At 60.6% G+C, this 56475-nt stretch carries 52 protein-coding genes, 2 tRNA genes and 1 other RNA gene (2 of these 55 only partly in view); 26 read left to right on the top strand and 29 right to left on the bottom strand.

Translation table 11 applies throughout. The features are described from left to right. Together AC0V6X_RS07625 and AC0V6X_RS07630 are read right to left on the bottom strand one after the other, a co-directional pair. Positions 1 to 729, bottom strand: partial view of a CDP-alcohol phosphatidyltransferase family protein gene (locus tag AC0V6X_RS07625; RefSeq protein ID WP_486185537.1) — the 5' portion only. 81 nt of this gene lie to the left of the window's left edge; 729 of the gene's 810 nt are visible here — the first part of the coding sequence; it begins with the start codon at positions 727 to 729; the stop codon falls past the left edge of the window. Positions 730 to 793: 64 nt separating this feature from the next. Further along, positions 794 to 1543, bottom strand: a complete 750-nt coding sequence (locus tag AC0V6X_RS07630) for a phosphatidylserine decarboxylase (RefSeq protein ID WP_486183975.1) — start codon at positions 1541 to 1543, stop codon at positions 794 to 796. A 191-nt stretch (positions 1544 to 1734) separates the two neighbouring features. On the opposite strand from AC0V6X_RS07630, the gene AC0V6X_RS07635 reads away from it, so the two are divergent. Beyond that, positions 1735 to 2847: a phosphatase PAP2 family protein gene (locus AC0V6X_RS07635; RefSeq protein WP_486183976.1), complete on the top strand. Its 1113-nt coding sequence runs from the start codon at positions 1735 to 1737 to the stop codon at positions 2845 to 2847. On the opposite strand, the gene AC0V6X_RS07640 is transcribed toward AC0V6X_RS07635, so the two are convergent. Continuing rightward, positions 2808 to 3947, bottom strand: coding sequence for a beta-ketoacyl-ACP synthase III (locus tag AC0V6X_RS07640; protein WP_486183977.1), 1140 nt, complete (start codon positions 3945 to 3947; stop codon positions 2808 to 2810). The two genes, AC0V6X_RS07635 and AC0V6X_RS07640, sit on opposite strands and share 40 nt — an antisense overlap. A 179-nt stretch (positions 3948 to 4126) precedes the next feature. On the opposite strand from AC0V6X_RS07640, the gene AC0V6X_RS07645 reads away from it, so the two are divergent. Beyond that, the gene (locus AC0V6X_RS07645) at positions 4127 to 6127 is read left to right on the top strand and encodes a TIR domain-containing protein (RefSeq protein WP_486183978.1); all 2001 of its coding nucleotides are present in this window, start codon (positions 4127 to 4129) and stop codon (positions 6125 to 6127) included. A gap of 37 nt (positions 6128 to 6164) precedes the next feature. Beyond that, entirely contained in the window at positions 6165 to 6401 is a 237-nt protein-coding gene (locus AC0V6X_RS07650) for a hypothetical protein (protein ID WP_486183979.1), read from the top strand. Between the two features lie 92 nt (positions 6402 to 6493). Here the strand turns inward: AC0V6X_RS07650 and AC0V6X_RS07655 are convergent, their stop codons facing one another. Next, positions 6494 to 8749: a trypsin-like serine protease gene (locus tag AC0V6X_RS07655; protein WP_486183980.1), complete on the bottom strand. Its 2256-nt coding sequence runs from the start codon at positions 8747 to 8749 to the stop codon at positions 6494 to 6496. A gap of 149 nt (positions 8750 to 8898) precedes the next feature. On the opposite strand from AC0V6X_RS07655, the gene AC0V6X_RS07660 reads away from it, so the two are divergent. Genes AC0V6X_RS07660 through AC0V6X_RS07670 form a run of 3 tightly spaced genes read left to right on the top strand, consistent with a single transcriptional unit; the run spans position 8899 to position 13102 of the window. Beyond that, positions 8899 to 10848 (top strand): hypothetical protein, encoded by a 1950-nt coding sequence (locus AC0V6X_RS07660; RefSeq protein ID WP_486183981.1) that lies wholly within the window; start codon positions 8899 to 8901, stop codon positions 10846 to 10848. 10 nt (positions 10849 to 10858) lie between these two features. Beyond that, positions 10859 to 11842, top strand: coding sequence for a Kelch repeat-containing protein (locus AC0V6X_RS07665; protein WP_486183982.1), 984 nt, complete (start codon positions 10859 to 10861; stop codon positions 11840 to 11842). Positions 11843 to 11851: 9 nt separating this feature from the next. Beyond that, positions 11852 to 13102: a M24 family metallopeptidase gene (locus AC0V6X_RS07670; protein ID WP_486183983.1), complete on the top strand. Its 1251-nt coding sequence runs from the start codon at positions 11852 to 11854 to the stop codon at positions 13100 to 13102. A 21-nt stretch (positions 13103 to 13123) separates the two neighbouring features. Here AC0V6X_RS07670 and AC0V6X_RS07675 read toward each other — a convergent pair whose 3' ends face one another. Continuing rightward, positions 13124 to 16882, bottom strand: coding sequence for a DUF4132 domain-containing protein (locus AC0V6X_RS07675; RefSeq protein ID WP_486183984.1), 3759 nt, complete (start codon positions 16880 to 16882; stop codon positions 13124 to 13126). Positions 16883 to 16956: 74 nt separating this feature from the next. Next, positions 16957 to 17042: transfer RNA gene (locus AC0V6X_RS07680), tRNA-Tyr, on the bottom strand. Between the two features lie 172 nt (positions 17043 to 17214). Between AC0V6X_RS07680 and AC0V6X_RS07685 the strand changes: the two genes are divergently transcribed. Both AC0V6X_RS07685 and AC0V6X_RS07690 read left to right on the top strand, forming a co-directional pair. Further along, positions 17215 to 18012: a TrmH family RNA methyltransferase gene (locus AC0V6X_RS07685; protein WP_486183985.1), complete on the top strand. Its 798-nt coding sequence runs from the start codon at positions 17215 to 17217 to the stop codon at positions 18010 to 18012. A gap of 24 nt (positions 18013 to 18036) precedes the next feature. Further along, positions 18037 to 18918, top strand: coding sequence for a hypothetical protein (locus tag AC0V6X_RS07690; RefSeq protein ID WP_486183986.1), 882 nt, complete (start codon positions 18037 to 18039; stop codon positions 18916 to 18918). A 100-nt stretch (positions 18919 to 19018) separates the two neighbouring features. Here AC0V6X_RS07690 and AC0V6X_RS07695 read toward each other — a convergent pair whose 3' ends face one another. Together AC0V6X_RS07695 and lon are read right to left on the bottom strand one after the other, a co-directional pair. Beyond that, complete coding sequence (locus AC0V6X_RS07695; RefSeq protein ID WP_486183987.1) at positions 19019 to 19291, bottom strand: HU family DNA-binding protein; 273 nt, start codon at positions 19289 to 19291, stop codon at positions 19019 to 19021. Between the two features lie 257 nt (positions 19292 to 19548). Next, entirely contained in the window at positions 19549 to 21945 is a 2397-nt protein-coding gene (gene lon / locus AC0V6X_RS07700; protein WP_486183988.1) for an endopeptidase La, read from the bottom strand. A 171-nt stretch (positions 21946 to 22116) separates the two neighbouring features. Here lon and AC0V6X_RS07705 point away from each other — a divergent pair, with 171 nt between their 5' ends. Further along, on the top strand, positions 22117 to 22737 hold the full coding sequence (locus AC0V6X_RS07705) for a hypothetical protein (RefSeq protein WP_486183989.1): 621 nt from the start codon (positions 22117 to 22119) through the stop codon (positions 22735 to 22737). A gap of 12 nt (positions 22738 to 22749) precedes the next feature. Further along, complete coding sequence (locus AC0V6X_RS07710; protein ID WP_486183990.1) at positions 22750 to 23103, top strand: hypothetical protein; 354 nt, start codon at positions 22750 to 22752, stop codon at positions 23101 to 23103. Here AC0V6X_RS07710 and AC0V6X_RS07715 read toward each other — a convergent pair. From AC0V6X_RS07715 to ffs, 3 genes are all read right to left on the bottom strand, one after another. Next, positions 23081 to 23422 (bottom strand): YbaB/EbfC family nucleoid-associated protein, encoded by a 342-nt coding sequence (locus AC0V6X_RS07715; protein ID WP_486183991.1) that lies wholly within the window; start codon positions 23420 to 23422, stop codon positions 23081 to 23083. The genes AC0V6X_RS07710 and AC0V6X_RS07715 overlap by 23 nt on opposite strands. 17 nt (positions 23423 to 23439) lie before the next feature. After that, a complete protein-coding gene (locus AC0V6X_RS07720) occupies positions 23440 to 25317 on the bottom strand; it encodes a DNA polymerase III subunit gamma/tau (RefSeq protein ID WP_486183992.1) in 1878 nt (625 codons plus the stop codon). An 85-nt stretch (positions 25318 to 25402) separates the two neighbouring features. Next, positions 25403 to 25497: signal recognition particle sRNA small type (ffs, locus tag AC0V6X_RS07725), an RNA gene on the bottom strand. A gap of 110 nt (positions 25498 to 25607) precedes the next feature. Between ffs and AC0V6X_RS07730 the strand changes: the two genes are divergently transcribed. After that, entirely contained in the window at positions 25608 to 26207 is a 600-nt protein-coding gene (locus tag AC0V6X_RS07730) for a hypothetical protein (RefSeq protein ID WP_486183993.1), read from the top strand. A 12-nt stretch (positions 26208 to 26219) separates the two neighbouring features. Here the strand turns inward: AC0V6X_RS07730 and AC0V6X_RS07735 are convergent, their stop codons facing one another. From AC0V6X_RS07735 to AC0V6X_RS07745, 3 genes are all read right to left on the bottom strand, one after another. Next, positions 26220 to 26498: an ETC complex I subunit gene (locus tag AC0V6X_RS07735; protein ID WP_486183994.1), complete on the bottom strand. Its 279-nt coding sequence runs from the start codon at positions 26496 to 26498 to the stop codon at positions 26220 to 26222. A 131-nt stretch (positions 26499 to 26629) separates the two neighbouring features. Then, positions 26630 to 29056, bottom strand: a complete 2427-nt coding sequence (gene hrpB, locus AC0V6X_RS07740; protein ID WP_486183995.1) for an ATP-dependent helicase HrpB — start codon at positions 29054 to 29056, stop codon at positions 26630 to 26632. Positions 29057 to 29075: 19 nt separating this feature from the next. Beyond that, on the bottom strand, positions 29076 to 30086 hold the full coding sequence (locus AC0V6X_RS07745) for a polyprenyl synthetase family protein (protein WP_486183996.1): 1011 nt from the start codon (positions 30084 to 30086) through the stop codon (positions 29076 to 29078). Between the two features lie 66 nt (positions 30087 to 30152). Between AC0V6X_RS07745 and AC0V6X_RS07750 the strand changes: the two genes are divergently transcribed. Then, on the top strand, positions 30153 to 30473 hold the full coding sequence (locus AC0V6X_RS07750; RefSeq protein WP_486183997.1) for a chorismate mutase: 321 nt from the start codon (positions 30153 to 30155) through the stop codon (positions 30471 to 30473). Here AC0V6X_RS07750 and AC0V6X_RS07755 read toward each other — a convergent pair. The 8 genes from AC0V6X_RS07755 to AC0V6X_RS07790 all read right to left on the bottom strand — a co-directional run bounded on the left by AC0V6X_RS07755 (position 30470) and on the right by AC0V6X_RS07790 (position 36807). Then, positions 30470 to 30898 carry a hypothetical protein gene (locus AC0V6X_RS07755; RefSeq protein WP_486183998.1) on the bottom strand — a complete coding sequence of 143 codons (429 nt, stop codon included), beginning with the start codon at positions 30896 to 30898 and terminating at the stop codon, positions 30470 to 30472. The genes AC0V6X_RS07750 and AC0V6X_RS07755 overlap by 4 nt on opposite strands. A gap of 141 nt (positions 30899 to 31039) precedes the next feature. Continuing rightward, the gene (locus AC0V6X_RS07760; protein ID WP_486183999.1) at positions 31040 to 31603 is read right to left on the bottom strand and encodes a hypothetical protein; all 564 of its coding nucleotides are present in this window, start codon (positions 31601 to 31603) and stop codon (positions 31040 to 31042) included. Between the two features lie 128 nt (positions 31604 to 31731). Then, a complete protein-coding gene (locus AC0V6X_RS07765) occupies positions 31732 to 32619 on the bottom strand; it encodes a hypothetical protein (protein ID WP_486184000.1) in 888 nt (295 codons plus the stop codon). Then, on the bottom strand, positions 32616 to 33245 hold the full coding sequence (locus tag AC0V6X_RS07770) for a sigma-70 family RNA polymerase sigma factor (protein WP_486184001.1): 630 nt from the start codon (positions 33243 to 33245) through the stop codon (positions 32616 to 32618). Before AC0V6X_RS07770 ends, AC0V6X_RS07765 begins: the two co-directional genes overlap by 4 nt. A gap of 90 nt (positions 33246 to 33335) precedes the next feature. Continuing rightward, positions 33336 to 34817: a sensor histidine kinase gene (locus AC0V6X_RS07775; protein WP_486184002.1), complete on the bottom strand. Its 1482-nt coding sequence runs from the start codon at positions 34815 to 34817 to the stop codon at positions 33336 to 33338. A 4-nt stretch (positions 34818 to 34821) separates the two neighbouring features. Continuing rightward, entirely contained in the window at positions 34822 to 35499 is a 678-nt protein-coding gene (locus tag AC0V6X_RS07780; protein ID WP_486184003.1) for a response regulator transcription factor, read from the bottom strand. Between the two features lie 129 nt (positions 35500 to 35628). Beyond that, on the bottom strand, positions 35629 to 35970 hold the full coding sequence (locus AC0V6X_RS07785) for a PepSY domain-containing protein (RefSeq protein ID WP_486184004.1): 342 nt from the start codon (positions 35968 to 35970) through the stop codon (positions 35629 to 35631). 78 nt (positions 35971 to 36048) lie between these two features. After that, positions 36049 to 36807, bottom strand: a complete 759-nt coding sequence (locus tag AC0V6X_RS07790; RefSeq protein WP_486184005.1) for an SIMPL domain-containing protein — start codon at positions 36805 to 36807, stop codon at positions 36049 to 36051. Between the two features lie 101 nt (positions 36808 to 36908). Between AC0V6X_RS07790 and AC0V6X_RS07795 the strand changes: the two genes are divergently transcribed. The 3 genes from AC0V6X_RS07795 to AC0V6X_RS07805 all read left to right on the top strand — a co-directional run bounded on the left by AC0V6X_RS07795 (position 36909) and on the right by AC0V6X_RS07805 (position 39729). Next, a complete protein-coding gene (locus AC0V6X_RS07795; protein ID WP_486184006.1) occupies positions 36909 to 38720 on the top strand; it encodes an ABC-F family ATP-binding cassette domain-containing protein in 1812 nt (603 codons plus the stop codon). Positions 38721 to 38725: 5 nt separating this feature from the next. Beyond that, entirely contained in the window at positions 38726 to 39337 is a 612-nt protein-coding gene (locus tag AC0V6X_RS07800; protein ID WP_486185538.1) for a uracil-DNA glycosylase family protein, read from the top strand. 77 nt (positions 39338 to 39414) lie between these two features. Then, entirely contained in the window at positions 39415 to 39729 is a 315-nt protein-coding gene (locus AC0V6X_RS07805) for a SnoaL-like domain-containing protein (RefSeq protein ID WP_486185539.1), read from the top strand. A gap of 20 nt (positions 39730 to 39749) precedes the next feature. Here the strand turns inward: AC0V6X_RS07805 and AC0V6X_RS07810 are convergent, their stop codons facing one another. After that, positions 39750 to 40232 (bottom strand): DUF6456 domain-containing protein, encoded by a 483-nt coding sequence (locus AC0V6X_RS07810; protein ID WP_486184007.1) that lies wholly within the window; start codon positions 40230 to 40232, stop codon positions 39750 to 39752. A gap of 120 nt (positions 40233 to 40352) precedes the next feature. On the opposite strand from AC0V6X_RS07810, the gene AC0V6X_RS07815 reads away from it, so the two are divergent. Then, positions 40353 to 40946, top strand: a complete 594-nt coding sequence (locus AC0V6X_RS07815) for a helix-turn-helix domain-containing protein (protein WP_486184008.1) — start codon at positions 40353 to 40355, stop codon at positions 40944 to 40946. A gap of 94 nt (positions 40947 to 41040) precedes the next feature. Then, positions 41041 to 42231, top strand: a complete 1191-nt coding sequence (locus AC0V6X_RS07820) for a glycosyltransferase (protein WP_486184009.1) — start codon at positions 41041 to 41043, stop codon at positions 42229 to 42231. 142 nt (positions 42232 to 42373) lie between these two features. On the opposite strand, the gene secF is transcribed toward AC0V6X_RS07820, so the two are convergent. The 3 genes from secF to yajC all read right to left on the bottom strand — a co-directional run bounded on the left by secF (position 42374) and on the right by yajC (position 45417). Beyond that, on the bottom strand, positions 42374 to 43354 hold the full coding sequence (secF, locus tag AC0V6X_RS07825) for a protein translocase subunit SecF (protein WP_486184010.1): 981 nt from the start codon (positions 43352 to 43354) through the stop codon (positions 42374 to 42376). Between the two features lie 10 nt (positions 43355 to 43364). Beyond that, the gene (gene secD, locus AC0V6X_RS07830) at positions 43365 to 45029 is read right to left on the bottom strand and encodes a protein translocase subunit SecD (RefSeq protein ID WP_486184011.1); all 1665 of its coding nucleotides are present in this window, start codon (positions 45027 to 45029) and stop codon (positions 43365 to 43367) included. Positions 45030 to 45093: 64 nt separating this feature from the next. Next, on the bottom strand, positions 45094 to 45417 hold the full coding sequence (gene yajC, locus AC0V6X_RS07835) for a preprotein translocase subunit YajC (RefSeq protein ID WP_486184012.1): 324 nt from the start codon (positions 45415 to 45417) through the stop codon (positions 45094 to 45096). Between the two features lie 235 nt (positions 45418 to 45652). On the opposite strand from yajC, the gene AC0V6X_RS07840 reads away from it, so the two are divergent. After that, a tRNA-Pro gene (locus AC0V6X_RS07840) sits at positions 45653 to 45729 on the top strand. A gap of 127 nt (positions 45730 to 45856) precedes the next feature. Here AC0V6X_RS07840 and AC0V6X_RS07845 read toward each other — a convergent pair. Further along, positions 45857 to 46375, bottom strand: a complete 519-nt coding sequence (locus tag AC0V6X_RS07845; RefSeq protein ID WP_486184013.1) for an AAA family ATPase — start codon at positions 46373 to 46375, stop codon at positions 45857 to 45859. Further along, positions 46376 to 46951, bottom strand: a complete 576-nt coding sequence (pnuC, locus tag AC0V6X_RS07850) for a nicotinamide riboside transporter PnuC (protein WP_486184014.1) — start codon at positions 46949 to 46951, stop codon at positions 46376 to 46378. A 228-nt stretch (positions 46952 to 47179) separates the two neighbouring features. Here pnuC and AC0V6X_RS07855 point away from each other — a divergent pair, with 228 nt between their 5' ends. The 3 genes from AC0V6X_RS07855 to AC0V6X_RS07865 all read left to right on the top strand — a co-directional run bounded on the left by AC0V6X_RS07855 (position 47180) and on the right by AC0V6X_RS07865 (position 50737). After that, entirely contained in the window at positions 47180 to 49297 is a 2118-nt protein-coding gene (locus AC0V6X_RS07855; protein ID WP_486184015.1) for a TonB-dependent receptor plug domain-containing protein, read from the top strand. Between the two features lie 63 nt (positions 49298 to 49360). Then, positions 49361 to 50230: an HpcH/HpaI aldolase/citrate lyase family protein gene (locus AC0V6X_RS07860; protein WP_486184016.1), complete on the top strand. Its 870-nt coding sequence runs from the start codon at positions 49361 to 49363 to the stop codon at positions 50228 to 50230. Positions 50231 to 50323: 93 nt separating this feature from the next. Then, positions 50324 to 50737 carry a holin family protein gene (locus AC0V6X_RS07865; RefSeq protein WP_486184017.1) on the top strand — a complete coding sequence of 138 codons (414 nt, stop codon included), beginning with the start codon at positions 50324 to 50326 and terminating at the stop codon, positions 50735 to 50737. 21 nt (positions 50738 to 50758) lie between these two features. On the opposite strand, the gene AC0V6X_RS07870 is transcribed toward AC0V6X_RS07865, so the two are convergent. Continuing rightward, a complete protein-coding gene (locus tag AC0V6X_RS07870; RefSeq protein WP_486184018.1) occupies positions 50759 to 51613 on the bottom strand; it encodes an N-acetylmuramoyl-L-alanine amidase in 855 nt (284 codons plus the stop codon). A gap of 223 nt (positions 51614 to 51836) precedes the next feature. On the opposite strand from AC0V6X_RS07870, the gene AC0V6X_RS07875 reads away from it, so the two are divergent. From AC0V6X_RS07875 to accC, 5 genes are all read left to right on the top strand, one after another. Continuing rightward, complete coding sequence (locus AC0V6X_RS07875) at positions 51837 to 52241, top strand: BLUF domain-containing protein (RefSeq protein WP_486184019.1); 405 nt, start codon at positions 51837 to 51839, stop codon at positions 52239 to 52241. Between the two features lie 168 nt (positions 52242 to 52409). Continuing rightward, positions 52410 to 54002, top strand: coding sequence for a hypothetical protein (locus tag AC0V6X_RS07880; RefSeq protein WP_486184020.1), 1593 nt, complete (start codon positions 52410 to 52412; stop codon positions 54000 to 54002). A 100-nt stretch (positions 54003 to 54102) separates the two neighbouring features. Continuing rightward, complete coding sequence (locus AC0V6X_RS07885) at positions 54103 to 54552, top strand: type II 3-dehydroquinate dehydratase (protein ID WP_486184021.1); 450 nt, start codon at positions 54103 to 54105, stop codon at positions 54550 to 54552. 136 nt (positions 54553 to 54688) lie between these two features. After that, a complete protein-coding gene (accB, locus tag AC0V6X_RS07890) occupies positions 54689 to 55180 on the top strand; it encodes an acetyl-CoA carboxylase biotin carboxyl carrier protein (protein ID WP_486184022.1) in 492 nt (163 codons plus the stop codon). Positions 55181 to 55185: 5 nt separating this feature from the next. Beyond that, positions 55186 to 56475 carry the 5' portion of an acetyl-CoA carboxylase biotin carboxylase subunit gene (accC, locus tag AC0V6X_RS07895; RefSeq protein ID WP_486184023.1) on the top strand. 60 nt of this gene lie beyond the right edge of the window, so only the first 1290 of its 1350 coding nucleotides appear in the window; its start codon is at positions 55186 to 55188; the stop codon falls past the right edge of the window.

The raw sequence follows: 56475 nt of genomic DNA on the forward strand, positions 1-56475 counted from the left end.
GGCGCTAATCACAGTTAGCGACCACCAAGGCTCCAGAAGGATGGCAGCGAAGGCGAGCGCCGCGACTGCAAGCAATGGCAAGCGTACATCGCGGCGAGGTCTGATCGCCCCCCAACTCAGTGTAGCCATGTTGGAAATCATCAAGACCGCAATCAGCGCAAGCCAGGCCGACAAGATCAAGGGATCGCGGAAAATCTCCATTTGGGTCTCGAACCACAAATAGCATGGCGTAAAGGCCAGGCCAGCACCTACGGGCGCTGGCACCCCAGTCAGGAAACCGGCTTGCTGATGCGGTTGATCTTCAAGATCAATGCGCGCGTTAAACCGTGCAAGACGCAGCGCGCAGCACACGGCGAAGGCAAGCGCGGCAAACCAGCCAAAACGCTCAAGGTCCTGCAAGGCCCACATGTAGAGGATCAGAGCCGGCGCCATCCCGAAAGACAGCGAATCTGCAAGGCTGTCCAGCTCCGCTCCAAAACGCGACTGCGCGTTCAAGAGCCGCGCAATCCGCCCATCGATTCCGTCGAGCACTCCTGCAAGTATCACGGCAAGAACGGCGTAGGTCCATGACCCTTCGATCGCAAAGCGCACTCCGGTAAGGCCTGCACACAGCGCCGCCGCAGTGATCGCGTTGGGCATCATAGCCCGCAGCGAAAGGCCCCCGCCCGGTGGTGCTTTGGAGTCTTCTTCCTCGTCAGCCTTGGGGCCAAGGCGCGCGGGAATGTCCATGGCCTTTTGCCCTTTGCGCGATGTCTTGCTCACGCTTTTCGTCCCAAGGGGCGAGGCGCCGCCACTATTGCGCGACGCCTTCAAGCAAAGCCGTAGCGCCAACTTCGGCCAAGATCGTTTCACCAGCGATGATCCGTTGTCCCATCAGCACCTTCGAAGCGGTACCAGCTGGCAGGTAAACGTCAACGCGGCTGCCAAAGCGGATCAGGCCGACGCGCTGGCCCTTCGCAACCATGTCTCCCGGCTTCACAAACGGAACGATCCGACGCGCAATCAACCCCGCGATCTGCGTAAATCCGATTTTCAAGCCATCGGTTCGCTCAATCAGGATGTGCTGGCGCTCATTCTCCTCGCTCGCTTTGTCAAGGTCGGCATTCATGAATTTGCCCGGCACATAGACCACGCGCCGCACCGTGCCAGCAATCGGAGCGCGGTTAATGTGCACATCAAACACACTCATAAAGATCGAGATGCGCGTTACTGGTCCTGCCGGAAGGCCCGGATTGCCAGAGCCATCGTCGATCTGCATCTCGGTGGGAGGCTCCACCTCTTCGATCAGGGTTACGAGGCCGTCAGCGGGCGCGACAATCGCATTGTCGGCTTGCGGCACAACGCGCTCTGGATCACGGAAAAATGCCAAGACGCCAAGCGCGAGGAACAAGATTGGCAGCCCAATAATGGTCCAGCCAAAGACGAGCGGGATCGCCGCGATAAGCGCTACGATCACGCCATATTTGCGCCCTTCCGGATGGATTGCGGGCCAACCCCAGCTTGCATCGCCGCGGCCTTGATTGTCGAGAATTTCACCTGCCATGAAGGTGCATCTAGGCAGCCGAGTGCCCGGCGGCAAGCGAACGAACGCATCTCAGGGGCAAAGTTTCGCGGATAATCCACCGGATTTCTCGTCCGCACGCGCTCAGATCATTCACACTTTAGTGAGACGTTTACCCTATTTCCGGCCCGCAAGCCGTGATCCGCACGGCGTAGAGGGAAATCGGCTGTAAGATGTCCATTGCGAGCGCTCATAGCGACACAAGCGGTTCTGCGCCCACCCGCGCAAGGCTAGCTACGCGCTGGCTGGGTGAAGCGCCGATCCTGATGATCGGCTGTGCGCTGATGGCATTGTGCCTGTCGTTGCTGTTGTCGCGCGGCATCAATCCCGGCGTGGGCGGCATCATCGCCAACACTCAGATTTTCTTCATGTTTGTAGTGGTTCTGATCTGCTGGGACGCGGGGCGAGAGCTCTACAAGGTCCGCCCAGACAGCCCTGTCGCGCATCTCAAAGCGCGATACAGCCGTCCGCAATTCCTGCACACGCTCGCCGCTGGCCTGCCGATGATGGGCGTGGCGATTGTGCTGCTGCCCTATTTCTCGAAGATGAAATCCGCGATCCCGCTGTTCAACGACTACACCTGGGACCAGACTTTTATCGAGTGGGACCGCGCGATTTTCTTCGGCTACGACGCGTGGGAAGTCATGCAGCCGGTGCTGGGCTTCCCGATTGTCACCGCTTTCCTCGCGCTGCTTTATCAGCTTTGGTTTCTGCTGCTTTATCCCGGTGTCATGTTCTTTGCTTTTGCGAAGATCGACCCTGCAATCCGGCGGCAGTTTTTCCTTTCCTACGTGCTGAGTTGGACTCTGATCGGCGGGGCGATGGCGACGTGGCTGGCGTCGGTGGGGCCGTGCTTTGTTGGGCCGATGCTCGGCAATTCGACCTTTGATGCGCAGATGGCCTATCTCTACGCCGCGAATGAGCAGGTACCGATCATGGTACTGCCTGTGCAGGAGATGCTGCTCGACTGGTATGGCAAGGCGGAGAACGGCCTTGGCAGCGGGATCACCGCCATGCCAAGCATGCATTGCGCCATCGCCTTCCTCTATTGGATCGCGATGCGCCGCATCTCAGCCAAGTGGGGCGCGTTCTTCGGCGTATTCTTCTTCATTACCTGGGTGAGCAGTGTCCACCTCGCCTATCATTATGCAGTAGACGGACTGGTCTCACTGGTCGCTGTCGCGGCGATTTGGAAGCTCTCGCAGATTGTGATCGCGGGTTGGGACCGGCTGGTCGCAGCGCGCGCTCAGGAAACCTTGCGAACAAACACAGTGCCCGCCGAGTAACCCGCTCCGAATGAGCAGATCAGGCCGGTGTCGCCTGCGACCAAATCCTCGCTATTCTTGTGGAACGCGATGATGGAGCCGGCGCTCGACGTATTGCCATAGGTGTCGAGCACGGTCGGGCTTTCGTCGTCATTCGCCTCATGCCCCAGCACGCGCTGCGCGATCAGACGGTTCATCCCAGCATTAGCCTGGTGCAGCCACAGACGGCGCAGTGTTGCAGGGTCCATCTGGAGCTTCTGTGCTTCGTCAATGATCATCTGCGCGACCATCGGTACGACTTCCTTGAAGACCTTGCGCCCTTCCTGGACGAACAGCTTGTCCGCCCCGCCCGCATTTTCGGGAGCGGCACGGTTCAAAAAGCCGAAATTGTTGCGGATGTTGTTGGAGAAGACCGTCTTCAGCTTGGTGCTGAGGATTTGCCAATGCTTTGCTGGCGCAATTCCTGCATCCTCCACCAGCACGGCGGTGGCGACGTCTCCGAAGATGAAGTGGCTGTCACGGTCACGCCAGTTGAGGTGGCCTGAGGTGATCTCGGGGCTTACCACCAGCACGCTCTTGGCGTTACCAGCGCGCACATAGTCGGCAGCGGTCTGAATGCCGAACGTGGCGGAAGAGCACGCGACATTCATGTCGAAGCCGAACCCTTCAATGCCGAGTGCTTCCTGAATCTCAATCGCCATCGCGGGATAGGGACGCTCCATATTGGAGGCCGCGCACAGCACCGCATCGACATCTTCTGGCTTGCGACCCGCCGCTTCAAGCGCCTGTTTCGCCGCCTTCACGCCGATTTCTGCCATCATCGACCATTCGTCATTGGTCCGCTCTTCCCAGCGCGGAGTCATGATATCAGGGTCAAGGATCGGAGCCTTGCTCATCACATGGCGCGCTTTGATCCCGCTCGCTTTCTCGATGAATTCGACTGAGGAATGGCTCAGCGCCTCGACCTCGCCCGCCTCAATCGCTTCAGCGTTGGCCGCGTTGAAACGGTCGACATATTCGTTGAAGCTGGCGACCAGCTCTTCATTGGAAATCGACTCTTCAGGGGTGAAGAGACCGGTTGCGGAGATGACCGGACGGCCCGTTAGGAGGGTGTCGTCCATGGCGCTCAAAGTGGCTGTTTCATTCATGGCGCGTGGCAATAATTGCACCTGCGATACCCTGCAAGCCAAAGTGCAAACGCATCTGCGGACTTCTTTCAAGCACCCCCCGCGCGCGCAAAGGCTGGTCAGCCGCGCCTTTGCCCTCTAACCAGAGACTTAGGTGCTATTGCGGAGGGGGCGTGACGGAACACGGAAAAATCGACGGCGAAGAGACGCCAGCGGCTCCCAAGCTGTTTCTCAGCTACACGCGCGCCGACATTGACCAGGCGCGCAAGCTGCGCACGATCTTGGAAAAGCACGGATTTGAGGTCTGGTGGGACCAGCTGCTGGAAGGCGGGGTCACTTACCTGCCCACGACTGAGGCCGCGCTGGAGGGTGCGGACAGCGTCGTGGTGCTGTGGTCCAAGCTGTCGGTCGATTCAGCCTGGGTGCGCGATGAGGCGCAGCGCGGGCGCGAGCGGGGATGCCTGGTGCCGATTTCGCTCGATGGAACGATGTCGCCGCTTGGCTTTCGGCAGATCCAACTGCTCGATATCAGCAGCTGGTCGGGCAAGGAGGATGCGCCGGAGATCGACAAGATCGTCACCGCCATCCGCAATCAGATCGCTGCCGGGTCAGGTGATGCGCCAAGCACTCTCGCCCACCCGATCAATCCCAGCGCGGCCACCGCTCCCCAACCAGGCCTGTCACGTCGAGCTCTCATCATCGGCGGAGCGGGAGGCGCAGGGGTTCTCGCTGCCCTTGGTGCTTGGCAGAGCGGTTGGATTGGCGGCTCCGGCTCGATCTTCACAGATGCGGGCGAAGTGACCTCCATGGCGGTTCTGCGCTTTGCAAATATGACGGGAGAGGAGGATCAAGCCTGGTTCTCTGACGGCCTGTCGAATGAACTGCGCCAGGCCCTGTCCCGCAATCCGCGCCTGCGCGTCTCCGCCCCCACCTCCTCCAACGCCAGCGACGACCGCGACGATTTTGAGATCGGCCGCGCGCTTGGTGTGGGCAGCATCCTTCGCGGCAGTGTTCAGCGCGTCGCGGACACGGTCCGCATCTTCGCAGAGCTGGTCGAGGTCGAAGGCGGACTGGTCCTGTGGTCCGAAACCTATGACCGCGACTTCACCGACGTGCTCGCCGTCCAGACCGAGATTGCCGACACTGTCGCTGTCTCTCTGGTAGCGCAGATCGCAAGTGAGAGCGTGGCCGAGCGCAGTCTGGAAAGCCAGCAGGGTGTCGGCGGCACCGAAGATGTGCGCGCCTATGAAGCCTATCTGCGCGGACAGTCATTCGCAGAGCTGAGTGCAGGCCTCGAAAGCGACCGCGCCGCTTTGGGCCAGTTCGACGCGGCCATCAGCTTCGATCCGGAATATGCCGCTGCCCATGCGGAGCGCGCCAACATGCTCGCCGCGATTGCCAATTCCTCTGCTGACCCCGATGAAGTCGCTCAACTGTTTGAACAGTCAATCGAAGCTGCCGAGCGCTCCATCGCTATCGCCCCGGACCTTGCCTCCGGCCACCTCGCACTGGGCTATGTGCGCTATTACGGGCAGGCCGACAGGGCGGGCGCTTACCCGCATTACAAGCGCGCGGAGGAACTGTCCCCCGGCGATGCCGACACATTGCGCACGGTCGCGATCTTCTACGCTTACGGTCAACAGACCGACCTTGCGACGCAGATGGTTGAGCGGGTGCTGGAGCTGGACCCCCTGAACGCTCCCGCCTTCAGGAGCGCGGGCTGGGTTGCCCTGTTTGCGGATGATTTCAACGGTGTGGTCGCGCATATGACCAAAGCGCTTGAACTCAATCCCAGCCTCGCCGCCGCCCAGTTCGCTATTGGCAACGCCAAACTGATGCTTGGGGACAATGAGGGAGCCCGCGCCGCCTTCGAGGCGGAGCCATTGGAGCAATTTTCGCTAACCGGCCTTGCCATCGTTCTGCAGAAGCTGGGCGATGAAGCGGGCGCACGGCAGGCCTTTGACCGTCTGCGCAATGAGCGAGGCGATGCCGTCCTCTACCAGCAGGCCCAGATCCACGCGCAGTGGGGAGAGACGGAGGAGGCACTGGCTGTCCTCTCTCGCGCCTTTGACGAAGGCGACCCCGGCGTATTGTTCACCACCAACGACCCGATGCTGGACCCCATTCGCGGCGAGCAGGGGCTGGATCGTTTGCTTTTGCGTCTGTCCTCATGATAGCTCTGCCTCCGGTTCTTATGACTAGGGGGAAACCATGAAGAAGATTTTTGCTACTGCTGTCGTTGGTGCATCGGCTTTCGCGCTTGCGGCGTGCAGCCCGGATGCAGCCAGCGACGCCACAGTTGAAGAAGTCGCTGAGGAAACCGCCGAAGCGGTTGAGGCTGCAACGCCTGAAGGTGATGCGGCTGCTGTTGAAGGCGAAGCCGCAGCAACCGACGGCGACGAGCCCACTCCGGTGGACGGCAACAACAACCCGATTGGCCCCAACTAAGCGACAACAATCGGGCCTGCCCTTGCGCAGGCTGAAAAAGGCCGGCTGCTCGCCAGACGCGCGCAGCCGGCCTTTTTGTATCACGTCGAGCTTTAAGGGTTTGAGCGCAACACGCTATCAATCCAGCCCCGTGCAGCGGCAATGCGAGCATAGCGAGAGGCCTCTTGCTCCTGCCCGCAAGCCCGGCCTGAGCTCACCACGCCGATGACCCGCGGACGGCGATCCGCGTCATTATAGGTGATGAGCGGCCCGCCGCTGTCGCCGTAACAGGCATTCTCTCCATTCGGCCCGGCCGCGCATAGTGCCGCGTTCAATGTGCTGCCGCGAGACCCAGTAATGCTGTTGCAATAAGCGGGCGAGCGCAGCAGCAATTTGGCTCCTAACAATTGCGCGCTGGAAGTGCTGTTCACTTCATCCGTCCAGCCCCAGCCATAAACAAAGACCGGTTGCCCCTGCCGGATCGTGCGCTGGTTCAAGGGCACGCGGTCGGTCGAGATACTCGCGATAGGATGGACCGTGCTGCTGCGCCGCCCGGAACGCTCGTCATAGCGAACCAATGCGATGTCAAAGGCGTAGGTTGTGCCATTATAGCTGGGGTGGCGATAGACGCGTGTAATGGGATAGCTCACCCCTTCATCAGCGCGCGCATTGTGAACGCCCAGCCGCACACGATAGCCGCCCCTTGTGATCGATCGGCCTTCATCGGTCAGGCAATGGGCAGCGGTGAGGATCCAGCCGCGCCTGATTAGAGAACCTCCGCACAGCACTCTTTGTTGCGGGGTGAGCGCACGGCCAAAGCCAACACGCGGCCGCCAGATCAACGCTTGCCACGGTGCATCGCCGGGGCGAACGGCTTTGCCGCCAATGACCATTTCGCGCGGTTGGCACACGATGTCGCGATAAAGCTTGCCGCGAAACACAATCTCGCTCAGCGCGCATTGTGTACGCTCCGCCTCGCGCTCTTCCTCGGTCAGAAACGGTTCTATCCAGTCAGTGTCGCCTTCTTCAACCGGAGGGAGATAGCGCACACTTGCCTGCGTCAACGGGATGCTCAGGTCTTCTTCGGCATTGGCTTCGAGCTCCTCGCAAGAACGCCCCCAATTCACCGCACACATCCGCAATAGAAGTGTGTGATAGCGCTGCCGGTCAGGCGGCGTGATCTCGCCCAGTTCCAGCTCCTCCGTCAGCAGCCAACAGGCGTCCATGTGATCGGCGGCGCAACCGCGCTCGAGATAGGCGAGAGCCTGCGTCGCGTTTTGGCTTGTGAGATAGGGCCGATCGTCCAGCACCAATTGCGCGGCTTTCCCGCACACTTCGGTCACGCGAACATAGCAGGCATACTCATAGAATTGCTGCGAGAGGTCGGGGTTGAACAGGACGGTGTCGTTCTTGCCATAGATCTCGGCCAGCCTTGCACAGGCTTGATTGTCGTCGCTTTGACACGCTGCGATCTCAACCGGCTCTGCCCGCAAGTCTTGTGCAAGCTCGCAAGACATCGGTTCAATGTAGCAAGCTCGGTCGTAATAGCGCAGCGCTTCATCCCGGTCTGCCGGGCCATCGTCTCCGCGAAAGGCGCGGTCGCCCAGCTCTCTACAACTGAAGGCGCCATCCAGACCGCAGGCGCGTTCAAGAATGTCGCTACGGGCCGGGATAGCGTAGCCTTGCGCATAGCGCTCCTCAGCCAACAGATCTTCGCATCCGACGACATCGCCGCCCTCGCATCCGCGTCTGAGCAGCTCAATGATCTCCCCACGTCGCGCCCGGTCAGGATCGTCACGGCGCACGGCGCGAGCCAAATACACGCAGGCTTTCGCCCCGCCACTTTCGCAAGTTTCCCGCATCCATTGCGCTGCACCGACTTCGTCTTGCTCCACTCCCGCACCCGTGGAGAGCGCGGAGGCGGCCAATGCACAAGCGTCGAGTGAGCCCATCTGGCAGGCCCGATCCCAAATCGCATAGGCCTCAGCCTTGGCAGATGGGCGATTGGCCGCGCGCGTGACCCGTCCCAAGCGATAGCAACTTTGCACATCACCCGCGTCGCACGCCTCGGAATAGAGGATTGCAGCTATCGGGCGGTTCTGGCCTGATCCGATGCCCAGCTCATAAGCCTCACCCAGCGCTCCGCAGGCCGCTGCCGCGCCGCCTTCACACGCCGCTTCACGCCGGGCAAATTCCTCGGCTTCATCACGTCGGCGCTGCTCGCTTTTGTCATGGGGCGCTTTGGGAGTGCCAGCCCGGTGGTATTCGAGCTGCTCGTCAGGCACCTGCGCATCGGCATCGCTCGCCACAGTCGCAATGGCCAAAATAGCTGCGACAACGCCTAACCATCTGAAACGAAAACTGACCATGATTTTTCCCCCACACATCTGGAAGGCTGCGCCCACCCTTGTCCGGTGTCAAGCTATGCGGGCTTGTGCGGTAAGAGGCTGGGCGACTAAAGACTGGGTTTGGCGCAATGAAGCGTCCGGCGAAATCAGGGAGCTGAGCCAGAGCAAGGATGGATACCGACGCATTCCTATCCTGGCGCCCACACCTCGCCATCGCGATCACGGGCCATCGTCCTGACAATCCTGCCTTGGCTGCCAATGCGCCAGACGTCGCGGCCACCCTCGCTCATCTTTTCGATGAGATCGACGGCCTGAGCGGTGCAGAGGGAGAGGTCCAGCGAGAGGTGCGGCTGCATTGCCTGCTTGCCGGGGGCATCGACCAAGCTGCGGCTGATCTTGCTCTGGCCCGCAGCTGGAAGCTTGTTGCCCCGCTGCCCTTTGGCTCGAATCTAAACCTCGCCATCAATGCCGCTCCCAAAACGCCTGATGACGCGGCGAGGTTGATCGAAGGCAAAGAGGCAAAGGACCGTGATGTCGCAGGACGCGCATCGGCCATCCGTGACCTCATGAGCCGTGCGGACATCTTCCAAATCGCTGACAGGGACACGGAGATTGGCTCTCTTTTTCAGGCGACTCTTGCCGATCCCGCCGACCACACCGCTGCGCATCGCTTCGCTTCGCTCAGCTCCGATAATGTCGCGCTTGCCGGGCGGGTAATGATCGAGCGGTCCGATATTTTGATCGCAGTGTGGGACGGCAAAGTGACCGACTTACCGGGCGGAACAGGGCACACGGTGCTCAAAGCGCTTGAGCAAGCGACGCCGGTCCTCGTGATCGATCCTGCCGAGCCTGCGCAATGGTCGATCCTTACCCAGACGGAGGAGCTTGGCCATCGCCGCGCGACGGCCACACCGCCCGATCAGGAAATGTTCAAGGCCCTGATCCGCCAAGTACTCGGCAACGATCAAGACCCAGCCGCCGCGCTAAAACGGGAAAAATGGCGCGCCAAAAGCGGGTTCGGATTTGGCATGTATCGACGGATTGAGAAGGTCTTTGGAGGCCGCTCGCTCAAATCCGGGACGACCAAAGCCGTATTCGAGGCTCCCGATGCGATCAGCGAGGGCAGTGGCGCCGGTGTGCTCAAAGCAAGCGCTGCGATCTTGCCGGACGCCAGCGAGCTCCACAGCGCGATGCAGGCCAGAGTGCTGCCGCTCTTCGCATGGGCAGACGGCGTCTCCGCTCGGCTCTCCGATGCTTATCGCAGCGGGATGACAGTAAACTTCATCCTCTCGGCCTTGGCCATCATTGCCGGCATTGCCTACCTGCCGTTGGGTCTAGCCGCGCACAAATGGATCTTTGCCAGCGTTGAGCTGATCCTGCTCGTCGGAATTCTGCTCGTCACCTATGCTGGATATCGCCGTGCGTGGCACAGGCGGTGGTTTGAGACGCGGCGGTTGGCTGAGTATCTGCGTTTTGCTCCGGGCAATCTGCTGATGGGCATGGCGCGTCCGATTGGCCGCTGGCCGCGCGGGGACAAGGGCGAGTGGCCAGAACGGCTGAGCCGTGACGCATTGCGCGGGGCTGGCCTGCCGAAAGCCATTGTGGACCGGGCTTACCTTCGCCGCGTGTTGGAGAGCGTTGTCCTGCCGCATGTGCGCGATCAGCGCGCCTATCACGAGGCCAAGGCAAGCCAGTTGCACAAGGTCCACCACCGGATCGATAAAGTGGCAGAGCTCGCATTCCTTGCCGCAGTGCTGTCTGTCTCGGCCTATCTCATCATTGAACTGGGCGCATTGCTCGGCTGGTGGGCCGCTACCGAGCCTGCAAAATGGGCCAAGCTTTTCACGTTCCTTGGCGTCGCCTTCCCGACCATCGGCGCAAACTTGGCTGGCATTCGCTATTTCGGCGACTTCGACCGCTTTGCCGCCATTTCTAAAGTCACCGCGACCAAGCTGGCAGGCGTGGAGGAGCGGATCGAGCTGCTGCTAAATGGCGACGAGGCCCGCCTGACCTACCGCAACGCGTCGCAATTGGTGCGCGCCGCAGATGCGGTGGTGGTTGAGGAGATTGAGAGCTGGCAGGCGGTCTACGGCAACAAGCATCTGGCGCTGCCCGCATGAGACTGGCGACATGAAGAGAATCCTTGGAGCTATCCCACTACTGCTCATTCTGGCAGCGGCAGCCTGGTTTGCAGGGCCGCACGTGCTGCGATCCGCCGGAGACATGGCCGAGCCGCGCTCAGAAGTGCATGCAGCCGAGCTTGACGGCGTGATCTACACCACCGGCGGCATCGGCTTTTTCCGCACCCTGTCCAGCTGCGCAGCCTTCGACACGGCGACCGAAACCTTTGCCCCTTGCCCAGACTTGCCGCGCTCACTTCACCACGTTGCGATGACCGCTGGAGACGGTGTGATCTGGGCCTCAGGCGGGTATGAGAGCCTGCCTTTCAATATCGACCCCAAGGGCGCGCTCTTTGCCCTCGATCTGGCCGAAATCGAGCCGCGATGGAGAGAGGTCCGCCCCTTGCCAGCGCCGCTCGGCCAACACGCGATGTTCTATCATCAGGATACGGTTTGGCTGATCGGCGGTGACCGCAATGGCGAGACGACAGGCGCGCTCACCTTCTTCGATGCCGAGGTGGGCGACTGGGTTGAAGCAACGCCCATGCCGACGCCGCGCCACTCGCATGCGATTGCGCTCGACAAAGGGGCTGGAGCAGCGGGCGTGCTCTACGTCACTGGGGGCCGCAGCGCGGAGCTGGGTGCACAGTCACGAGTGATCGAAGCCTACGACTTTGCCAGCGATACTTGGGCGGCCTTTCCCGACGCTCCCTTTGACCTCGGTGGGCACGGAGCGGCGGTTCTGGAGGGTAAGCTCCACGTCTTTGGCGGAGAGGACATTCCATCCGGCACAGTGCTCACCGATCACGCGGTGTTAGACCTGTCCGATATCGATGCTGGCTGGACCATGGCTGAACCCATGCCCTTCCCCCGCCACGGCTTTGCAACCGCTCGGGTCGGCGACAACGCATGGATCATTGCGGGGGGCGAGCGCGCCGGATATCGCACCCCTTGGTCGGTCACTGGTACAGCCTTTGCCCTCCCGCTCAGATAGGAAACTGCGATGACGTCACGACGCCAACTTTTGAAATCGGTCGCGGTCGGAGCAGCTGCAGCGACTTACACGGGGTCCGGCCTCGTAGCGCCCGCCCTTGCCCAAGACCAAAGCGGAGCAATCCCCCTTCCCCCGCCAATCTCCAACGCGGAGCGCTGGCTGCGGATTGAGCGCGCGCAAGCGCTGATGCAGCAACAAGGCATGGCGGGCATCGTCATCGAAGGGGGCACGTCGATGCTCTACTTCTCTGGCCTTGCATGGCGGCAATCGAGCCGCCTTACCGCACTGGTGATCCCAGCCAAAGGCGCGCCGGTCGTCGTCTCCCCCACCTTCGAAGGCAGCAAACTCGCCGAGATGATGGTGATGGAGATGGAAGTGCGCAGTTGGGAGGAGCATGAGAGCCCCTTTGCGCTGATCGCTGGCGTACTCGACGACCGCGAAGTCCAAGGCGCGATTGGGCTGGAACGCTCAGTTCGCTTCTTCGTCGCTGATGGTTTGAGGAAAGACGCTGGCGGCCGGGAGATCGTCTCTGCAGCGCCCGTCATCTCCGCGCTGCGCCAGATCAAGTCCCCGCGTGAAATCGCGCTGATGCAGGCTGCGAGCGACATCACCATGGCTGCCTATCGCGACATCTACCCTCAGTTACAGGCAGGCATGACCGGCAGCGATATCAGCGCTCTGATGGCCGCTGCAACCAGGGCGCGCGGCGGGCGGCCAACCTTCGCTCTCGCACTCGTTGGAGAGGCAAGCGGCTATCCCCACGGCTCCAAGAAAGTGCATCACGTTGGCGAAGGTCAGGTGATCCTGATGGATTGCGGCTGCGACGTGCATGGCTACAAATCCGACATCTCCCGCACCTGGGTCTTCGGCGAACCAAGCGCCCTGCAACGCCGCGTTTGGAACACGGCGCGCAAAGGTCAGGACATTGTGATGGAGAAGGCCCAACTTGGCGCTCGGTTCGGCGACATCGACGATGCGGTTCGTGCCTACTACGCCTCCGAAGGATGGGGGCCAGACTACACGCTTCCCGGCCTATCCCACCGCACAGGCCACGGGATCGGGATGGATATTCACGAAGAGCAATTTGTCGTGCGCGGCAATGATACGCAGCTCGCGCCGGGTATGTGCTTCTCAAACGAACCGGGCATCTATCTGCCCGGCGAGTTTGGAGTGCGTACGGAGGATTGCGTCTACATGACCGCTAGCGGCCCGCGCCTGTTCACCTCACGAGCGCCCTCAATCGACAATCCGATGGGGTAACGCGCCCGAGAAACTGCGCGCCTACCAGCTCGCCTTGTTCTCCCACTCCTCGTCGAACTTGCCCTTCTTCGCAACCACATGCAGGTCGGCGTGGCAAAGGGCGAGCAGCACCGGCGGCACTTCCTTCAGAGGCAAGGTCTGATAAGTCCCGGCTTTGCGGAAGATCAGTTCCTTGAGCGCCTGCGGCATATTGTCGTCTACCGCGTAGCCGCCTTCGGTCTGGATGAGAGCGGTAACGCCTGCTCCCTCAAACGTTTTGTAATAGCCGACACAACCCCCGCCATCGCCAATTTCACGCTGATAGCCCAGCTTCTCGGCAGCGCCGCGGAAGGCGCGGCTGTCGCCGAGCCAACCCAGCCTATCGGTGATCGCGGTAGCGTCCGGTTCCTCGCCGCCGAAGGGTGTGTAGCCCTTGGGGAACTGATCGATCAGCGGCTTGACCTCGTAGTCCTTAAGATGCGCACGCCAGGTGTTGGCCATTTCGGCTTCCACCAGTGCCGCATGGGCAAGGCGAATTTGGGCGAAGCGCTTCAGATCCACTTCGTTATCGTCCGCATCTGTCACATCGCCTTCTTGCGTCGGGCGGAGCAAACCTTGCGAGTTGCCCTCTTCATCGAGGCCTTCCCACACCAGACGCTCAATCAGGCGGCGCATGACGGGGTGGTCGTTGAAGCACTCCACCCAATCCTCAACCGGCCAGATGCGCCCGGCGGCCATCGCCTCGATCAGACGGCGGGTTTGCATATCGATGATCTGTTTCAGCTCGCGCTTGGCAGCCGAAAGGGTCTTTTTCGACTCCTTTGTCGCATCGTCATCGCCTGCGGGCAGAGCCTTGATGACTTTGCCGTCGGGGTTGCTGATGTGAACTTTCAGCTCCGCATCAAGCCGCGCGCTGTAGGATTTCTCGTCCAGCCCGCAGGGCAGCTCCAGCACGCCATCATCGCCAAAACCTGCGGTCGGCACAGTGCGGTCAGCGAGCTCGTCATAGGTCCAGCCGCGATCCTTGGCATAGCGTTCTGCAATCGCGTTGGCATGCGCCATCGTGCTCTTCTGCTTGAGCCGTGTCGCAGCCGAAATGACCACCTGCATCGCGGTTGGCGAGTTCATACCAGCCAGCATATCAAGCAGCGCCATCGCCTGATGCGGGCGACGGCCATGCTTCTTCAGGAACCACCGGACGCGCTCCGCAGCAAAGGCAGGCTCGGCCCGGCAAGCAAGCGCGAGGATGCCTTTGGTCTTGGTGCCCGTGTTGGGCATTTCGGAGAGTTTCTGGCGCTTGAGCGTCGCGAAGACACTCTCCCGCGTGATCTCCGCATTGTAGCGTGACCAGCTCTTGTACTGGCTATCTGCATATTGCGCAGCATAGGCGTTGGCTTCTTCGTCCGAGGGGCCAAATGTGTCGAAGTCGATCCAGCCTTGCAGGATCACGCCGGACAAGGCCTTTGCGTCTTCGGGCTGCAATTGGTCGAGATAGATGCCGAACAAGCCGGTATTGCCGGGGTCCTTGAGCTTTACCGCCAGAGCGATCCAGTATTCGGCGAGCGAGCGCGGAGCGGCACTGCCATCAGCAAAGCGCAACGATGGCAGCAGGGCAGGCTTCAGCCATTCGGGCAGCGAAAGTTTCGCTCCCTTCTTCTCCGCCTCTGCCACCAGCGCATCCGGCCCAATCACATCGGAGAGGTCTGCATCCAGCCGCAGCAGCGCCTCAATCAGGGCCGCGCGGACCTTCTCGCCCTTCTCCTTCTTCAGCCGCTTTCGCATGGCTTTTTCACTGCTGTGAGCGCGCAGGTCTGCAAGCCACGTCGCAGCCCCAGAGCGCACGTCCTGACGGCGGTCATCCAACGCCTCGACAAGACGATCTGCAACGCCATCAGCGTTATGGAGAACGTGCTGCACAGCCTCGCGATCCGCCTTTTTGCCGGTCAGGCCCGCCTCTATCATTTTCGGGACGTAGCGTTCAGGCACAGCCGGCAGCATCCCAAGCAGTGCACAAGCCTGCGAGACTGAGCCTCCATTCTGACCGCGCGCGAGGCCGAAGACCTCATCAAATACCGGAAGGCCCGCAGCGATAATCCGCTGAGCCATGTCCAACGGGAGGGTCTCAAACGGGTTTTCCCAGCGGCCATACCAGCGCTGATAGGGGACAAGAGCCTTGCGCAGCAGGCCAAGGTGCCCACGTGCGCCTTTGAAAGCGGGGCTGGCGAGATCGCACAAAGCCGCGATTGCCAGCGGGTCCGTCCCATCCTCAATCGCCGCATCGAATTGCTCGGTAACGACATTGCGGTCCCAGCGGCTGGGCGAGATCAAGCCATCCAGACTATGCTGAGTTGTCAGCCAGATGATGGTGCGCCAGCGCAGCGCAAAAGAGACGCTGCCAAACCACTGCTTCACATCCTTTGTGATGGCGAAGGGTTTGAGATCATATTCAAATGTAAGGTGATGGGATCTATTCTTGCGCTCCGTATTGGACTGCAACAGCGCAAACAGTTCTGAGGCTTCCTCAGGTGTGATTGGATGGACGTACTCGCGCCAACCCGCGCTCTTTTCAGCGATCTTCGGTCCAGCCTCATCGCGCAACGCGTTGATATAGCCAACCAAGCGCTCAAAATCGGCACGCTCTTCATCGCTCGGAGCGGCGAGCAACTCCTCGTCAATCGGCGCAAGCTCATAGAGCTCACCATTGGCGAGCTTGATCGAACTGGCTTCACCCGGTTCGATCGGCTCTTCGGCGGTCGCTTCCTCGGTATCGAGGATCGCATCAATCGCGCCCTTCACTTTGCCCGAGCGTTCATTGGGAAGGTGCGCGCGCAGAACTTCGAGCACGGGCTCTTCAGCCACGCGGCCGGCGATCTGCACAAGGTCATACCGCATCTCCAGCTCGCCTTCTGCAAGGCCGAGCTTCATCGCTCCGGTAAGCAGTGGGAGGTCGAGTCGGGAAAGCGCGTCAATCGCGCGCTTACGCATGTCCTTGGTCTTGCCTTTGCCCAGCAGCTGGAAAGCCTGCGCCATGATGGGCGGTAGAGACAAGACGCCAAGCAGCTCAGCAATGCCAAGCATTCCGGTTTCCTTGTTCGCCCCAACCTGATTGGCGATGGCTCGCGCATACTCATGCGGGTGTTCGTTGATCAGCTGAATATATTCGGCCTTGAAGTCATCGCGCCGGTTGCAGATGCCGTGCACTTGGTGCGCCGTGGCGTTGAAATACAGCGCGATGTCGCCGCCCAAATGCTGGAAGTAGCGAAGCACTTGGCGCGGGGAGAGCGTCGGAACAAGGTCTGGCTTGGGCAGGACGTGATCCCCGTGGACGTTGAGCCTTGAGTCGCCCGCTGCAAGAATTTGGAGATATTCGCGCGGGAGCAATTCCTCATCGGCGAAGGGCGCGCGGTTCCAGCTGGTCTTTGGTACTGAAGGGTCCACTGCGCGGCGGACCGCCACAAAGCGCGCGACTACATCCGGATCGCTGATCTCACCAGTGACCAGCGCGACATCGGACTTGCCTTGCGCATCGTTCCTGCCGCCATTGTCCTTGAAATACGCAGAGGTGTAGCTTGACCGCCCCTGCTTATCGATGATCGCCTTGAGCTCTTGCGGGAAGTTTGCGGGCGTACCCGTGGTCATGTACTTCACCGCAAAACGCGCCAGCCCCTTCTGGAACAAGTCGAGCCGCTTCAGCTCATCATTCAGCCCGCCAAGTTCTGGATGATCGCTTGGCGCGATGAAATCGCTGATCTGCTTGATCGCCTCCGCGCCCTTGCGCCCGAAAATTGGCTTTTGAAACATCGACCCGCACTCCCGAAAATTTACGAGAGTTCAATGCCGTAAAAGGGTTAAGGTCTGCTCAAAGAGAGAGGAAATGGTGGACAGGGCTGGATTCGAACCAGCGTACGCTTGCGCGGGCAGATTTACAGTCTGCTGCCTTTAACCACTCGGCCACCTGTCCACACAGGGCCCCTATTGGAGCATGTCAAAAGAGCCATCAGATGGCCCGCTTTGCCGTAGACGAAACCTGTGCGGTCCCGCTGCCGAGAGGCGGCTCTTTGGCGAAGCTGGCCTTGCCTGTCAATGGGCCTGCTGGCAGGGAGCGCGCACAAACACGAAAAACAGGAACACAAATGGCAAAAGGTGAGCGCAAGAAAGCTCTAAGAGGGCGAGCTGGCCGGATGAAGGGCGGACGCGGCTCTGGCAGGTCGACGGCTGGCCATGTGCGGCTGTGGGGCCGTCACCCGGTCGAAGCAGCGCTCAAGAACCCGGAGCGCAAGCACCGCAAGCTGTGGGCAACGCGCGAGGGTATCGAGACCCTCGACGGTGAGCTGCCGCCCGATTTTCCGGTCGAATATGCCGATGTGACTGATCTTGCGCGCCTCGTCGCCAAGGATGCGCCGCATCAGGGGTTGGTGCTGGAGTGCGAGGCGCTCGACGACGTGTTCCTTGATGCGGTTGCCACCGGTGATCCTGCGCGTCCTGTGGTCATCCTAGACCAAGTAACCGATCCGCATAATGTCGGCGCGATCCTGCGCTCCGCCGCCGCATTCGGAGCGGCCTGTATCGTCACCCAAGACCGCCATGCGCCGCCAGAGGGAGGCGTGCTCGCCAAGTCAGCTTCGGGCGCGTTGGAGACCATTCCATGGGTGCGCGTCGTCAACCTCGCCCGCGCTTTGGATGAGCTGGCCGAAGCGGGCTATTGGCGCATTGGGCTGGCCGGAGAAGCAGAGGCAACGTTGGCCGAAGCGATGCCAACCGGAGCGCTCGCTTTGGTCCTTGGAGCGGAAGGCGAAGGGTTGCGGCACAACATCGCCGGACATTGCGATGCGCTGGCAAGGTTACCAATCAGCTCCGCGATAGAAAGCCTAAATGTTTCTAATGCTGCAGCTATTGCGCTATATGCTGCGGCGACGCGCGGCGCAGACTAGCGCGCTTTAACAAGGGGAATTTCGATGAGCCTCCACCACCATCCCAAGAAACTGGCCACCGCGGTGCTAGCGAGCCTTTCGCTGCTCTTGACCGGTTGTTTCATCACACCGGGCAAGTTCACCAGCGAGCTGGTTCTTATGGACAAGGAACGCTTCAGCTTCACCTATGAGGGTGAGATTTTCTTCCTCGCGCTGTCCGATCTCGCTGCGATGGCAGGCGATGATGAGTTTGAACCGATCGGCTGCTACGACGAAGAAACCTTCGAAGACCGCGACTGCACCGAGGCTGAGATTGCAGAACAACGCGCCGAGTGGGAAGCCGGAGCCGAAGCGCGTGCTGCTGAGCAAGCCCAGCAGGCGGAGCAAATGTCAGCGATGATGGGCGGGATCGACCCCTCCGATCCGGAAGCAACTGCCAAGATCGCTCAGATGCTTCAACGCCAGGAAGGTTGGGAGCGGGTCGTCGACATGGGCGACGGCGTGTTCGACGTGACCTACCGCATTGAAGGTGAGCTCAGCCACGACTTCATGTTCCCGGTCATCGAAGACGTGCCGATGACCAATCCCTTCGTACAAATGATCCTGCGCGACGGTGACATTGTCCGCATCAATGCACCCGGCTTTGGATCGAGCGGCGAAGGCAATCCGATGGCCGCGATGATGGGCGGCATGGGCGGCCTTGGCGCGATGGCGGCGATGGGCGACAATACGTCTGGCGTCGCAAACGAAACGCCGAATGTGCCTCAGATGGAGGGCACCTTCACGATCATCACCAATGGACGCATCCGCGCCAACAACACCGATGAAGGCTCTGTCACGACCGATCGCGGAGAGGCTCTTGTGTGGGAGATCACGCCTACTACCAGCTCACCGCCAACCGCTCTGATCGATCTGAGTGGCAGCTAATCGGTTGATGGCTTTGAAAAGAAAGACCCCGCCAATCCGGTGATTGGCGGGGTCATTTATTTCGTATCAGCAAGTTCGGCGTAGGATCGCCAAAGGCTGGTCAGTTGACCGCGTCTTTAAGGCCCTTGCCAGCCTTGAACTTGGGTTGATTGGAAGCTGGGATCGGCATGGGCTCACCTGTACGAGGGTTGCGTCCCATGGAGGCCTTGCGCTTGGCAACGGCAAAAGTCCCGAACCCGACCAGTCGCACTTCGTCACCACCTGCGAGCGCTTTCTGGATCGCATCGAACACGCCTTCAACGGCGTTCGCTGCATCGCTTTTGGAAAGACCGCTGGTTTCGGCAACCGCGCTGATCAGATCGTTTTTGTTCATTGTGGTTTTCCCCTCGTTCACATTCGGACTGACTGGAGTGAATCGCCCCCGTCAAAGCGCCTAGATTGAGCTTTTTTTCAAAGCACTGTCAAAGGCATTTAGCCCCACAACGTACCCATTTGGCCGCTCAATGGCTGTTTTACGGCAAGCCGAGGCTCATTCGAGCTTTCGAAGGCTGGCTGTCCCTTTGTGAGATCAGCCATTTTGCCGCTGCGACCCGGCCGCGATTCGCGGTCGGAAGCGCAGGCCATAGCGGATCAATGCGCGGTTGGCACGTCCGAAGCTGGAGGCTGTGTCATACCCGGCTGCGAGGCGAGATCATCGGCCTCAGTCCACTCTATCGGAGCGGGCATATCGATGATCGCCTGTTCAAGCACCTGATCGACATGCGAGACCGGAACGATCTCCAACCCTTCCTTCACATTGTCGGGTATCTCAGCGAGGTCTTTGACATTCTCTTCGGGGATAAGAACGGTCGTAATTCCGCCTCGAAGAGCCGCCAGTAGCTTCTCCTTCAGTCCGCCAATCGCCAACACCCGGCCACGCAGAGTGACTTCGCCCGTCATCGCGATATCAGGACGGACTGCGGCTCCAGTGAGGGTCGAGACGATGCTCGTCACCATGCCCACACCCGCGCTCGGCCCATCCTTGGGAACGGCGCCTTCGGGCAAGTGGATATGGATGTTCTTGCGCTGGAAGAGCGAGGGCTTGATGCCGTAGCTCGGCGCGCGCGCTTTGACGAAGGAGAACGCCGCCGCGACGCTTTCCTGCATCACATCGCCAAGCTTACCGGTGGTTTTGATCTCACCTTTGCCGGGAGTCGTGACGCTTTCGATCGTGAGAAGCTCGCCTCCCACGCTGGTCCAGGCAAGGCCAGTCACAGCGCCAACCTGCGCCTCGTCCTCGCTCATGCCGTGCTTGAATTTGCGCACGCCTGCGAACTCGCCGAGGTTGTCGGGCGTGATCGTGACAGAGGTCGCCTGCTTCTCGAGGATCTTACGCAGGCTCTTACGCGCCAGCCGCGCGATTTCGCGTTCCAGTGTGCGGACGCCAGCTTCGCGTGTGTAGAAACGGATGAGGTCGCGCAGACCTTCTTCGGTCAGTTCAAACTCGCCTTTCTTCAAGCCATGGTCGCGCACCTGCTTGTCGATCAGGTGACGCGTCGCGATCTCGACCTTCTCGTCCTCCGTATAGCCCTCCAGCCGGATGATCTCCATCCGGTCGAGCAGCGGCTGCGGCAGGTCGAGACTGTTGGCCGTCGTAACAAACATGATGTCCGACAAGTTGAGGTCGAGCTCCAGATAGTGATCCTGGAACTTGTCGTTCTGTTCTGGGTCGAGAACTTCGAGCAGAGCCGACGCCGGATCGCCGCGGAAGTCCTGACCAAGCTTGTCGATCTCATCGAGCAGGAACAGTGGATTGCTGGTCCCGGCCTTCTTCAGATTGTTGACGATCTTGCCGGGCATTGAGCCAATGTAAGTCCGCCGGTGTCCGCGGATTTCCGCTTCATCCCGCACCCCGCCGAGCGACTGGCGCACGAATTCGCGCCCCGTCGCCTTGGCAATTGATTTGCCGAGCGAGGTCTTGCCGACGCCGGGAGGGCCGACGAGGCAGAGGATCGGACCCTTCAGTTTGTTGGTGCGAGCTTGGACCGCGAGATATTCGATGATGCGGTCCTTGACCTTTTCAAGCCCGTAGTGATCTGCATCGAGCACTTCTTGTGCCTTTGCGATGTCCTTCTTCACCCGGCTCTTCTTGCCCCATGGCAGGCCAAGCAGAATGTCGAGATAGTTGCGCACCACGGTCGCCTCAGCGCTCATCGGCTGCATGCCGCGCAGCTTCTTCAGCTCCGCCTTAGCCTTGGTGCGTGCTTCCTTGGAGAGCTTGGTCTTCTCGATCTTCTCAGTCAGCTCAGCGATCTCGTCGCCTTCGCCATCGTCCGATCCGCCAAGCTCGCTCTGGATCGCTTTGAGCTGCTCGTTGAGGTAATATTCGCGCTGCGTTTTCTCCATCTGACGCTTCACGCGGCCCCGGATCTTGCGCTCAACCTGAAGCACGGAGAGCTCGCCCTCCATAAACGCCATGACCAGTTCGAGCCGCTTCAACGGACTCGCTTCGGTCAGGATCGATTGCTTGTCGGAGACCTTGGCGCTCAGCGCAGCGGCGATGGTGTCGGCGAGTTGCCCCGCATCATCAACATCGGTGAGGTCGACATTGGTCTCCTCGCCCATCTTCTTGTTGAGCTTGGCATATTCGCCGAATTGCTGAGTCACTTGCCGCATCAATGCCGTGACTTCGCTGCCCGCGACCGTCTCCGGCTCACGCAGGTCAACCTCGGCGAGGACATAGTCGCCCTCTTTGCGCAGAGACGTGAGCGAGGCGCGCGCGGTCCCTTCGACCAACACGCGCACCGTTCCATCGGGCAGCTTCAGCAGCTGCAAGACCTGCGCGATTACGCCGACGTCATACAGATCATCGCCCTCGGGATCGTCTGTGCCTGGGTTGAGCTGGGCGAGGAGAAAGATGTCTTTCGACGCCTCCATCGCCGCTTCCAAGGCGGCCACCGATTTGTCGCGCCCAACGAACAGGGGCACGACCATGCCGGGGAAAACGACAATGTCGCGCAGGGGCAAGAGAGGGAAATGTTGTGTCATATTATTGTGTCCGAGGCCGCCATTTGGGCGCGCCAATTGCAAAGGAATATGGGAAGCCCTCCCCCTCCTCGCAATGGCTTGTCCAAGGAAGCTGTGGAAGGGAGCTAAGCGCAGGGAAAACCGCTGCTTAACCAATCTGCGCTAGGCCGCGCTTCCTCAGGGAGCAAAGTTATGCATTACATCTGGTGGATTGCCATTGGGTTCGTGTGCCTGTTCGCATCCGGTTCTTTTGAATGGATCGGCGAACGAGGTGTGACACCAACTGATCGCCTGCCCTATTACGTCGCGGCTATGATACCGCTGGGCGGCGCTGTCTTTTGCTTCATCAAAGGCGGCGCTGGAGCGATCCAAGCGATCCGCGTGCAAATGGGAGACGCCCCTCCACCCGAGCCTAAGGCCAAGAAGGTCACAAATGACACTCGCCCTGCGAAACGCTTGGCCGATGGCGAGCAAGACGCCGCTGCCGAAGACAGTGACTTCGATCCCGACGCCGCTCTTGCCCGCTATATGGCAAGGCGCGATCAGGCTCCGGTCGAGGTTGAAGCAACAGCCGCGCCAGCACCAGAGGTGCGACCCGCTCGTCGCCTCGCAGAGAGCGAAAGTGTTGCGCAAGAGGATCAAACCGACTTTGACCCTGACGCAGCGCTTGCGCGCTACATGTCACGCCGCGACGCCTCTGCAGCGGAGGGGCAAGCCGAGGTAGATGGTGCGGCTGCTGAGGCCCCTGCCCAGCCCTTCCCGCCAGAACTCCGCCCCGCCGTGCGTCCCACATTCGGACGCAAGGTGAGCTAGGCACACAGACAGGTGGAAGAAGAACCTAAAGAGCTGCCCGCCGTCCTTTGGTTGTGGCTTGGAATGACGCTAATCTGTGTGGCGGCCGTGATCGCGGAAGAGGGTGGTTTAAAGTCCACCAATCCGTGGATTTGGGTAACGTTTCCCATCATCAGTATTTGTTTCGTAGTGGGCGTTTATGGCGTTTACCGCTTCTTCCACTGGGGTAAATCGACCGGAAATACGTCGAACACTTATGTTCCGCGCGAATCCAAATCTTGGAGCGCACTATACAACTATCTGAAAGACAAAGACCCGAAGTTTTGGCCAGCTAGGCCGTTACCCTGGCAGATGGGCAATAGGCTCAACCCATGCCCGGCAGGTTGAAGCCCGGCGGCAGGCCCATTGAGCCCTGCATTTCCTTCATCTGCTCTTCGGAAACCCGGTCCGCTTTGTCGCGCGCATCGTTGAAGGCGGCGGTTACGAGATCTTCGACGATGTTCTTTTCTTCCAGCTTCATCAGGCTGTCGTCGATGCTGACACCCAGAATGCGGCCCTTGGCGGAAGCGCGGACTTTCACAAGGCCGCCGCCTGCCTGACCTTCAACCTCGATCGCGTCGAGTTTGACCTGCATGTCGCCCATCTGTTTCTGGATGGTCTCTGCGGCTTGCTGTGCCGCCTGCATCATTTCTTCCATGCTCTTCATGGGATATTCCTTTGTCTTCAGTTCCATCTGCCGCCGGCTGAGGAAGCCTTGGCGACGTTATCCTTAGGGTCAATCAATTCGGCATCGGGGAATGCCTCCAGCGCGGCTTTTACCATGGGGTGCGCGCGAATGCGTTCCTCTTCTGCCCTTGCGTCGGCTTCGGCACTTTCGCGCAAGGAGGGCTGCGCCGGGCCTGATCCTTGCTCAACTTGCCAGCGCTTGCCGGTTAGCTTGAGCAGAGCATCGCGGACAATCGGCGCGGGGTCCTCCGCAAAGTCGTCGCACCTTTGATAGATGAGCTTTCCGTCGCTCAATTCAATGACCCGAATGCGGTCACGCATCACGCCTTCTGCGATCAGCTGACCGGCCTGCGCGACCTGCTCGACCAAGGCTCCCCATTCGAGCTGAGCGGAAGCAGGTGCCGGAGCCGCCGCGCTGGGAGCACTCGCACCCTCACCAGCCTGAGCAGCCGTAGGCGCAGGTCCAGCCTGAGCCAGCTCCTCCAATTTCTTCGCCAGCTTGCCAGGATCGGGCATTTGCGCTGCGTGGAGCACCCGCAAAAGCGCCATTTGGAGAGCGACCAAAGGATCAGGAGAGGTTCGCACTTCCTCATGTCCCTTAAGCATCAACTGCCACAGCCGGTGCAGTTCTGCTGCGCCCAGCTTACTCGCAAAGTCAGCCAGAGCGCTGCGCTCTTCCTCACTGGGCGCGTCGGGCTCTCCGCCCGAGACCTGTGCCAAAGTGATGCGGTGAACAAGGTCCATCAACGCGCGCATCAGCGAAAGCGGCTCAACGCCCAGCGCATATTGCTCATCCACACCAGCGAGCAATGCCTGTGCGTCGCCTTTAAGAAGGTCACCCAATACCCGCCGCTGTGCGCTCTTATCCGCAAGGCCAAGCATGTTGCGAACGCGTTCAGCCGTCACCTTGGCAGCGCCCCCGCCGGCGGCATCCATATCCGCATGAGCAATAGCCTGATCAAGGATCGAGAGCCCGTCGCGCGCAGAGCCCTCTGCCGCGTTGGCGACAATGGCGAGCGCTTCTTCCTCTGCCTCAACGCCTTCCTTGGCGCAGACATTGCCGAAATGCTCTTGCAAGAGCGCTGCGGGTATGCGGCGCAAGTCAAAGCGCTGTGTGCGGCTGAGCACCGTCACCGGCAGCTTGTCGACTTCGGTTGTGGCGAACAGGAATTTGACGTGAGCGGGCGGCTCTTCCAGCGTCTTGAGCAGCGCGTTGAACGCGTTGCGCGACAGCATGTGAACTTCGTCGATGATGTAGATTTTGTAGCGCGCAGAGACGGCGGCGTAACGCACCTGCTCAATAATCTCGCGCACGTCGTCAACACCGGTGTGGGAGGCGGCGTCCATCTCGATCACGTCGATATGGCGGCCTTCCGCAATGGCGGTGCAGTGTTCGCACACGCCGCACGGGTCGATCGTTGGCCCGCCCTGCCCATCGGGTCCGATGCAATTCAAAGCCTTCGCGATAAGGCGCGCGGTCGAGGTCTTGCCGACCCCCCTCACCCCGGTCATTAAGAAGGCATGGGCCAGCCGGTCCCGCTCAATCGCATTGGCGAGCGTGCGAACCATTGGCTCTTGTCCGATCAGTTCGGAGAAAGTGCCCGGGCGATATTTGCGCGCCAGAACACGGTAAGCCTGGTCAGGCTCCGCTTGAGGCGCAGGGGCCGCGTTTTGCTCTGAGGGAGCGGCGGCTGGTGCGGAAGCGGGCTCAGCCTCCGGAACGGGAGGCGATGGGGGAGGAGGAGGAGCGGGCGGCGCGCCTCCCATATCGTCTCCACCAAACATCGAATTCTGCCCCGCAGCCTCTAACTCGGCCGCGCTCGGGGCGTCCTCTTCGATTTCATCTTCGGGCAGATCTGGATCGGAATCAGTCACAAGCGCCAAGCTAGGCGCATGCTCGCCATTTGTCATGGCGCTGATTGAAAGTTGTGATGGAAAAGGAGATGAGCTGGTGCAGCCTAAAAAAGGAGCCGAGCGACCCGCCGCAATTCACCTGGGCTGCTACCTTCCGGTCCTGACCCGGTGAGCGAACGCAAACGTCCACCCAACTCCCGAAACCCTCTATGGCGATGGCACGTCGATTTTCAAGCTGAAATGCACGCCGAACTTCAGTCTTTGTTCATTCCTTAAAGCGCGATAATGTCCACCGACAAAGGGGGAAATCCATGAAGACTGCTATCTCTACCATCTCTTCGATCGCTCTGGCCGGTGCGCTGGTCACGGCTCCCGCACACGCGCAGGACATCCAGTTCGGCGACGATTCGAGCCAGTGGGCCAATGACGGCGAATGCGACGATCCCCGCTTTGAAGGCGAAGGAATGGCTGAGATTCTGCTTGATGAAGACACCTTGCGCGATGCGACTGACTGCAAAACGCTCTTCGATGCGGGTTCAATCTCGGTTCTCGGAACGACTCGCGCTGGCGCGAGCTCCTTCGGCAACGATTCGAGCCAATGGGCCAATGATGGCGAATGCGATGACCCGCGTTACGAAGGCAGCGGTATGGCGACATCTTTGGTGAAAGACGACGCTTTCAAGGATGCAACGGATTGCCGCACTCTCTTCGAGGCTGGAATGATCCAAGAGCGCAGTGATGGTGGCGATTTCGGCGACAATTCAAGTCGCTGGGCCAATGACGGCGAATGCGACGATCCGCGCTTCAACGGGCCGGGTATGGCCGAAAACTTGGTTGACGAAGATCTGGGCCGCGACGCCAATGATTGCCGCACCCTTTATGATGAAGGGCGCATCGGCTTCGCTGGATAATTGCGCAAGCGCTTAGCGGAAATTGTCGGCGTAGCTTTGCAGCTTGAGTGATTTGGCAGGCGTCGCGTGCACGCGCGCGGTGATGCCGTATTTCTCAGCATAGGCCTTGGCCGCGTCCTTGGTCGGGAAGGTAAGCTTGACCTGCGCCTGCGTGTCACCGCTGCCGGTCCAGCCCATCAAAGGGTCGGGTTTGCGCGCTTCGCTCTGCTCAAATTCAAGCACCCACGTGTCGAGCTTCGCCTTGCCCGATTGCATCGCGCTTTTCGGAATTTGGTAAATGATGGCTGACATTCTTGTTTCGTCCCTCAAACGCCGGGCGGCGGGCATCCGCCCGCCTTGGCTTTCGCGGCATTAGCCGCGGCGGCCGGTCGGCCTTGCGACCGCTTTCGCAGTCGGTTCTCGCAACTCCCGATAACCCATAGCTATCCGCGGTTGAAGGCGTTTTTTGTCTTCAAACTCGGCTTTTCGGTCCACGGTTGATCAGGCCAGCGATGCTTTGGGTAGCGGCCCTTCATATCCTTCGCCACATCGGACCAACTTCCGCGCCAGAATCCGGGCAGATCGCGGGTCGACTGAATCGGGCGACCTGCGGGACTGGTGAGTTTAAGCAGCAACGGCGTGCTGCCGATCATCGGATGCTGATCGAGCCCGAACAGTGCCTGCACCCGCACCTCTACGCTCGGCGCATCATCGCCCGCATAGTCGATCCGATGGGTCGTCTTGGCAGGCGATGTAAAATGGGTGGGAGCGGTCTGATCGAGCTTTTGACGTGTGTCCCAATCCAGCAGGCCCAGCGCGGCGTCAGCGTAACGGCCAGCGGGCAGATCGAGGTCGCGGCGTCCTTCGAGCAGTGGGCTGAGCCACAGCGCGGCTTGCTCGCACAAATTGCTCTCGGACAGTTCTTCAATCCCGGCAAAGCCCGCGCGCTCCAGAAAGCCCGGTGGGAGAATTGCTCCCAGGCTGTCCAGAGCCTTCTCCACAAGGATGTCCACAAACACAGCCGGGCCTGGCTGCGGGTCAGGAGCGCTTTGAAGGACGATGGCACCTAGCCTCTTCTCGCGCCGTGCCTCTGCTCGCTTTTTACCAGAGTTCCAACGGGCTAGCGAACGCTCTTCAAGTTCATCGGCAAACAGCGCCTCGACTTGGCCGGTGCCCAACTCCAGCCCCGCGGTGATGCGAGCTCCCTTGGCTTGGCCTACCGCATCGCCGATGACGATCCACTCCGCACGCGCGAGCGAGGAGGCGGGGTCAAGTTGGAAGCCGCGACCGCTTGCGCTGATCCAGCTTTCGCCATTGCCGTCACGGCGCTTTGCCACGAAACCGCGTCTGGCGAGCGCAAGACATTCGGCAGGCGTCAGGTCGAGAGGGTCGTGCCCTGTGACCAGCTTTGTTGCCGACTTGGCCCAACCCCTGGCAATCCGCGCAGCGCTCTCCGCTCGTTTGGAACGATCCGAGCGCCACCGATTGAGGCGATCTCCGAGGTCTTCGCTGCGCCCGCCCAAGCCCCGCTCCTGCGAGAGCATAACCAGCCGCGCCGCATCCTGAGCGCAGCCCGAGCGCGCGCCGTAGAGCACGCAGGCCGCTTGGTCAGGCGCCATGGGCAAAGCCGCAATCGCCTGTCCCCAATCGGTGATCCGGCCCGCTTCATCCAACGCTCCCAGCGCTTCCAAAGCCGCCCTGCCCGCAGCCACGGACGCAGGCGGAGGCGTGTCCAGCCAGGCCAGCTCTGTCGGATCGCTCGCGCCCCATTTTGCGAGCTTGAGGATCAGCGCGGTGAGGTCCGCAATCGCAATCTCCGGCGGTGCAAATTCGGGACGGCCCAGATGGCCTCCCTCCTCCCACAGGCGATAGGCAACCCCCGGCCCCTGCCGCGCCGCGCGCCCTGCTCGCTGGGTTGCCGCAGCCTGGCTTGCGCGCCGTGTGACCAGCTGTGTCGTTCCCGCCGCACGGTCATATTCGGCGAAGCGAGCGAGGCCGCTATCCACCACAACCGACACATTATCTAGCGTCAGCGATGTCTCCGCGATGGCGGTGGCGAGGACGACCCTGCGCCGCCCCTCCACATCGCGTCGGATGGCTGCTCGCTGACCTGCGGGTTCAATTTGTCCATGCAGCGGCAGGATCGGAGTATCCGGCAGCCTCGGCTCCAGCCGCTCTCGCACCCGCTCGATCTCGCCGACGCCCGGGAGAAAAGCGAGAATATCGCCTTGTTGCTCGCGCCACGCGGTCATTACCGCACCCGCCACCTGATCCTCGATCCGCAGCGAAGAGTTTGCGCCAAGCCATTTGATTTCCAGAGGAAAGCTGCGCCCCTCGCTTTCGATCACCGGAGCGTCCTCGCCCAGCAATCCAGCAAAGCGTTCGCCATCAATGGTCGCCGACATGACCAGCACGCGCAGATCTTCGCGCAGCACAGAGCGGGTCTCAAGCGCCAGTACCAGCCCCAGATCGCTGTCGAGATGCCGCTCATGCGCTTCGTCAAACAGGATCGCGCTGACGCCGGGCAGCTCGGGGTCCTCGACCAGCCGGTTGACCAGAATAGCCTCGGTCACAACCAGCACGCGGGTGCGCCCAGAGACCTTGCTGTCGAGCCGGGTCATATAGCCAATCGTCTCGCCTGCCTTCTCGCCCATGGTCTGCGCCATACGCTCGGCAGCGGCGCGCGCGGCGACACGGCGGGGTGAGGTGATGATGATCTGGCCGGAGCACCAATCCTGCCCCAGCAGATGGGGCGCAACCGCCGTCGTCTTGCCCGCTCCGGGAGGGGCAATCAGAACGCCCGCGCCATGACGCGCCAAAGCCGCCGCAACGTCGGGCAGGACTGCATTAATGGGAAGGTCGAGGCTCACGCCCGCTTGTTAGACGAAATCAATATCCGCGCGCGACTGCAAATTGCGCGGCTTCGCCCATGGCGGCGCGCGCTTTGCTGTCGGGGAAGATCGAAATTGCGTCGATCGCCCGCTGCGCAAAGTGGCGCGCTTTCTCGCGGGTGTCTTCGAGAGCGTTGTGCTTCTCGATCAGCTCAACCGCTTTGGCAAAATCCTCATCCGAAGAACGATGGCCAAGGATCGCGTCCTTCCAGAACTTGCGCTCCGCCTCGTCTCCGCGCGCATGAGCGAGGATGACGGGCAAAGTCATCTTGCCTTCGCGGAAGTCGTCGCCCTGGTCCTTGCCCATTTGGGCGGCATCGGAATCGTAGTCGATCGCGTCATCAACTAGCTGGAAGGCGACGCCCAGATTGCGCCCGTAATCCTCCAGAGCGCGTTCTTCGTCTTCTGAGCACTCAGCGACCACGGCGCTGATCTGGCTCGCGGCGGCAAAGAGAGCCGCAGTTTTCGCGCCGATAATGTGGAGGTAGCGTTCCTCGCTCGTCTCGATCTGGCGCTGGGCTGTCAGTTGGGAGACTTCGCCCTCTGCAATCACAGCAGATGCGTGGCTGAGAATCTTGAGCACTTTGAGCGAGCCATCCTCGGTCATCAGCTCAAAGGCGCGGCTGAACAGGAAGTCGCCGACGAGAACAGTCGCGGGATTGCCGAAAACGATATTCGCTGCCGCCTTGCCGCGCCGCAATTCGCTGCCATCGACGACGTCGTCGTGCAGCAAAGTTGCGGTGTGGATGAACTCGACCGCCGCGGCCAGCTTGTGATGGCGGGTACCATTATAGCCGACCAGCTCAGCGCCTGCGAGCGTCAGCATCGGTCGCAAACGCTTGCCTCCACCTGAGATCAAATGGCCCGCAAGGCGCGGAATAAGCGGGATTTCGCTCTGCATCCGCTCAAGAATGACGGTATTCACGTCGTTCATCCCGCTCGCGGTCAGAGCAAGCATTGGGTCGAGCGTCGGCTGTTTGCGCGGCAGAGGGACGACATCAGCGGTCATGGCCCTCGCCTTAGGGGCACCTCTGCGCGCTTGGCAAGCGATGAATTGGTGCTACGTTTGAGGCTTATGACGCATCCCACGCAACACTCGCCTTCGCCCGAACCTGCCGCCGATGCGGTTCTCGCCGGCTATCGCAAGAGCATCGACAATATCGATGCCGCGATCATCCATATGTTGGCAGAACGGTTCCGCATCACGCAGGCGGTGGGTGAGTATAAGGCGAAGGTCACTCTGCCACCCGCCGATCCGGAGCGTGAAAAGCGTCAGATTGCTCGGCTGAGAGCCCTGTCAGAAGCGGCTGATCTCGATCCCGAATTCAGCGAGAAATTCCTGCGCTTCATCATCGAAGAAGTGATCCGCCACCACGAGAAGGCACGCGAGGGTTAGTCTGGAGCATTGCCCGCTTGGGCTATCGGCGGCGCTGAAGGCAAAGGTGGCGGCAGGTTTTCTGCCTCACGCGCTCTGATTGCAGCCCTGATCGCGTTGCCTTCCTCAATCGCCTCAAGCGCTTCTAGCCGGCGGCGGAGATCGCGTCGGCTTTCGCGAGAGATACGGACGCGGTTGCCATCGCGGTCATAGGCGTATCGGCCGCGTCCCGGGTAAAACAGGCCGTCGAGATAGGGACGCCGCGCATCGAGAGCGGGGTCGCCTGTTTCAGGGCCAACATTGCCCTGTGCGAGTTCCGGGGCAACATAAGGGTTATGGAAAACCGAACGCTCGGCGGTGAAATTATTGGGGGTTTCCTGATTGATCGCGCAACCTGCCAAGAGCAGGGATCCGGTGGACAAAGCATAAGCGGTTCTGATCGTCACAGGTACATTTCCCCATTTTGCGACGCGAAACATCGCGCCGGACAATTGAACGCGATCTGAACCTGCTTGGCGAGAAGAATGGGCGCCGGCACCGCGCGGCACCGGCGCCCATCGCTGGGGCCTCGGTCAGAGGAGAGCCGTTTAGCGGCGGCGTGACGGACGCACCGGGCGCGAGGAGCTGCGTTGGCGCTCACCGCGCGGGCCGGAGCGGGCAGTGCTGCGATTGACACGGCCATTCTCGATGGTGCGGCTGCGTTCGCGCGATGCAACTTCGCGGCCTTCCGAATTGGTCACCGACTGGCTGGAGCTGCGATTGCCGCGACCATCGCGGGTGCGTTCTCCTGCAAGATCATAGGAATTGCCTGCCCGTCCCGTCGCTGTTCCTTCGAAGACAGAGCCGTTCTCGGTCCGGGTGCGCTCACCGGTCAGGGAGCGCGAATTGCCCCGCGGGCCGGTCTGTTGCACATCCACAGTCGCGCCGGTTTCAGTGCGCTGGCGAACCGCGCTGCTGGTAGCCGTGTTGCCGTTGTTGAGGTTGGTCGCCTCACGTTCGCGCGTCGCGGTGCCGGTTTCGGGATTGACCGTGGTGGTACGGGTGGAGCTCACATTCGGGCCTTCATAGGTCCGCGTGCGGGTCTGCTCTTGTGCCAGAGCGCCGGTCGCGGTGAGGCTGCACAGGGCGAGAAAAGTCAGGGGCGTTTTCATCGTCGAATTCCTTTTTGCATCGTGTCTTACAGATCCAATGTCAGGCCGATGCAAATCCACCCATTCGCAGCGGCTGACATCGAGTAAGACGGGCGCGTTCCAGAAACCCTTCGCGAGCGGCGCATATTTTATTCGGGAGGTTCAGGCGCAAGATCGGCGGGAGGTTCCTCGACCTCTTCGACGGCCTCCGGAGCCGCCTCTTCCCGCAGCCGGTCCTGGCGACGTTCACGCCATTGCCTTAGCCGGTCGCGTCGTTCCTCAGGCGAGAGGTCGCGGAACCGCTCAATCCTGTCTGCCATGGCCCGGTCACGCTCGGAGGAGCGGATGACATCTTGCGGGGTCACCGTGCCGTTCTCGTCGAGTTCCTCGCGCAGCTCGTCCCGCCGCGTCTGCGTGCGCGCCTCTATCCGCGCATCGTTGCGTTCGCGAAAGCTCTCGAGCCGTTCGCGCAAGGCGGCCTCCTCCTCAGGTGTGGGTGCGGGCAGACCTTGCTGACGACGACGTTCCAGAACAGCATCAATCCGATCATCGACCCGGTCGCGGCGGTTGGCGCGGCGATTGTCGCGCACCTCATCAACCCGGCGAAAGGCTTCTTCCAGCTCTTCAGGCGTGTCGATAGGCCCTTCGATCGTGGTCGTGGTTTCAGGTTGAGGGGCGGGTTCGAAGATCGGCGCAGCGCGCGGTTCAAGCTCACTCTGAGCACCTGTCACAGCTGACCAGACTTCCGCCGGAGAAGGCAGATCGACGCCAAGCTCCTCAAGCAACCCCGATGCCGCCGCCGCTGTACCCAGCACGCCTGCAGCAGCCGCACCGATAACCAGCCGCCGCGCGCTGCGCCAGCGCGTGCTGGGCTTCGGTGGCTGGCGCGTGCGGGGAAGAGGCGCGGCGCGGGTCGCGGTTGCGGCCACCACGCGGTCGGCGAAATCACCGGTCATGGCGGGAACGCGATCATCCGACAGCGCAGCATTCAGCTCCGCATCGAAGGCCGGGTCGAAGGGATCATTGGTGCCGGTCATTGTCTTCCCTCCCCGCGAACGCTGCTTTGCGCGGAATATGACGATTTGAGCGCCGTGCGCGCCCGGTGAAGCAGCGATTCAAAGGCCTTGATGTTCATGTCCATGGCGTCCGCCGCTTCGCTGTTGGGCAACTCTTCGTAATAGGTCAGCACGATGGCCGCGCGTTGGCGGTCCGGCAGGCTCTCAATCAATGCGCGCGCAGTGCCCACTTTTTCGCGCTCCTCGATCTGAGTGTCGGCAAGCGGCGCATCGTCTGCCCGTTCTGGTACGTCCTGTCCCGACACGCGCTTTGACGCGCGCAGCCGGTCGATGGCGAGGTTGACCGTGACCCGCTTGAGCCACGCGCGCATGACGAAGGTTCCCGGCAGTCCTTCTGCGAGGCCGGGGGCCTTGTCCCACAGGCGCAAGAGCGCTTCCTGCACAATGTCCTCCGCCTCCGCCGCGATGCCGAGCATACGATAGGCAATCCGGTGGAGCGCCTCAGCGTGATCAGCAATGGCCTCGCGAAAGGCCGCCTCTTCGCGATTGGCGATGCGGCGGAGCAGGCCGCTGTCGGACACACCATCGGGGCCAGCGGGAAGCCCGCCGGATGATGCGTTGCCTTGACTGGCTCTATCGCCGCTCATGGTTCCTTTCGCGCGTCTTGCCCCTTAAACGGAGCGGCAAGCCAAACCCTTCGCGAAAAAATGCATTGCTTGTCGCCAAGTGGGTGAAGGTCAGGCTCTCGGCAGTCTCAGGTCGACCAGCAAGCCGCCCAGATCCTCGCTCTCACCAAGAGTTACGGAGCCGCCGTAGATTTCCGCCACATCGCGCACGATGGCAAGGCCAAGGCCGGTGCCGGGCTTGCCGGTGTCCAGCCGAGCGCCGCGGGCGAAGATGTCGTTGCGCTCTTTCTCTGGGATGCCGGTGCCATCGTCCTCGATCCAGATGCGGCAAAGCGGACTGCCCGGTTCGTGGTCGACTGTGACGAACACACTCCCGCCGCCATATTTGGCCGCGTTTTCAATAAGATTGCCGAGGATTTCGTCCAAGTCCTGACGCTCAATCGCGACCAAAGCATCATTGCTGCCTGCAATGTCCAGCCGTCCGTTGGGATAAAGGCGCTCAACCGCGCGGCGCACCGCCTCCGCGCTCTGGCGGACATTGGTGCGGGCTTGGCCGACCGCGCGGCGACCGACCGCGCGGGCTCTGGCCAAGTGGTGGTCGACATGGCGCTGCATCGTCTTCGTCTCGCGGAAGACCGCTTCGTTCAGCTTCGGATCGCGCGCCGTTGCAGCGTTGGTCAGAACGGTCAGCGGCGTCTTCAGCGCATGGGCGAGATTACCCGCATGCATGCGCGCTTCCTCCGCCTGCTTCTCCGTGTGTTCGAGCAGCGCGTTCACTTCCTCGACCAGAGGCTGGACCTCTGTTGGGAGCGGCTCTGTGATGCGGTTGTCGCCCGTGGTGCGCAGCTTGGAGATCGCCGCCTCAACCCGTCGCAGGGGAGAGAGGCCATAACGGATTTGCAGCAGCGCCATGATGATCAGACCGAGCCCCAACACCGCGAAGCTCCAGATCAGGATCCGCCGGATGTCGGACTTCTGCTGGTCTACCTCTTGCGTCGCGGAGGCGACGGCGAAAGTCCAACGGGTCTCACTACCGGGTAATACAACTGTCCGTTCAACAATCCGCAGAGGTTCATCTTCGAACTGATCGCTGTCGTAAAACATCGGATCAGCGTTGAATTCCTCTGCGTCGGTCACGCCTTTGAGCTTAAGTGTATTGTCCCACAAGCTCTGTGAGGCGTCTTCGATCAACGAGTAGGAAGGGAAGTCCTCTTTATCTTGGGCGCTTATCTGCCAATAAAGGCCGCTATTCGGTTCGAGAAAACGCTGATCGCCCAGCCTTCGATAGAAAAAGACCTCTCCATCAGGGCCAATTTCCGTCGATGCGATCATCGCCGATAGAATGTAGGATAGTTGCTCGTCCAGATTGTCATCGACCTGACTGGTCAGAGTGCGTTCCAGCGCAATCCCACCCACCAGCAGCAGCATAGTGATCCAGCCCGCCGCGATCAGTCCCATGCGCCGTGCAAGGCTACCACGCGGGCGGTCGAGAATATCGCCTCTGGCTTGCTCTATCGCTGCCTCAGCCGACATGGCACCAAGAGGGGCTGGCTCAGCGTCAACCGGGCCGCCTTTGGCGGAACCATCAGGCATGCCGTCACGCTCTGGGAGCGTCTGCCGGGTCGTCGAGGCTGTAACCGAGGCCACGGATCGTCGTTATCACTTCTGCGCCAAGTTTCTTGCGGATGCGGGTGACGAACACTTCGATCGTGTTCGAATCGCGGTCGAAATCCTGATCATAGATGTGCTCGATTAACTCAGTACGACTGACAACCTTGCCCTTGTGGTGCATCAGGTAGGAGAGGAGCTTGTACTCCTGCGCGGTCAGTTTGACCGGCTCTCCATCCAGCGTCACCCGGCCAGAGCGTGTGTCCAGCCGGACTTTGCCGGCGGTCAGTTCGGAGGAGGTGTTGCCGGATGCACGGCGGATAAGCGCGCGCAGGCGGGCGATCAGCTCTTCGGTCTGGAACGGTTTAGCGAGGTAGTCGTCCGCGCCGGCATCCAGCCCTGCGACCTTGTCCGACCAGCTGTCGCGCGCGGTCAGGACCAGGACAGGAAAGTCGCGCCCTTCCTTTCGCCACATTCCCAGCACAGACAGCCCGTCAATCTCTGGCAGGCCAAGGTCGAGGATACAGGCGTCGTAATCCTCTGTGCTGCCAAGGAAGTGTCCATCCTCACCATCGGTCGACAGATCGACGGCATATCCGGTTTGCTCCAGCGTGGTTTTCAGCTGCTGGCCAAGTGTGGGTTCGTCTTCGACGATCAGAATGCGCATGGTCCACCGTGATGCTTAAGTGATTGCCAGAATGGTCTTTGTGAAAGGCTTGCGCGCTCGCATCGCCAAGGTCAAGCGAGCGCATCGCGCCAAAGTGGGTGTCATCCCCGAGCGATTGTGCATGAAGGTCTAGTTCGACCGGTTGATAATGCGGCCTGTGCGCGCATCGACATCGATATAGGTGACACGGCCATCCTTGATGAATTTGAGCCGGTAGGCATAGGCGGTCTGGTCATAGTCGAAGCGCAGATACTCATATCCGCGCATGCGTGGCAGCACGCGACCTTCGATCTCGCGGATCGTCAGAATACGGCCTGCGCGCATTTCCCGCCGCGCCTCACTCTGGTCAGAGCGCGACTGTTCCTGCACTGCCAGCCGGTTATGCGCATCGGCAGGCGACGCACCAACGTTAAGCGCAATCATCGCTGTCACAGCGGCCAATGCCGGGAATAGGATATGGGTCTTGCTCATCGTGCCTGTGGTCTTAGCCCCCTCGCTTTGAACATGCAGTGAATATCCCTCTGCCTGCGCGTTCAGGTTGCGAGACTGTTACTGTTCCGCGCCCTCTTCCTCAACCATTTCATATTTGATCGTGATTGAGACGCCCGTGCTGACCTGTCCGGGTTGCACCGGAGTCGGCGCTGCGGAGACAACGTCGGCCTCTGCAACTTCGCGCATGGCCATCGGGCCGGGGCTGCGGCCCTGAATGCTCTCGCTGATTGAGAGGATATTGACGCCGTCATAGCCGTACATGGCCGCATAAGCCGTCGCACGTTCCTCGGCACGCTCCACGGCACGTTCACGGGCGAGCGCTTTGGCTGCGGTGTCGTCTTCAATGCTGAAGGTTGGTCCGCTCAGATCCGTTGCGCCAGCCGAGACCAACGCATCCAGCGCCGCGCCGGTCTGCTCGATCTCGCGCAACTTCACACTGACGCGGTTCGACACCTGGTACGCACGGAAGATATTGCGCTGCGTGTTGCGGTCATAGTCATAGCGCGGGTTCAAAGAGATGCCGGTGGTCTGGATATCCTTCTCTTCCACGCCCAGAGCTTTGATCTGGTCGATCACCTTGCGCATCTCAATCGCGTTGAGCCGCATCGCCTCGACTGCACTGCGAGCTTCTGTTGTGACACCAGCGCCGATGGTCACAAGGTCAGGGTCAGCTGTGATGCTTTCATAAACGGAAAGCTCGATCACCGGGCCCTCCGCCTCAATCTCGACCTGTGTCGCATAGGCGGCGGTTGGGAGCGAGATTGCGGGGATCGCGAGAGCGGATACGGCCAAAGCGGCGAGAGTTGTGCGGATCATGTGAAGTCCTCCTGTGTGCATCTTTGTGGCAAGCGATGCCTTGCACACTACTGAACCGTCTTGGCAGCTTGGATGCAAGCCCCTACTTGCCTCAGCCGACTATGGCACAACCTCCTATCCTATCGCTCGAAGGGCTTGGCCTGCAACAAGGCGGCCGCTGGCTTTTCGGCGGGCCAGACGTGGCTCCGATGGACTTGCATGTCCTGCCCGGAGACCGGCTCGCGTTGATCGGGCGAAACGGAGCGGGGAAGACGACGCTGCTCAAAGTGATCGACGACCGGATCGAAACGGACCGAGGCACGCGGCGGGTAAAGCCTAACATGCGGATCGTTTTTTTGGAGCAGGAGCCCGATTTCTCTCCCTTCGCAACCCTGATGGACTTTGCGCTAGACGGAGACGACGCCCCAGCCGCGCACGAAGTTGAGAGCATCGCAGGGCAGCTTGGCATCGATATGGCGACGGACGCGGCCAGCGCCAGCGGAGGCGAGAGACGCCGTGCTGCCATCGCTCGCGCACTTGCCCAAGAGCCTGACCTGCTGATGTTGGACGAGCCCACAAACCACCTCGACCTGGGTGCGATTGACTGGCTGGAGGACTGGCTGACCCGCTACAAAGGCGCCTTCATCACGATCAGCCACGACCGGACCTTTCTCAAACGACTAACCCGCGCGACCCTGTGGCTCGACCGCGGAACCTTGCGGCGCAAGGAAGTCGGCTTTGGCGGGTATGAGGCTTGGGAGGAGCAGGTCTACGCCGAAGAAGCGCGCGCGGCGGAGAAGATGGACGCCAAGCTGAAGATCGAAGCGCACTGGCTCGAACGCGGCGTCACTGCACGGCGAAAGCGCAATCAGGGACGGCTCGAGAAACTCTATCAGATGCGCGCGGCACGGGCGGCGATGATCTCTGACAGCGGAACCGCCAAGCTGAAGCTCGCTAATGATGAAGAGTTCAAATCGAAGTCGGTGATCGTCGCAGAAGGCATCTCGAAGTCCTACAATGACCGAGCTATCATCAAGCCCTTCACCCTGCGCATCCAGAACGGCGACCGGATCGGGATCGTCGGTGCGAACGGTGCGGGCAAGACGACTTTGCTCAAGCTGCTGACCAAGGAGCTGGAGCCAGACACCGGCACAATCACCCATGCGCGCACGCTGTCTGGCGTGATGATCGACCAACAGCGCAAGCTGCTCGAACCCGATGCGAGCGTCCGCGATATTCTGGCGCAGGGCGGCGACTGGATCGACGTGCGGGGTGCACGCAAACATGTGCAGGCCTATCTCAAGGACTTTCTGTTCGATCCCAAGATCGTCGACACCAAAGTCGGCATCCTGTCGGGCGGAGAGCGGTCTCGCCTGCTGCTCGCCCGCGAATTCGCGCGCACCGCCAACCTGCTGGTGCTCGACGAGCCGACCAACGACCTCGATCTTGAGACACTCGACCTGTTGCAGGAAGTGATCGCGGACTTTGACGGCACTGTCCTGATCGTCAGCCACGACCGCGACTTTCTCGACAAGACCGTGACGATTACGCTCGGCCTCGACGGGACGGGCAAGGTCGACATTGTCGCGGGCGGCTATGCCGATTGGGAGGCGAAGCGGCAGAAGCCAATGGCAAAGAAGGCGAAGTCAGGCACGGGAGCCAAGCCCTCTCCCGCCCCAGCCGCTTCCGCAAAGCCGGCCGTGTCGGACAAGCTCTCTTACAAGGACCAGCGCGACTACGAGCTCCTCCCTGCGCGGATTGAGGAGTTGGAGGCCGCGATTGCCAAGGGCGAAGCGATCCTCGCCGATCCCGACCTGTTCCAGACCGATCCGAAGCGTTTTGCGACCATCTCAAAAGGCATCGAGAATGCGCGTGCAGAGAAGGATGCGGCGGAGGAACGCTGGCTCACCATCGCCGAACAGGTTGAAGGGTGAGCAAGCTGGCAGCAAGCGCCCTCCACAAGGAAATCACCGCCTGCACCTTGTGCAAAGAGCATTTGCCCCTTGGCCCTCGCCCCGTCGTCCAGTTCTCCTCCCGCTCCCGCATTCTGATCATCGGACAGGCTCCCGGCACCCGCGTCCATGAAAGCGGCGTGCCATGGGACGATGACAGTGGGGAACGTTTACGCAGTTGGCTCGGACTTGAACCAGATCGGTTCTACGATCCTGACTGTGTGGCTCTGATACCGATGGGTTTCTGCTATCCCGGAAAGGCCAAAGGCGGCGACGCCCCTCCCCGCAAAGAGTGCGCCCCTGCTTGGCACCAGCGCATTCTCGACCAACTGCCAGAAGATCGCCTGACCCTACTCGTCGGATCCTATGCGCAAGCCCATTATCTTTCCGACCATCGCAAATTCTCGCTGACCGAAAAGGTACGCCGCGCGGCTGAGGATATCACCACCTTTGACGGGATCATCCCCCTCCCGCACCCCTCCTGGAGGGTCCGGATGTGGATGGCGAAGAACGATTGGTACGAGGCCGACCTGCTCCCGAAACTCCGCTACGAAGTGAACAACCGTCTCGGCCCACCCAAGGGATCGTCACCGGTTTGACACACCTGACACACTGTCCAAGCGCAAAAGGCAGCACGCGCCCCATATGCGCGGCGGTTTGACACGCTGCTGCCACACTGGCGTTCTGGTCCGACGACATCATCAGCCTCGAACCGGGCGATGGCCCAATGTCGCGTGTTCAGGGCCGCGAGCAGCTGCTCGAAAAGCACCAATGGTGGTTCGACAACACTGAAGTACACTTGGTCACAACCGAAGGCCCCTACGTCTTCGGCGACCAGTTTGCGGTTCGATACGGCATGGACGTAACCATGCCCAACGAAGAGGGTACAGAAGAACGCTCTCAGATGCAGGAAGTCGGCCATTACACCGTCAAAGACGGCAAGATTGTCGAGGAACGCTTCATGTACGGACAGCCTGACGTGGAAGGCTAGCGCCCGGATCACGTCCCGCTTCAGCGGATTTTGTAAAAGTCCGCGACCCGCTCCAGCGCGAGCTTGAGCACCAGCTTGCCGCTGCGCACGGGCCAGCCCAGTGACTTTTCGGCAGCTGGCAGGCTCTCACCTGCGCAGACGACGCGCCAGAGGACATCCTCCAACCCCTTGCCGGCCGCTTGCATAGCGTCATCAAAGCGCTGTTTGGCCGCGATCTGTCTTTCAGTGGGGGAGAGCCCTTGGTCTCCGCCATGTCGCCCGCTTTTGATCCGCACCGGGTCCCAGCGCATCGTGACATTGGGAGAGAGCTGTGCGCGTTCATAGTCGCCTCGCAGCGCTTCTCCCGCATCGTGCAAGCGGTCGCACAGATGGCCGCGCGAATGCAGCCAGGCGATGGGGGATTCGCCGACATTGACCGTCACAGAGCGACGCTTGGCCCGCGTTCCGTCAGCACGGCGCGGACCTTCTGAGGTAAGTTCGCGTTCAACCAATTTCCGGGCCATATTCACTCCTATTGTGCCAAATGGGTGAATCAGCACTTGCATTGGAGTCGCAGCTGTAGGAAAGTGATAAATGCCAGAACGGTTAATCTGGCAGGGTCAACAAACGAAGGGCGCACACAAGTGATCAACCGCATCCGCGAAATTCGCAAAGCCAAGGGGCTGACGCTGGCTGACTTGGCTGAGGCCTGTGAACCGCCAACCACCGCTCAGACCATCGGGCGGCTCGAAACCGGCATGCGCAACCTCTCAACCAAGTGGATGGATCGGATCGGCACCGCGCTGGGCGTTGATCCGCAAGTCCTCGTCCGCTCCGAAGTGCAAGCGCGCGCGCAGGTTGTGGCAGAGCTGGGCCTTGGAGAGCCAGAGGCGCTGGCTACCCCGCGCGAGGCCATCCTGCCTACAGAGATCGCGGCAAATGCCAATGACGCGGGCGGTGCAGCGGACATGCTGGTGCTCGAAATTACGGCTTCGGTGGGTGAATATCGCCCCGGAGACATGCTCTGGCTCCAGCAAATGCAACCCGACGACGCAATTGGGGCCATGAACCGGGATTGCCTGGTGCCACGCCCCGGAGGCCGATTTGCTTTCGGACGGCTGATCGACCGCAAGGGCACGCTGGTCGGCATCCTCCCAGCTCAGGCCGGCAATAAGCAGCAGGTGATCGACAACCCACCCTGGATTGCAGTCGCGGTGATGCTGGTACGCCAATTGTGATTGGCGCTTCGTCCCACGCCCTTATGGTTTCCGCCCGTTTACGACATCGCCGTCAGAAGCCGTTAACTTGGCTAACCTATCGCCAAGAATGGCCATGAAACACGTCCTGTCGCTCTCCACGCTCTATCCCAACCCGGTCAACCCGCGGTTCGGGACCTTCGTGGCGCGGTCGCTGGAGGCACTGGCCAAGCGGGGGAGCCTGCATGGCGACTGGCGGGTGAGCGTGGTCAATCCGATTGGTCTGCCTCCGGTAGCGGTCGGACGGTATCGCGCGCTCTCTAAACTGCCCTCAGTGGCGCAGGAAAACGGCGTCACCATCCACCGCCCGCGCTTCACTTTGATCCCCAAAGTCGGGGCCAAGCGAAACGCAGCAGCTATCGCCAAATCCGCCCTTCCCGTGATCGAGGCAATCCACGCCGAAGATCCGATCGATCTGATCGATGCGCAGTTCTTCTTCCCCGATGGCCCGGCGGCAGCGACAATAGCGGAGGCTATGAACCTCCCGCTTTCGATCAAGGCGCGGGGCAGCGACATCACCTATTGGGGCCAGTTTGACTTTGCCCGCGATCAGATGCTGCGCGCAGCTGAACGGGCCGATGGCTTGATCGCCGTGAGCAAATCACTCGAGGCGCAGATGGGCGATCTGGGGATGCCTCGCGGCAAAATCCGGGTGCATTATACTGGCCTTGATCGGGACAAATTCCGTCCGCTCGAACACACGCAATTGCGCGCGCAGATGAGCCGGGAGCTGGGCTTTGCCTTGCCCGACAATGCGCCGGTCCTGACCTGCGTGGGTGCCCTGATAGAGCGCAAGGGTCAGGATATCGCCATCGCCGCTCTCTCGCAGATCGAAGGCGCGCGGCTGGTGCTGGTTGGAAAGGGCGATGATGAGGCGCATCTGAAAGACCTCGCCCGCGATCTGGGCCTGGCCGACCGGGTCTTTTTCGCAGGCTCGCTCGACCACGATATGCTGCCGCTGATCCTTTCAGCCAGCGATGTGATGGTGCTGCCGACCTCGAATGAAGGGCTTGCCAATGCCTGGGTAGAGGCGCTGGCCTGCGGGACGCCAGTTGTGACCTGCGATGTGGGCGGAGCGCGCGAGCTGATTACCAACAACACCGCTGGACGTCTGGTCCACCGCAATCCGGAGAGCGTAGCGGCGGGCGTGAACGAGGTGCTCAACAATCCACCCATGCGCCAAGCCGTCGCAGCCATGGCGGAACGGTTCAGCTGGGAAACGAATGCGCTTGAGCTGGCGGCGCACTTTAACGCGCTGACCAAGTAAGCAGACTCCGCCGGGAGCATTAAACGGTCCGCCCCCAACGGACCACGAGCGCAAGCGCGCGAGCCGCAGGTGCACCGTAACGAAGTGAAGGAGCTGCACCGAGGAGTTCGCCCGAATGGGCGAACACAGGCAATCACGCCCCTTACAGTTCCCCCAGAACCTTCTTTTCCTGCCGGTCCATCTCGGTCTCTTGCGGCACAAAGCTGTCCGATGTCACGCCCAGCCAGATCAGGATGGGTGCTGCAAGATAGACGCTGGAATAGGTCCCGATAAACAGGCCTGCGGTGATCGCCGCGACCAGTCCAAACAGGCTTGTCGGACCAGCAATCAGCAGCGGAACAAGCGCCACCAACAACGTCAAAGATGTCATGACGGTACGCGCCAGAGTCTCATTCACCGAAAGGTCCAGCAGCTCTGGCAGAGGCATCTTGCGATACTTCTTCAGGTTCTCACGGATGCGGTCATAGACCACGATCGTGTCGTTCAGCGAGTAGCCGATGATCGCCAGAATAGCGGCAATGATCTGGAGCGAGAACTCCCACTGCGTCAGAGCAAACATCCCAAGCGTAAGCGACACGTCGTGGAACAGGGCGAAGAGCGCTCCGACCCCGAACTGCCACTCAAACCGTATCCAGATGTAGAAGGCGACCATCACCATCGCAGCTAGCAGAGCAATTTGCGCATCCCAGGCAAACTCGCCCGAGACCTTGCCCGAAACGCTGTCCACGCCGTCGATACGAATGTCGGGGTGGTCCGCCTGAATTGCGGTCACGATGGAATCGGCCATCTGGTTGGCGAAGTCGGGATTGCCATCCGCCTCGGGCGGGAGCTTCACGCGGATCGAGACCTCATTGGGTTCGCCAAAGCGCTGAACGATAGGGTCTTCAACACCCTCAACCGCGCCGATTGTCTCGCGCAGCTCGACCACAGGGGCCTCTGCCGTTTCGGTAAAGGTCGCGCGGATCTCCTGACCGCCGGCAAAATCGACGCCGAGGTTCAGACCCTGCGTGTAAACCGCTCCCCAGCTGCCGAGGATCAGAAAGATGCTGAGCACAAAGAAGGGCACGCGCAGGCGCAGGAAACGAATGTTGGTGTCTTGCGGGACTAGCTTGAGAAGTTTCATCACCCGCTCCTTAAATCGTAATGTCTTTGGGGCGTTTTGCGGAGAGGTATCCGCTCACCCACATTTTGGTCAGCACCACGGCGGTGAAGACCGAAGTTATAAGGCCAAATACCAGCACAATGGCGAAGCCACGGATCGGTCCCGAACCAAATGCGAAAAGCAACGCGCCTGCGATAAAGTTGGTAATGTTCGCATCGTAAATCGCGCGGCTGGCTTCTTTGTAGCCATTTTCAACCGCGGTGATGATCTTTCGCCCACGCTTGCGTTCCTCTCGAATACGCTCGTTAATCAGCACGTTCGCATCCACCGCCGCGCCAACCGTTAGGACGAACCCCGCGATCCCAGGTAGCGTCAAAGTGAAGTTAAAGATCGCCATTATGCCCAGTAGGATCAGGACGTTGAAGACCAGCGCGACGGTCGCATAGACGCCGAAACGGCCATAAGTCGCAATCATCAGCGCAATCACCGCGAGCGAGCCAATCAGCATCGCGATCATACCGGAACGGATCGATTCAGCGCCAAGATCGGGACCAACCGTGCGTTCCTCCACAACGGTCAGCGGTACCGGCAGCGCGCCTGATTGCAGCGAGATCGCGAGCTCTTTGGCGGTCTCAGCATTGAAGTTACCCGAGATTTGCGCCCTACCACCAAGGATTGGTTCGTTGAATCTTGGCGCAGAAATCACCGCCCCATCGAGAATGATCGCAAAACGCTCGCCAACATTCTGGGTCGAGAGGGTAGCAAACCTTGCCCCGCCCTGCTGATCAAATGCGATTTCTACAATGTCCTCATTATTTCGCTGGTCCTTGCCTGCCTGCGCATTGACCAAGTTGTCACCGCGAATTCCGCCGAGGCGCTTCACCGCTTCAAACTGACCTTCGGAGTCAGAGCCCTCGGCGTAAGGAAAAATTTGACTACCCGGATTGGCGATGCCGGCAGCGGTGTTGGTCGGGAGAGCCTGCTGGTCCACCAACTTGAACTCGAGCTCCGCTGTCTTACCTAGCAATCGCTTAAGTGCGACGGGATCTTGTAAGCCAGGAACCTGCACAACGATGCGCGTGTCACCTTGGCGAATGATCGTGGGCTCACGCGTGCCAAGCGAGTTGATCCTGCGGCGGACCACTTCAACAGCGCCCTCCATCGCGGAGTTCAGCGCGACGTTAAGGCCGGACTCGGTTGGAGTGAGGATCATGCGCTGCGTATCGACAACGCTCAATTCCCACTCAGGGGTAAGGCCACCGCCATCACCCATCATGATGGGTTCGAGCAGGCCGCGGGCGCGGTCAATGTCGGAAGAAGAATCGAGCAGGAAAGACAGCTGCCCATTGGCGCGCGACGTGTCGCCAAATTCAATCGCAGGTGTCGCATTGTCGAGCGCGGCTCTGACGGCCTCTTCGGTGTTTTCGAGCTTCTGTGAGGCAACGTCATCCGGATTGGCTTCAAGCAACAAGTGCGAGCCACCGGCCAGGTCGAGGCCCAGGTTCACCCGCGGCAGCCAGCTTTCCTCGTCGTCATCATCCGATGCAGGCGCGGTGATAGAGATGTCCTCCGGCACCACGACTGGTTCTTCGGACTCACCAAAGAACGGGCTTAGCAACGACGGCAAAGCAGCCGCCGCCAAACCGACGGTCAAAAGCCACAGCGAAATCTTTTTCCAGAGGGGTGTATCAAGCATTGCCGCTCAACGTGGTCCTTTTGAGATGTATCTTCGATGTCTAAGCTTGGCGCCAAAGCGCCGCTTAGTCGTTGGCGGGTTTGCCGCCCGGCTCGATCAGGTCTGCGATGGTGGCCTTGACCGCTTTCACGCGCACGTCTTTGCCCAGCTCCAGATCGACATAGACATCATCGACTTTGACGACCTTGCCGACCAGACCGCCTTGCGTGACGACCTTGTCGCCTTTCTTAAGGCCGCCGACGCGCTCCTGATGCTCTTTCTGGCGTTTGATCTGCGGACGCATCAGCAGGAACCAGAAGATCGCGATCATACCGCCGATCAGAATAAGGTTGGTCCACCAAGGTGCCTGCGGTGGCGCAGCTCCAGCAGCGGCGAGAAGGTCAAGCATAGTTCAAAAGCCCGTAAATCGTTGTCGTTCTGGAGGGCATTTGCGGCCTGTAGCCCAAGCCTTTTCCCTCACAATCCCATGTAAGTGGGCGCGCGTAGCAGCAATACAAGCACTGGGCAATTGAGGTGTAGCAATGGGCGGTGCATTGCGGGGGAAGCGCACGGATCGCATTTCAACGCGCAAGCGGCTTGCCAGCCGGTGTCAGCCCGCTTATAGCGCGCCTCCTCCACTGGAACGGGAAGTAGCGCAGCCTGGTAGCGCATCACACTGGGGGTGTGGGGGTCGCAGGTTCGAATCCTGTCTTCCCGACCAGTGGAGAATTTTCTTACAGCCAATTCAAACTGTTTGGCGCAGCCATTGCTGGCGCTCGAACCTGCTTGGCGGGGGTGTGGGGGTCGCAGGTTCGAATCTGCGTCTTCCTGACCAGTGGAGAATTTTCTTACGGCTTTGAGATGGCGACGAGCGCTTGGCCTTCTCGTTCGTCGAGTGGCGCGTCGAGCACGACCACATTCGCCCCTGCTCGGTCCAGCACATCGCGGCAAATGCGGTCGAAGCGGGCCCGCTCCCCATCCTCTCCGAACATCCGAACTCCATCCTGCACAAAGGCCAGATCGGGCGGGAGGTGAAGATAGAGGTCGGCAAGCGGATAGGTCGGTCCGCGCAAGGCTTCTCCAAACAGCATCTCACTCCACGCCGCTGTCATCAGCCAATCGGTGTCGGTGATGAGCCACTCGGCTGATTGGGACTGCGCCGCCGCAATCTGCACCTGCTGCTCCTTGGCAATGGCTTCAAGGTCAGCGGGCACCAGATCAGTGCCATGCTCTTCGCAATAGGCGCGGCCAGATTCAGGCACCCAGTCGCAGCCCAGCCTCTGGGCCAGAGCCTCGGTCAAGGTCGATTTGCCGACGCTCTCCACCCCGTGCAGCGCGATGACTTTGGTTTTTGGGGCCCGCTCCACTCAGCCCACCGCCTGTTGTCGGCGATGCGCCTTGAGCCACTGCCATAAGCCAAGCGATGCCAGCACGAGGAACACGACGTAGAGCCCGCTCGTCGGGACCAGATCGCGGGTGTAAAACAGCCAGATCGCCAGCACATCAACGATGATCCAGTAAATCCAGCTTTCAATCCGACGCAGCACCATCAGCACTTGCGCGCTCACGCTCATCATCGCGATGGCGGCGTCGGGATAGGGTGCGGCCGCGTCGGTGTAGCGCTCCATCGCAAAGCCAAGCCCGAGGCAAAGGGCTCCGGTCGCAACCATCACCGCGCCGATCAGCCACATCGGCGACCAGTGCACGATCACCTCGCCCTTTTGCCCCTGCACCCTGTGCCAGCTCATCCAGCCATAGATTTGCGTCGCGAAGAAAAACACCTGAAGGCCCATATCGCCATAGAGCCGCGCGTCGAGGAAGATCATGAAGTAAAGCGACACCATCGCAATGCCGAACGGATAGTTCCAAATGCTGCGCCGCACGAGCAGGCCGACATTGAGTATGCCAAGCAGCACGGCAAGCCATTCGATGTAAAACAGCATTCGCCCCAGCCTTTACTTGTAGTGCCCTCTCTCTGGGCGCGCCTTTCACCAGAACGGGACCGCTTTTGTCCAGAGCCTTTGGTTCAAAAGGGAGCAGCTTACGGGATCGAATAACCGCTATCTCCGTTGTGCAGGGAATTGTGGGCTTTGCGGCGTTCATCGAGTGCTGAAACCCGTTCGTCCCTCGTGGCTGTTATTTTATTTCAACTGAGCGCAATCGCCCCTCCCATGATCCCGTCACCCTCTCCTAGACGCCTCGCGCGATCGGCTCTGCTGGCAGGCACTGCCGCCCTCTTCGTCGCGGGCGCGCCAGCTGCTGCAGCCTCCGAGAGCAGCTCGGCGCCGCAGGATGAGACCGGGGAAGCCTCCACCCAGGAAAACACCCGCCGCACCTTCGTGCCAGAGGATTTCGCCCGCTTCGCCCCGCGTAGCGCGCTCGACATGGCCGAGCAGATCCCCGGCTTCTCCATCCGTTCTGATGAAGGCGAGCGTGGACTTGGTCAGGCGAACACCAATGTCATCGTCAACGGGCGGCGTATCTCAGGCAAATCCAACGGGCCGGTCGAAGCCTTGCGCCGCATCCCCGTCGAAGAAGTCGTGCGGCTGGAGCTGGTTGACGGGGCGAGCCTCGACATTGGCGGGCTCACCGGACAGGTTCTGAACGTCGTCACCAGCTCGACAGGAAGCATCACCGGTCAGTTCCGATACTCGGCCGAATGGCGTGATCGCGGCGTGCCTTTCCGCTGGAGCGACGGGCAAATCTCCCTTGCAGGTGGCGGGGAGAAGACCGAATGGACGCTCAGCTTTGAAAATGACGCGGGACGGCGCGGTGACGAAGGCATAGAGCTGGTCTTCGACACCGATGGGGACCTGATCGACACGCGCGATGAGCAAAGTTTCCGCAACTCCGACCGCCCCACCCTGTCGGGCTCCTTCACCCGAACCGCCATCAACGGCAACGTTCTCAACCTGACCGGCCTTGTTCAGGGGTTCATCAACCGCGATACCGAGATTTCGGTGCGAAGTGGCAGCATTTCGGCCGTTGATCGGACCCGAACCTTCCGCTCGACCGAGGACGAGTACAATTTTGAAGTCGGCGCGGATTACGCTTTTGGCCTTGGCGCAGGCACGCTCAAGGTGATCGGCTATCACCGTTACGAAGACAGCCCCACCGTCTCGCGCGTCACCACCGTCTTCGCCGATGGTACCCCGGATGAAGGCTCTGTCTTCACCCGCGACGCTGATGAGGGCGAGACGATTGCGCGGGCCGAGTACAGTTTCAAGGGGCTGGGCGGAGACCTGCAATTTGCAGCCGAGGGCGTGCGCAACTTTCTCGACATCGAATCTACCTTTGAAGAGCTGGACGCAAATGGCGTGCTCCAGCCGGTCGACTTCACCGGAGCGAGTGCGCGGGTTGAAGAGGACCGGGCTGAGGCAAGCGTCACCTATGGGCGGGCGCTGTCGGACAATTTCCTGATCCAGCTCTCCCTTGGCGCGGAATATTCGCAGATCAGTCAGTCGGGTGCTGCCGGCCAGACTCGATCCTTCCGCCGGCCCAAGGGCTTTGCCTCATTCGATTGGAAGGCCAACCCGGACCTCAACATTTCAGGTCGCGTGGAGCGGGTCGTGGGCCAGCTCGACTTTTTTGATTTCATCGCTGTGGCTGACTTGGATCAGGACCGCGTCGATGTGACGAATTCCAACCTCGTCCCGCCGCAAACCTGGCGGCTGGAGCTGGAAGCCACGCAGAGCCTTGGCGACCTTGGGTCCTTCAACCTGCGCGGCTTTTACGAAGATATCAGCGATATTGTCGACCAGATCCCTATTGCTGGTGGAGGCCAATCCCCCGGCAACATTGATTCCGCGACTCAATATGGGTTCGAGGCTGAGCTGACTTTGCTGTTTGATCCCGTCGGTATCAAAGGCCTGCGCCTTGACCTCAGCAGTGAGTGGACCGACAGCGAGGTGATCGACCCGCTGCTCGGCACGCCGCGGCAGATCTCGGGCTTGCGCTTCTTCGACTTCAACGCAGAGCTGCGGCAAGACTTTTTCGGCACCCCGTGGGCCATCGGCGGGAATTTCTTCTACGATGAGAACCGGCCCAATGTGCGACTGGACGAGATTTCCCAGGGGCTGGAAACCCCCGGCTTTGCGCGCGTCTTTATCGAGCACAAGGATGTTCTCGGCATGACCGCTCGGTTCCGCTGGGCAAACTTCATCAACCGCAAGAACCGCTTTGATCGCACGATCTTTGACGACCGAGTGGCGGGTCTGGTGGACTTTGTAGAGGACCGCGACCGCACCTTCGGCCAGATTTTCTCCTTCGATCTTGAAGGCTCATTCTAGCCGCCGCTTGCGCGCGCTCCCTCCCCCGCCTAACCGGCTTTGAGCGAAGGGAGCCACCATCCAATGACACAAAAGATGCGCAGCTGGCTGTTTGCACCGGGCGACAGCGAAAAGAAGATGGGCAAGGCGATTGCAAGCGAGGCGGATATCGCTCTGCTCGACCTTGAGGATTCGGTGGTTCCGGAACGCAAGGCTGAGGCGCGCGCGATGGTGGCCGAAGCGATTGCTGGAGCGCCCGAGAAATCGCGCATCTGGGTCCGTGTGAACCCGCTCTCCAGCGGCTGGACTGAGGCCGATCTCGACGTCGTCCTTGCAGCGGGACCGGGCGGGCTGTTTCTGCCCAAGGCTGAGGGCGGGCATGACGTGGCGACGCTCGACGCAATGCTCTCCCCCCGTGAAGAAGCTGCTGGCATCTCTGCTGGGTCAACCAAAGTTGCAGCGTTGGTGACAGAAACCGCCGCCGCGATGTTTAACACCGGCACCTATGACGGGGCGCCGCGCTTGGTGGCCATGAGTTGGGGCGCGGAGGACCTTTCCTCCGAACTCGGCGCGAGCGAGCAGCGCGGACCGGACGGCGAATATTCCCATGTCTACGAAATGGCGCGCAGCCTTTGCTTGCTTGGCGCGGTGAAGGCAGGGGTTGCTCCGATTGAGACGGTCCAGCCTGAATTTCGCGACTTGGAAGCGCTTGAAACCCGTGCCCGCCGGGTCCGCGCGCAAGGATTTCGCGGTATGCTCGCCATCCACCCCGCGCAAATCGCGCCGATCAATGCCGCCTTCACGCCGAGCGCGGCTGAGATCGCCCATGCCCGCGCCGTGGTGCAGGCCTTTGCGGACAATCCGGGACAGGGCACGGTGGCGATGGATGGCAATATGCTCGACCGCCCGCATCTGGCACTAGCTGAGCGGCTGCTGGCGGAGATCGAGGAATAGAGGGCGATTAACGGACCCTTTCGGACATTTAACTGTCCTACAATAACCGTATTGGTTCATCGGACTCGCCCCGCACACCATAGGAGCGCCCCCATGGCCCTACTCGAATCGCTCATCGGCCCAATCACTTCGCTCCTCGACAAGCTCATCCCGGACAAGGAAGCGCGCGCCAAGGCCCAGCTGGAATTGCTCAAGCTGGAGGGCACGCAGGAGATGCAGCTGATCGAGGCGCGCCTGCAAGCTATTGTTGCAGAGGCGCAATCGGTCGATCCCTGGACCAGCCGCGCCAGGCCCAGCTTCCTTTATGTCATGTATATCCTGATCCTGACCGCTCTTCCGATGGGGCTGCTTTCGGCCTTCAACCCAACGGCCGCTAAGGAGATTGCAGAGGGCATGAACGCCTATCTCGGCGGGTTGCCGGATTCGCTCTACGCCCTGTTTGGCACCGGCTATCTCGGCTACACCGCCGCGCGGCAGTGGGGTAAGGTGAAGGGCGTCGACAAATAGAGTGATGTGCAGGCGAGAGTCCTACCGCTTCACATAATGCCCATGGACCCAACCCGTATCCGTTGGCGCGCCATTGCCGTCGAGCGCTGAGACTTCGAGCCATATCCCCGCTTCGCCAAGCAGCTCCAACTTTGTGCCATTGGCGAGGGTCTTGACCACGCCATGCTCCGTGCCCGGCCCTGATCGCAGGTTGAGCCCGCTTGCCGCGTCCACGGTCGCATCGGGCGCATCGTCGCCGCCGCGCGTTTCGAGCAGCGCATTGCGAAAACGCATCATGTTGAAGGCGGGTCCGGGATCGTGTTTGCGCACCGGGGCAATGTCGTCATGGCCGACAATCTCGTCGATGCCGTATTTGTCGATCAAGGCGGCGACGACCGCCTCTGCGACCTCCATCTGCGCCTGGGGATAGGGCTCCCACCCGATTGGAGTGCGCGATCCATTGGGGTTGCCATTCTTGTGCACGGCAATCACCGGATCAGAAATGCGCGCTCCCGAATAGGATTGCCAGCCACCATTTGCAGATTGCAGCGGCCCCCAATTGGCAAGCTCAATCCCGATCGAATATTTGTTGAGGCCAACCAAGTCGCCCCATCGCGACCGGCCTGCATGCCAAGCGATCTTGTCGAAAGGCACGCATTGGATCACCGATCCATCGCGTCCGATCACCAAATGGGCCGAGGCCCGCGCCCGGCTCTGCTTGAACCAATTGGCTGAAGATTTGGCCGAGCTTCCCGCCGTGTAATGCATGACGACGATTTTCGGCGTGTTGGCGTAAGAACCGCTTTTATTGGGCGAGGCGATCTGTTCGACAGGATCGCCATTCTGCTTCAAAATGCCCCGTGCGATCGTCCAGGTGCTAGCGCAATGACAAGTCATAATTTTCCCTCATATGGCGCGACCCGGGAAAACAACTCGGCTTTGAACATCGTCGATCAATACGGCCAAATTATGCCTGCTGGCAGTTTGCGCGAAGGTCATCGTTCCCTTCCTGGCCCTCAGCCCATGAACACGCCCCAATGATCGCGTCGACAAACCGATGCGTCATTAACCCTTCTGCAACGCGGAATGCCTAGGCGTTTGGGCTTGGAGTAGCCCGTCGATGATACAGCTCATTTACACCAGTACAGCATCGCCTGATCTTGCCTCAGGTGAGGTATTCCGCATCGTCAATCGCTCTGCTGCAAACAATGCGCAAACGGGCCTTTCGGGCTTCTTGTTGTTCTACAATGAACGTTTCTTCCAAGTGTTAGAGGGCTCGCCGGATGCGATCGATGCCCTGATGATCAAGCTTGAGTCCGATCCGCGGCACCATTCGATCCGAACGGTGTCACGCAAGATCATTGCTGCGCCCAGCTTCGGCAAATGGCGCATGAAACGGTTGATCGCCTCGCCCGACGTGACGGCGCTGGAGAAGATCGATGAGGAACTCACCAAGGCGCCGCAAGATGTTCTCGAGGCGTTGACAGGCTTCCTTGCCCAGCAATCCCCCTCAAAGGCGGCCTAACGCCTCCCCTTTGACGCGAAAGCTCATGAATCCCGCAGCGGGACAGGTAAACGCTTCGCTTTGTGGAACAGCATTAACCTGCTAGAAACTAAGGGACTCGCGCATGCAGGCGCTGGTGTCTCATTCTCGGTGGTGCAATCGGGTTTGGGTTAGATGGGGGAAATTTTCATGAAAAATGCCTTTTTTATAGGTGCTTCTGTTGTGGCGCTTTCGATGTCCGCGGGTGCGCTTGCGCAAAACAATGACAGCGCGGTCACACAGGCCGGCGCAGGCAACGATGCCGATGTGACGCAGACCGGCTCCGACAACGAATCTGTTGTAGACCAAGACGGAACGGCGACCGGCGTCGACGGCATCGCCAATGAAGCGACCATCTTGCAGGAAGGCACAAACGGCTATTCCGAAGCTACACAGGCGGGTGACAACATCCTGAACGTCACTCAGACGAGCACCAGCGATGGCATGAATTCTGAGGTGTTTCAGGAAAACGGAGGCGGCGGCACAAGCAACCAGGCCGATATTATTCAACGCGGTCTTGGATCGGGTTTTGGCTCAGGCACCGGCTCCTTTGTCGATCAGAGTGGCACCAATGGCGACATTGATGTGGTGCAGGACACTGGCACAACCGATGCAGTCAGCGTCGTTATGCAAAGTGACGAGAACCAGAGCGCGACCGTGACGCAGACGGCGGGTATCAATGTCACGTCTTTCGTTGAGCAAGAAGAGAACAGTCAGACCGCAACCGTGCAACAGACCGGTGACGATAATTTCTCCAACATTTTTCAGTCACAGCGCGCTAACGATGCAGATGTGCTGCAAACCGCGGCAGGCAACTCGTCGACCATCATCCAAGATGGCGAGCAGGGCGATGTTGATGTCGATCAGACTGGGACCGGCAATGACAGCTTTGTCGATCAGGACAACGACACGGATCGCGGTGACATTCTGATCACGCAGAGCGGAATGGATAACGAATCGCGCGCTTTTCAGGACGACGATGATTCCGACATCACCCACACCCAGACCGGGAATGAAAACTTCGCTGACACCGATCAGGGCAGCGAGGACAGTTTCAGCACGATCACGCAGTCAGGCAACAATAACCGTGCGACCGTTGTGCAGGGAGATGTCTCTGACGATCAGGTGAGCACGATCACTCAGTCGGGCGATCGCAACGTTGCAAATGTCGTGCGCCAGGGCTCGGATGTGTCCGGCCCGGCAGACGACAACAACTCCAGCATGATCACGCAGACCAGCAACGACAACTTCGCAAGTGTCGAGCAGGTCGCTAGAAACAGCGTCCACACGTTGGTGCAGGAAGTGGGTGACTTTAACCGCAGCACGACCGTTATTGGCAATGTCGCTGCGTTTGCGAGCCCGCTTCCTGATGGCAGCACAGTTACGATCCTTCAGTCAGGCAGCATGAACACCTCGACCGTGACCGCTTCGAGCGAGATGAGCGACGTGTTCGTTGATCAGATCGGCACCATGAACACCTCGACCGTGACGCAGAACCTGGCGGGCAATATGAACACCGCTGATGTCAATCAGAACGGCGACGATGGCACATCGACAATGACGCAATCTGGCACGAGCAATATGGCTATCCTCAACCAGGACGGCACCTTCAACGTCAGCTTGATCACGCAGGATGGTACATCCAACATGGCAACCCACAATCAGAACGGCACAAACGACTTTGCCTCGACCAGCCAGAACGGCATGGGCAATGTCGCGACAGTGACACAGAACGCTCCGTGATAATCTGAAACAGAGTTTGAAAACGCGCGAAGGGCGGTAAGGGAGACCTTGCCGCCCTTCGTCCTTTCTCTGGCTGGAAACTCACGCTAGTCACGGGCTTATGAGCAAAGCTTCAAACACCATCTATGTCCTGAACGGCCCGAACCTGAACCTGCTCGGCCTGCGCGAGCCAGAGATTTACGGGTCGACCACGCTCGATGAGATTGCGGGCATGCTGGAGGACCGGGCGCGCGAGCTCGGCTTTGCCATCGATATGCGCCAGACCAATCACGAAGGCATGCTGGTTGACTGGCTGCATGAGGCGCAAGCTGAGGGCGCGCGGGCAGTGCTGCTGAATGCGGCGGCCTATACTCACACGTCGATTGCGCTGCTCGATGCGTGTCGGGCGATAACCACTCCGGTGATCGAAGTGCACCTCTCCGATCCAAAAACGCGAGAGGAATTCCGCCATCGCTCTTATGTCGGGATGGGTGCGGTCAAGACGGTCGAGGGGCACGGGGCTGATTCCTACCGCATCGCGCTCGAAGCCGTAGCGTCAGGGGAAGTCTGAGCGCTCCAGAGCGAGCGACCTTTGATTCTGTCACATAATCGACATTTTTGAACGCTTGCCACTTGCCAGCCGCAATTGGCGTGAATAGGCACCACAGCTTATTCGCTTCTGACGCGAAACCATAATAGGGGATTGCATGGCTACCAAGAAGCCAAGCGCCGGCTCCAAGTCCGGCATGAATATCGACACCGCTCTCGTGCGTGAACTGGCAGAGTTGCTGAACGAGACCGGGCTAACCGAAATCGAAGTTGAGGATGATGACCGCAAGATCCGCGTAGCGCGCGGAGGCACGACCGTTGCTGCGGCGGCGCCTGTGGCAGCGCCCGCTCCTGTCGCGGCACCGGCGGCCGCTCCGGCTCCCGCAGCGGCGGAAGAAGCGCCCGCTGCCGATCATGCAGGTGCGCTGATGTCTCCGATGGTGGGCACCGTCTACCTTGCTCCAGAGCCCAGTGCAGCCAACTTCATCAAGGTCGGCGACAGCGTTGCCGAGGGCGATACGCTGCTGATCGTTGAGGCGATGAAGGTCATGAACCCGATCACCGCTGACAAGGCTGGCACGATCAAAGCGATCCTGGTCGAGAACGCCCAGCCGGTCGAATTTGACCAGCCACTCGTCGTAATCGGCTGATTGCTATGACGATTTCTCGCATCCTGATCGCCAATCGCGGCGAAATTGCGCTGCGCATTCACCGCGCGGCGCATGAAATGGGGATTGAGACCGTCGCGGTGCACTCCACCGCCGACGCGGACGCGATGCATGTGCGGCTGGCGGACCACGCGGTCTGCATTGGGCCGCCTGCTGCGACCGACAGCTATCTCAACCACGCCGCGATCATCTCGGCTGCCGAAGTTGCGGGCTGCGACGCGATCCATCCCGGCTATGGCTTCCTCTCGGAGAACGCCAAATTCGCCGAGATTGTCGAAGCGCACGACATCGCCTGGATCGGCCCAAAGCCGGAACACATCGTCACGATGGGCGACAAAGTGCAGGCGAAGAAGACCGCCGGTGATCTGGGTCTGCCATTGGTGCCAGGCTCCGACGGAGCGGTCTCCGACCCTGAAGAGGGCAAGAAGATCGCCGCTGAAATCGGCTATCCCGTCATCATCAAGGCTGCCTCCGGTGGCGGTGGTCGCGGCATGAAGGTGTGCGAGAGCGAAGATCAGCTCGAAACACTAATGAGCCAGGCGGGCTCCGAAGCCAAAGCCGCATTCGGCGATGCGACCGTCTATATCGAGAAATATCTCGGCAATCCGCGCCACATCGAATTTCAGGTCTTCGGCGATGGCAAGGGCAATGCGATCCATCTGGGTGAGCGCGATTGCTCGCTGCAACGCCGCCACCAAAAAGTGCTGGAAGAGGCCCCCTCCCCCGTCATCTCTCACGAAGAGCGCATGCGGATGGGTGAGGTCTGCTCAAAGGCCATGCGCGACATGTCCTATCGCGGCGCGGGAACGATCGAGTTTCTATGGGAGAACGGCGAGTTCTACTTCATCGAAATGAACACCCGCCTGCAGGTCGAACACCCTGTCACCGAAGCGATCACCGGCGTCGATCTGGTGCGCGAACAGATCCGTATCGCGGCGGGTAAGCCACTCTCGGTCAAGCAGGAAGAACTTGAATTCCGGGGCCACGCCATTGAGTGCCGGATCAACGCCGAAGACCCGTTCAACTTCACGCCTTCGCCCGGCAAGGTGACCTATTATCACCCGGCTGGCGGCATGCATGTGCGGGTCGATTCAGGCCTATACGCAGGTTATTCGATCCCGCCCTATTACGATTCCATGATTGCCAAGCTAATCGTCTATGGCCGCGACCGCGAAGGGTGCATCATGCGCCTGCGCCGCGCTTTGGAGGAAATGGTGGTCGAAGGGGTCAAGACGAACATCCCGCTGCATCAGGAATTGCTGCGCCAGGATGACGTG

The organism is Erythrobacter sp. S267, from assembly GCF_057365045.1.

Coding starts and splice junctions, on each gene's coding strand:
- AC0V6X_RS07630 (WP_486183975.1), bottom strand. CDS start 1,543: ATGGCAGGTGAAATTCTCGACAATCAAGGCCGCGGCGATGCAAGCTGG.
- AC0V6X_RS07635 (WP_486183976.1), top strand. CDS start 1,735: ATGTCCATTGCGAGCGCTCATAGCGACACAAGCGGTTCTGCGCCCACC.
- AC0V6X_RS07640 (WP_486183977.1), bottom strand. CDS start 3,947: ATGGACGACACCCTCCTAACGGGCCGTCCGGTCATCTCCGCAACCGGT.
- AC0V6X_RS07650 (WP_486183979.1), top strand. CDS start 6,165: ATGAAGAAGATTTTTGCTACTGCTGTCGTTGGTGCATCGGCTTTCGCG.
- AC0V6X_RS07655 (WP_486183980.1), bottom strand. CDS start 8,749: ATGGTCAGTTTTCGTTTCAGATGGTTAGGCGTTGTCGCAGCTATTTTG.
- AC0V6X_RS07660 (WP_486183981.1), top strand. CDS start 8,899: ATGGATACCGACGCATTCCTATCCTGGCGCCCACACCTCGCCATCGCG.
- AC0V6X_RS07665 (WP_486183982.1), top strand. CDS start 10,859: ATGAAGAGAATCCTTGGAGCTATCCCACTACTGCTCATTCTGGCAGCG.
- AC0V6X_RS07670 (WP_486183983.1), top strand. CDS start 11,852: ATGACGTCACGACGCCAACTTTTGAAATCGGTCGCGGTCGGAGCAGCT.
- AC0V6X_RS07675 (WP_486183984.1), bottom strand. CDS start 16,882: ATGTTTCAAAAGCCAATTTTCGGGCGCAAGGGCGCGGAGGCGATCAAG.
- AC0V6X_RS07685 (WP_486183985.1), top strand. CDS start 17,215: ATGGCAAAAGGTGAGCGCAAGAAAGCTCTAAGAGGGCGAGCTGGCCGG.
- AC0V6X_RS07690 (WP_486183986.1), top strand. CDS start 18,037: ATGAGCCTCCACCACCATCCCAAGAAACTGGCCACCGCGGTGCTAGCG.
- AC0V6X_RS07695 (WP_486183987.1), bottom strand. CDS start 19,291: ATGAACAAAAACGATCTGATCAGCGCGGTTGCCGAAACCAGCGGTCTT.
- lon (WP_486183988.1), bottom strand. CDS start 21,945: ATGACACAACATTTCCCTCTCTTGCCCCTGCGCGACATTGTCGTTTTC.
- AC0V6X_RS07705 (WP_486183989.1), top strand. CDS start 22,117: ATGCATTACATCTGGTGGATTGCCATTGGGTTCGTGTGCCTGTTCGCA.
- AC0V6X_RS07715 (WP_486183991.1), bottom strand. CDS start 23,422: ATGAAGAGCATGGAAGAAATGATGCAGGCGGCACAGCAAGCCGCAGAG.
- AC0V6X_RS07730 (WP_486183993.1), top strand. CDS start 25,608: ATGAAGACTGCTATCTCTACCATCTCTTCGATCGCTCTGGCCGGTGCG.
- AC0V6X_RS07735 (WP_486183994.1), bottom strand. CDS start 26,498: ATGTCAGCCATCATTTACCAAATTCCGAAAAGCGCGATGCAATCGGGC.
- AC0V6X_RS07745 (WP_486183996.1), bottom strand. CDS start 30,086: ATGACCGCTGATGTCGTCCCTCTGCCGCGCAAACAGCCGACGCTCGAC.
- AC0V6X_RS07750 (WP_486183997.1), top strand. CDS start 30,153: ATGACGCATCCCACGCAACACTCGCCTTCGCCCGAACCTGCCGCCGAT.
- AC0V6X_RS07760 (WP_486183999.1), bottom strand. CDS start 31,603: ATGAAAACGCCCCTGACTTTTCTCGCCCTGTGCAGCCTCACCGCGACC.
- AC0V6X_RS07765 (WP_486184000.1), bottom strand. CDS start 32,619: ATGACCGGCACCAATGATCCCTTCGACCCGGCCTTCGATGCGGAGCTG.
- AC0V6X_RS07770 (WP_486184001.1), bottom strand. CDS start 33,245: ATGAGCGGCGATAGAGCCAGTCAAGGCAACGCATCATCCGGCGGGCTT.
- AC0V6X_RS07775 (WP_486184002.1), bottom strand. CDS start 34,817: ATGCCTGATGGTTCCGCCAAAGGCGGCCCGGTTGACGCTGAGCCAGCC.
- AC0V6X_RS07780 (WP_486184003.1), bottom strand. CDS start 35,499: ATGCGCATTCTGATCGTCGAAGACGAACCCACACTTGGCCAGCAGCTG.
- AC0V6X_RS07785 (WP_486184004.1), bottom strand. CDS start 35,970: ATGAGCAAGACCCATATCCTATTCCCGGCATTGGCCGCTGTGACAGCG.
- AC0V6X_RS07790 (WP_486184005.1), bottom strand. CDS start 36,807: ATGATCCGCACAACTCTCGCCGCTTTGGCCGTATCCGCTCTCGCGATC.
- AC0V6X_RS07795 (WP_486184006.1), top strand. CDS start 36,909: ATGGCACAACCTCCTATCCTATCGCTCGAAGGGCTTGGCCTGCAACAA.
- AC0V6X_RS07810 (WP_486184007.1), bottom strand. CDS start 40,232: ATGGCCCGGAAATTGGTTGAACGCGAACTTACCTCAGAAGGTCCGCGC.
- AC0V6X_RS07820 (WP_486184009.1), top strand. CDS start 41,041: ATGAAACACGTCCTGTCGCTCTCCACGCTCTATCCCAACCCGGTCAAC.
- secF (WP_486184010.1), bottom strand. CDS start 43,354: ATGAAACTTCTCAAGCTAGTCCCGCAAGACACCAACATTCGTTTCCTG.
- secD (WP_486184011.1), bottom strand. CDS start 45,029: ATGCTTGATACACCCCTCTGGAAAAAGATTTCGCTGTGGCTTTTGACC.
- yajC (WP_486184012.1), bottom strand. CDS start 45,417: ATGCTTGACCTTCTCGCCGCTGCTGGAGCTGCGCCACCGCAGGCACCT.
- pnuC (WP_486184014.1), bottom strand. CDS start 46,951: ATGCTGTTTTACATCGAATGGCTTGCCGTGCTGCTTGGCATACTCAAT.
- AC0V6X_RS07855 (WP_486184015.1), top strand. CDS start 47,180: ATGATCCCGTCACCCTCTCCTAGACGCCTCGCGCGATCGGCTCTGCTG.
- AC0V6X_RS07860 (WP_486184016.1), top strand. CDS start 49,361: ATGACACAAAAGATGCGCAGCTGGCTGTTTGCACCGGGCGACAGCGAA.
- AC0V6X_RS07865 (WP_486184017.1), top strand. CDS start 50,324: ATGGCCCTACTCGAATCGCTCATCGGCCCAATCACTTCGCTCCTCGAC.
- AC0V6X_RS07870 (WP_486184018.1), bottom strand. CDS start 51,613: ATGACTTGTCATTGCGCTAGCACCTGGACGATCGCACGGGGCATTTTG.
- AC0V6X_RS07875 (WP_486184019.1), top strand. CDS start 51,837: ATGATACAGCTCATTTACACCAGTACAGCATCGCCTGATCTTGCCTCA.
- AC0V6X_RS07880 (WP_486184020.1), top strand. CDS start 52,410: ATGAAAAATGCCTTTTTTATAGGTGCTTCTGTTGTGGCGCTTTCGATG.
- AC0V6X_RS07885 (WP_486184021.1), top strand. CDS start 54,103: ATGAGCAAAGCTTCAAACACCATCTATGTCCTGAACGGCCCGAACCTG.
- accB (WP_486184022.1), top strand. CDS start 54,689: ATGGCTACCAAGAAGCCAAGCGCCGGCTCCAAGTCCGGCATGAATATC.